This is a genomic window from Streptomyces sp. NPDC003027, assembly GCF_053591435.1.
In genome coordinates, this window is the sequence record NZ_JBSFTU010000045.1 from 1 (window position 1) to 49,701 (window position 49,701).

Here is a 49,701-nt window from a genome sequence, read left to right on the forward strand (position 1 = left end):
TTGCGATCCGTCCCCTCGGCCCTGGCGGGCCTGGGGAGACCCCATGCACCAGACCCCGCTCCCTGATCCGGCCTGATCCAAACGAAAGGCCCTAGCCTTTCGCGAGCCACTCCAGCGCCGCCCTGCCTCTCGATCGCCATGGGGGAGGATCCTGAGGCAGGGGCGGCCGTGACCCGGAGATGTCACAACCATTGACAGGCTCACAACATTCTCACCATTCTGAGAGCGCTCTCAGAACGTGCTCGCAGCTCTCCTCACCACCCCCACGCCCCCCACCCCCGAGGAGCTCCCCATGCCCTTGCGCCATCGACGCGGGCTCCGCCTGCTCTCCCCGCTCGCCGTCGCCGCGCTGATCGGCACCGCCCTCAGCGTGGCCGGCCCCTCGCCCACCGTCCGGGCCGCCGCCGTCCCCACCACCATTCCGCTCACCTTCACCAACAACTCGGGCCGCGGCGAGCAGGTGTACGTCTACAACCTCGGCACCGAGCTCTCCACCGGCCGCCAGGGCTGGGCCGACGCGAACGGCACCTTCCACCCGTGGCCGGCCGGCGGCTCGACCCCCGTCCCCGCCCCCGACGCCTCGATCACGGGACCGGCCGCCGGCGGGTCCATGACGATCCGGCTGCCGAAGTTCTCGGGCCGGATCTACTTCAGTTACGGACAGAAGCTCGTCTTCAAGCTCGCGACGGGCGGTCTCGTCCAGCCCGCGGTCCAGAACCCGAGCGACCCCAACCGGAACATCCTGTTCAACTGGTCCGAGTACACGCTCAACGACTCGGGCCTGTGGATCAACAGCACCCAGGTCGACATGGTCTCCGCACCGTACGCCGTCGGCGTCAAGCGCCCGGACGGAACCGTCGCGAGCACGGGCCGGCTCAAGCCGGGCGGCTACCGGGGCTTCTTCGACGCGCTGCGGGGCCAGCCCGGTGGCTGGGCGAACCTCGTCCAGACCCGCGCCGACGGCACCGTGCTGCGCGCGCTGTCACCGGGACACGGCATCGGGGCGGGGGCGCTTCCCGCGAACGCCATGAACGACTACATCGACCGCGTGTGGACGAAGTACGCCACCTCCACCCTGACGGTGGCCCCCTTCGCGAACCAGCCGTCGGTGAAGTACTACGGCCGGGTCTCCGGCAACGTCATGAACTTCACCAACGGCTCCGGGGCGCTCGTCACGTCGTTCCAGAAGCCCGACTCCGACAGCGTCTTCGGCTGCCACAAGCTGCTCGACGCCCCGAACGACCAGGTCCGCGGCCCGATCTCCCGTACGCTGTGCGCCGGTTACAACCGCTCCACCCTCCTGACCAACCCGAACCAGCCGGACACCTCGTCGGCCGGGTTCTACAAGGACGTGGTGACCAACCACTACTCCCGCAAGATCCACGCCCAGATGGTGGACGGCAAGGCGTACGGTTTCGCCTTCGACGACGTGGGCGCGCACGAGTCACTGGTGCACGACGGGAACCCCCGGCAGGCGTACGTCACGCTCGACCCGTTCGACTAGGAACGGTCCGGCCCGGCCGTACCCCGGCTCCTGTGTCCATGTGAGGGATCATGGACACAGGAGCGGAGAAAGGGACGGGACCGACCATGAGGCACCGCAGTGTGGCCGACCTGATGACGCCGACCGCGGTGGCGGTGCAGCCGGGGACCCCGTTCAAGGAGATCGCGCGCCTCCTCGACGAGTACGGGATCACCGCCGTCCCGGTCGTCGACGAGGCGCACCGTCCGATCGGCGTCGTGTCCGAGGCGGACCTGCTGCGGCGGCACACCGCGAAGGACGGGCCGAGCACCGCCGAGGCCATGATGTCCAGCCCGGTCGTGGTGGCGCGGCCCTCGTGGACGGCGGTCGAGGCGGCCCGGGTCATGGAACGGCACCGGGTCAAGCGGCTGCCGGTGGTGGACTCGGACGGGCAGCTCATCGGGGTCCTCAGCCGCAGCGATCTGCTGCAGCTGTTCCTCCGGCGTGACCGGGCAATCCAGGAGGAGATCGTCGAGGACGTGGTCACTCGCATCCTCCGGCTCTCCCCCGCCGCGCTCCACATCGACGTCGAAGAGGGCCGGGTGACCCTCAGCGGCACCCTGCCGAGCAAGAACCTCGCGCCGGTCTTCGTACGGCTCTGCGAGGACGTGGACGGGGTCGTGGAGGTCGCCGACCGCCTCACGTACGACGACGAAGAGGCCGATCGGGAGGCCGGAGGCGAGGCCGGGGCCACGGTGGAGGGTTACGGTCAACGGCCCGCCGAGGACGCGGCGGCGACGCCGGAGGCCTGACCGCCGGGGCCTCCGGTCACGGCGACCGGATCATGGCAGCGGGCGCACGGCCACGCGCCGACGGCCGGGCCCGCCGGCGCGTGGCCGACGGGCCCGGTCGCTCGGGCGTTCGCCTTCCGGTCCGCGAGGATCGTCCCGGGCACCTTCCGGTCCGCGAGGATCGTCCCGGGCACACGTCCGCGCCCGTCGCCGGGCCGGCCCTGGATGGACAGGGCGTCTCGGCGCGGGCCCGGGCGATCCCGTCAGGTCAGGAGACCGCCTCCGGCCAGCCGTATCCGGGGCCGGTGTGCTGGGGGACCGTCCCCGCGCCCGCCGCCTCCATCTCGCGGTTGGCCTCCCGCATCAGCTGTCCGGCCAGATCCTTCATGGCCCGGCTCGCGGCCAGCTCGTCACCGATCGCCGGTACATCCACGTCGGCCGGGTTGCACCGTGCGCTGCCGCGGCCGGTGAGGTGCGACGTGCCGGTGTCCAGATGCGCCTCGGCCCTGGTCCTGCCGTCCTCCTCGACCAGTTCCAGGCCGACCGTCCACTCAAGGGTCCGTGTCATGGTCTGCCTCCTCGCGACGCCGGGCCGCGCAGGACGGCCCGCGCCTCTCTTCCTACCCCCAGGATCCATCCACGCGCGCGTGAGTGCGCGGTGACATGGAGGAGGCTCCGGCGGAGGGTTCTCGCGGGCGGGCCACAGGAGGGCCGGGGCGACCGGGACCAGAACCGGGGCTCGGACCAGGGCTCGGTCCGCGACGGCGAGACAACCGGCCGCCGTGATCCGTGGCGCTCCGGCACAGGACACGGCGCTCCTGACCAGAGGACGGCGCCCCGGCACCTGGCCGGCGGCCTCCGGCGTGACCCGGGGCGGGCCCGTTCCGCGGTGACCGTCATCACATATCCCGCGATGATCCCTCGTCAGATTGTTAGCGTGAGTGGCCTGCGTGACTGATGAGCAGTCAGTTACCCCTTGAACAGCTCGTTCTCCAACGAAAGGCCCCTCACCATGAGACTACGGTCGCGCCCCGCGCGCCTGGCCGTCGGAGCGGTACTGGCCGGCGCGATGCTCTCCGGGATCGTCCCCTCCGGGGCGGTCGCCTCCCCGCGCGCGGCGACGTCGGCGGTCACGGCCGACGAGCCCGTGGAGAGCATGCCGGACGACGGCTTCGCCGACGAACCGGCTGCCGAGCAGGACGACCTGGCCGGTACGCAGGCTCCGGCGGAGACCCAGGCACTCGGGGCGGTGCTCCCCGGCCGCGCCGGAGACTTCCGGCTGGAGGCGGGGCCCTCCCTGACCGGTCTGGTGAACCAGCTGGACGCGGCGCTGCCCGAGCAGGGCCTGACCAAGCTGATGGAGCAGGCGAACCGGACGGCGGACTGGGACGACGCCTGCGGCACCGCCGGCATCTACGGCCCCGACCTCACCCCCCACCACCGGGTCTGCTGGGAGACCGACGACGCGACCTCCTCCGAGTGGATCCCCCAGGCCATCACCGGCGTCTCCGACGCCGTGGAGGACGAGGACTGGGGCGCCTCCCCCGCCGACCCCATCGCGGTGGGCTCCTACGACGCGGAGAACCCGGGCCGCAGCGACTACGCCTCGCAGGCCGGCAACTGTCTCAAGGACACCGCGTCCGACGCCTGCAACGAGAAGGGCGTCCGGGTCAGCTTCTTCAACCAGGCCACCAAGAAGTACCGCCACGTCCTGCTGGTCTGGCCGTACCTGAACTCGAAGAACAACATCTCCTTCGACGCCCTCCACGCGCGCGAGGGGACGTGCACCACCACCGTGACGGAGAGCTGCGCGGCGCAGAACGGCATCCACGCCGGCGGGATGGTCTGGTACGGCAACTACCTCTACGTCGCCGACACCTTCAACGGTATGCGGGTCTTCGACCTCCGCAGGATCATGGACCTCAACCCCGACGGCAACGCCGCCGTCAACGACCCGACGCCGGACGGTCTGGTCAGCAACGTCGTGGACAAGAAGCGGATCGGCCGGCAGAACAACGTCTGGTACGGCTACGGCTACCGGTACGTCATGCCGCAGGTGGCCACGCTGCGGTTCACCGCGCCGAAGCCCACCGGGGACACGTCCATGAACCAGTGCTATGCCACCGGCCGTCCGAAGGCGTCGTACGTCTCCCTCGACCGGACCGACGCGCATCATCTGATCCTCGGCGAGTACTGCAACACCAACAAGGGCGGCGACAGCCGAGGTCGCGTGGGAACGTACCCGATGGCGGCGCTGACCACCGCGGTCGAGGGCGCGCCCGGTACGGTCGCGAACGCGGATCTCGCCTACGGACTGCCGGCGGGCCCGACGTTCGACGGCGAGGCGTTGTGGCACAAGATCCAGGGCGTCACGCGGTACCAGGGCAAGTGGTACTTCCACCGCAGCAACGGCGTCGACAACGGCCGTCTGCTCCAGGCGACCCCGGGCACGGTCGACGGTACGACTCAGCTCGTCGCCAACCCGAAGGTGCTGCGGTCCTCCATCGGGCCGGAAGACCTGTACCTGGCGCACGGGCGCGGGGACGACCTCCCGCCGCGGCTGTGGTCCCTGGGCGAGCACGCTCCCAGCGTGTGCGGTGCGTGCGAGCGTGAGCTGTACGGCTACGACATGGGCGCGGTCATCGGAGGCTTCGCCTCCTAGGAGGTGTCCGACCCAGGCGCGCGGTCCCGGTGATTCTCGGCCACGCTCTTGTGTTCGCGCCATGTTTCCCCGGACAGTACGGGGATGGCGGTCGTTGTGCTGGTGGGGACCCTGGACACCAAAGGGCTGGAGTACGGCTGGCTGCGGGAGCGGCTGCTGGAGCAGGGCGTCGAGGTCGTGGTGGTGGACGCCGGAGTGATCGGCGCGCCGCGGATCCACGCGGACGTCCCGCGCGCCGAGGTGGCCCGGGCGGCGGGGGCGGATCTGGAGCGGTTGCGCGCCGAGGGCGACCGTGGCGCGGCCGTGACGACGATGGCCCGGGGCGCCGCCGAGATCGTGCTGCGGCTGTACGCCGAGGGCCGGCTGCACGGAGTGCTGGCCGTCGGCGGCAGCGGTGGTACGTCTCTCGCGACGCGGGCGATGCGGATGCTGCCGCTCGGGGTGCCGAAGGTGATGGTCTCCTCGATGGCCTCGGGCGACGTCTCGCCGTACATCGGCTCCGCGGACATCACGATGATGTACAGCGTGGTCGACATCGCCGGGGTGAACCGCCTGTCGGCTCCGATCCTGGCGAACGCCGTCGACGCGGTCGCCGCCATGGCGCGTGGTTTCGCCGCCGCCTCCGGCTCCCGGGCCGTGCGGCCGGCGGACCTCGGCCGACGCGGTGCGAAACGCGGGGCTGCCGGGGAGGACGACGGCGCCCGGCCGCTGATAGCCGCGAGCATGGCCGGGGTGACGACGCCCGGCGTCGACGCGGCCCGCGGGTGGCTCACCGAGCGCGGCTATGAGGTGCTGGTCTTCCACGCCAGCGGCACGGGCGGGCGCACCCTCGAATCGCTCGCCGACCAGCGGCTGTTCGCGGGTGTGCTGGATCTGACGCTCTGCGAGCTGGCCGACGACCTCTGCGGGGGCATCCTGACGGCGGGCCCGGACCGGCTTCTCGCCGCCGGGCGCCGCGGTGTCCCCCAGGTGGTGAGCCCCGGCGCGCTGGACATGGTGAAGTTCGGCCCGCTCGACACCGTCCCCGCGCGCGTGCGGGACCGCGACGTACGGGTGCACAACCCCTCCATCAGCGTGGTCCGTACGACGCCGTCGGAGTGCGCCGAACTCGGCAGGCGTGTCGCGGCGAAGCTGCGGGAGGCCACGGGGCCGACCGCGGTGTGCCTGCCGCTGCGCGGGCTGTCGACACTGGGGGCGCCGGGCCGGCCGTACCACGATCCGGTCACGGACGAAGTCCTCTTCGACGCGCTGAGGGACGGGCTGCGCGGCAGCCCGGTCGAGGTGGTCGAGATCGACGCCCACATCAACGAGCCGTCCTTCGCCCACGCGGCCGCGGAGCTGCTGCACCGGATGGTCACCACCCTCTAGGAGGCGGCCCGCTCACCCCCGCAGGTCGGCCAGGCGCCGGCGGTCCAGCGGGGAGGACCGGCGGTCGAGGCGTTCTTCGAGGAGATGGCGGGCGGCGTCGCTGTGGCCCGCCTCCATCAGGGCGTAGAGCAGGGTCTCCTCGACGACCTCGCGCTGGGCGGCGCTGCCGCCGACGCGGCGCAGGGAGGGCAGCAGCGCGCGAAGGCCCCGCACGGCGGTCGTCCACCGCTCCTCCAGTACGGCCTCCAGCGCCCGGCACAGCGGCTCGACGACCTCGCGCTGCACAGGGTCGGCCTGGCCCGCGTGGGTGCGCAGGCGCCGGAGCGCGGGCAGGTCTCCGGCCGCGGTGAGGGCGACGGCGCTGTGCAGCGCCGTGAACGCCGTCGACGGACGTTCGACCAGGTCGACGGCGACCGCGTCGAGTACGCCGTCGACGGGCATGCGGCCCGTCCAGTTCCGGGTCATCCTGGCCCGCCACAGGAGCGATCCGGAGTCGACGAGGGCGCGTACGCCGTTCACCCGGCACGGGGCGAGCTGCGCGTACCAGCGGCGGCGCACCGCGGCCGAGTCGTCGAGGGCGAGTTCGTGCAGCGCGACGTGCCAGGAGAAGTGCGCCCGGTGGACGGCGCCGCGCCCCTGGCCGCCGATCCAGTCGTCGAGCCAGTCACGGCCGGTCCGGTGGTCGCCGGACTCGTAGTGGACGTGGGCGAGGGCGTGGACCGCGTGGCCGGAGGCGGGTTCGGCGGCGAGCGCCACGCGGGCGAGGGCGCCCGCCTCGTCGACGTGCCCTTCCTCCTGGCGGAGGAAGGCGAGGAGCGAGGTGTGGAACCAGTGGCCGCCGTAGGCCGGTGCGGTGTGCGCCACCAGCCGCTGCGCCAGTGTGCCGTCGAGGTCGCCGACGCCGGAGAAGGCGATGGTGGGGACGGCGGCACTGAGCGCGAGGGCGTCGCCGGGGTGGCGGTCGAGGTGGCCGACGAGCGCCGTGTCGCCGTCGGACGCTCCCCCGCCCCGGTGCGCCGCGCTCCCACCGCCCTCGTGCGACCGGATGCGGCGGGTGACGACGTCGACGAAGGAGCGTTCCCGCTCGTCGCCGCGTTCCCGTACGGCGCGCTGGGCGTCGGCCAGTCGCCGGGCCACGTCGACCTCCGCGCCGCACTCGTGCCCGAGCAGGGCGAGCGCGGCGTGGCCGAGGGCGAAGCCGGGGTCGAGTTCGGTGGCGCGTACGAACGCGTCGGCGGCCTTGGCCCGTACGGTGATCACCCGGGTCAGTCCGGTACGGAAGGACGCGGCCGCGGCGGCATGGGTGGAGAGCGGCAGACCGAACTGGTCGGTGGGGCGGCGCCGGGCCGGCCGTGGGGCGGGGGCGAGCGGGGCGAGGAGGGCCTCGGCGAGGTCCCGGGCCTGCGTCCGGATCTCCGGGATCGCGGTGGTCTCCCACAGCTCGCCGCGGCGGGGCGCGCCCAGGGTGAACAGGGCCCGCCGGGTGTGCCCCTGGGCGTCGAGGAGGCGGCCCCCGTCGGTGGCGACGCCGATGCCCAGCGGTCCGGGCACCGCGAGCCCGGCGGCGAGCAGCCCGCCCCACAGCGGGTCGCCGGCCGTGTCGAGCCGCAGACCGGGCCCGGTGCAGTCCACCACCCACCCCACGGTCAGGACGCGGCCGTCGGCCAGGGACACGGCGAGCCGGCCGTCGTCGCACGGCTCGGCGGACGCGATACGGCCGGTGTGGACGCGGAGCCGGCGGGCGGCGCGGGCTCGGTCGACGGTCTCGGCGGTGGTGGGCGCCATCCGGTGCCGGTGGACGTTCCACCGGGTGGCGTCGCGGCCGAGGAACTCGGCCCGGTCGTCGTCGCCGAGGGCCTGCCAGAGCTCGGCGATGTGGGGGCGCAGCCCGTCGAGGGCGGGCCGCCAGTCGCCGTGGTCGCGCAGCGTCGTGGCCAGATGACGGCGTAGGACCGACCGGATTCGGTGGAGCGGGAGGTCTTTCAGCCCGGGGGGCGGCGGTACGGGCGGCAACGGGGAGACAGCGTGCGGCCGGGGCAGGAGTCCGCCGCGCGACACGGCGTGCACGGTGCGGCCGGGGCGGTCGAGGACGAGTGCGAGGTCGACGGCGGTGAGGCCGGTGCCGACCAGGAGGACGTCGTCGGTCTCCGCCACCTTGTCGAGCGCGCCCGGCGCCCAGGGGCGGGCGATGAACCGGTCGGATCCGCGCAGCTCCGCCGGCGCCCAGCCTGCCGTGCCCGCTGCCGGGCCGGTGGCGAGGACCACGCTGTCGGCCGTCATCGTGCCGCCGTCGGAGAGGCGGAGTTCGAGGCGCCCGTCGGCCGTGTCCGCGCAGTGTGTCGCCCTCGTCCGCAGCCGGCGCACGGCGACCGTGCCGTGCGCGGTGATGACGGCGCGTCCGAGGGTGTCGGCGAGGTAGGAGCCGTAGCGGTAGCGCGAGGCGAAGTCCCCGGCCGTGACGGTCGGTTCGCCGTGCCGGCAGAGCCAGCGCTGGAAGTGGCCGGGGTCGTCGGGGTAGCAACTCATCCCGCCGACGGGGACGTTGAGCCGGTGTTCGGGGACCTCGGTGGCGTAGGCGGTGCCGCGGCCCGCCTCCGGCGCGGGATCGATCAGGACCAGGTCGAGCGGGGTGCGCCGTCGTGCCGCCGTCTCGCACAGCTGGACGGCGACGAGCGCCCCGGCCGCACCTGCTCCGACGACTGCCACGGTCGATCGCGGTTCAGCGGACACCACGGATACCTCCGGCTCCAAGGCGGGCCTTGCACGGGGTGGTTCACGGTAGGCGGGCGTCCACCGTGAAGTTCACTATGTCGATGAACAATGTGAAGTGACAAGCCCGCCCAGCCCTCGGCCTCCGGTCGGCGGTTGTGCCGGATCGATTTCCCGCCAGTCGTGAGACATTGAGTCGGTGAGGATCTCAGCAAGAACGGACTACGCGGTCCGCGCCATGGCGGAGCTGGCCTGCTCGACGGAGCACCCGCTCAAGGCGGAGGACATCGCCGGCCGCCAGGACATCCCCGTCCGCTTCCTCTTCGTCGTCCTCAGCGAGTTGCGTCAGGCCCGGCTGGTACGGAGTGTGCGCGGGCCCGAGGGCGGTTACACGCTGGCCAGGCCGCCGGCGGAGATCACCCTCGCGGACGTGATCCGCGCGATGGACGGCCCGCTGGTCAGCGTGCGCGACCTGAAGCTGACGGGTCTCGAGTACCAGGGCGCGGCGGCGCCCATGCCGGATGTGTGGCGCGCGGTGCGCGCCAGTCTGCGTCATGTCCTGGAGGGGACGACACTGGCGGACCTCGCCGCGGGGACCCTGCCGGAGCTGGTGCGGGAACGGGCCCGTGAGTACAACGATGACGTACGGACATATCCGTAGCACCCGCATCCTCTGTAAGACATCGCAGCGTTTCACCCGGGCCGCACAACTCCGTTGTGCGGCCCTTTCCGTCTGTGCGGACAGAGAGTTCCTTCCGCCGATTCCCGGGAACTCAGGAACTTCGGAACTCCGGGGAGAAAAGCGACGTCCTGCGGCGGTCGCCTGATCTGCACACCGAATACGCAGGGAACACACGCTCTCCCGATCACCCACCCGAGGGACGGGGTGGCACGGGACGGCCCTCGACCCGTCTGATGCGGAATGTCTTGTTCCGGCTCAAGGGAGCGGCGGCGGAAGGCGAGCCGAGTCGGGTGATCCTGTGAAGAAGGTGGCACCAACTCATGGACGGATATGCACGTCACGGCAATTCCGGGCCGGTACATGCACGTTGAAGCCGTTGTTCGATTGGCTGGCCGTCAGGTCGACGTGCTTTGATCCAGCACACCGCGGAAGTTCCCCCTCCGGATCGGCGCCACCGGTCCGGCCCGTGCGTTCGCGGTTGTTTCGATACGTCCCCATGTGAAGGGAAACTCACATCATGAACTTCGTCCCCACCCAGGAGATCTCCGACGCCGACCTGGACAACGTGTCCGGTGGCCTCGGTGGCGGCGTGGTCGCCCACTCCACCGTCGCTGTCAACGGCATCTTCCCGGAGGTCGCTCCCCTGGCCGCCACCGCCGTCGGCACCCTGGAGGGCGTCACCGGCCTGAACACCGCGCCGCTCGCGGGCATCGCCTCCGCGACGATCGCCGGCGTCTGATCTCTCGGACGTCCGAACCCGCCGTATGCCCCGGATCCGCTCGGATCCGGGGCATACGCCGCGTCGCTCCCCCGGAGCGAACAGAACCGTGCAGCAACGCAGTCGAGGAAGAGTGTCGTGCAGTTCCGCCAACAGGCCCTTTCCAAACTGCGGTCCTCCGAGGACATCGACCTGCCGGTGCGCTTCGCCCGCCCCCAGGGTTGGCTCGTTCTGTCCGTGACGGTCGTCGTGATGATCGCCGCGACCTTCTGGGCCATGACCGGAACGGTCTCGACCACCCTCGAAGCCCCCGGGATCCTCACCCACGCGCAGGGCAGCTACGTCCTGCAGAGCCCCGTCGCCGGACAGGTCACCGACGTACTCGCCGAGGAGGGCGCGCGACTTCCCGCCGACGCCCCTCTTCTGAAGCTCCGTACCGCGCGGGGAACCGACGTCGTCGTCCGCACCCTCGCCGCGGGCCGGTTGACGGCCCTGGTCACCGGGATCGGCTCCGTGGTCACCGTCGGCGCCGACGTGGCGGCGGTCGAACGCGTCACCCGCCCCGACGACCCGCTGATGGCCGTCATCTACGTCCCGGCCGACGGCGCGTCGACCGTTCCCGTCGGCGCGGCGGTGGACCTGAGCGTCCAGTCGGTCGCGGCCCGCCAGTACGGCGTGCTGCGCGGCCGGGTGAAGTCCGTCGGCCGCACCGCCCAGACCGCCCAGCAGATCGCGGCCTTCCTCGGCAGTGGCCAGCTCGGCGAACAACTCGCCCGGCAGGGGCGTCCCGTCCCCGTCCTCGTACGGCTCGAACGCGCCGAGAACACCGCGTCCGGCTACGCCTGGTCCTCCGCCGGAGGCCCGCCGTTCCGGCTGGAGTCGATGACGCCGGCCGGCGCCACCGTCCGGCTGGCCGCACAGCACCCGATCGATTGGCTGCTCCCATGACGACTCAGCAGCTGCCCCCGGCCGGCCGCCGCCGGCACCGCCCGGAGGCCGCGCCCGGCGGCCGGCGGGCCCAGCGCGGAAGGCCCACGCCGAGGGCGAAGAGGCAGAAGGCGACGAGGCACAAGGCCGTGCGCACGCCCACGGTCCTCCAGATGGAGGCCGTCGAGTGCGGCGCCGCCGCCCTGGCCATGGTCCTCGCCCACTACGGCCGGCACGTGCCGCTGGAGGAACTGCGCATCGCGTGCGGGGTGTCCCGTGACGGCTCGCGGGCCAGCAACGTCCTCAAGGCGGCGCGCTCGTACGGCCTGCAGGCCAAGGGCATGCAGATGGAACCGGCCGCGCTCGCCGCGGTGCGACCGCCGGCCATCCTGTTCTGGGAGTTCAACCACTACGTCGTCTACGACGGCATGGGCCGGGGCCTCCGGCGCGGCGGCGTGCACATCAACGACCCCGACAAGGGCCGCCGCTTCGTGCCGACGGAGGACTTCGACACCAGCTTCACGGGTGTCGCCCTGATCTTCGAACCCACCGCCTCCTTCCGGCCGGGCGGCCGCAAGCCCGGCATCCTGCGCGCCCTGCCCGCCAGGCTGCGCGGTACCACCGGCACCCTGCTCGCCACCCTGCTCGCGAGCCTCCTGCTGGTCGCCGTCGGCGCCGCGGCGCCCGCGCTGAGCCGTACGTACATCGACCGCTTCCTGATCGGCGAGCAGACGTCCCTCCTCGGCCCGCTCTTCGCGTCGATGGCCGCGCTGGTGGCGCTCACCGCCGTGCTGACCGGCGTACAGCAGGCGAACCTGCTGCGCGGACGGATCATCTCGTCCACCCTGAGCAGCGCCCGGTTCCTGCGGCACCTGATGCGGCTGCCCGTCACCTTCTTCGCCCAGCGCAGTCCGGCCGATCTCGTGCAGCGCCTGCAGTCCAACGACGCCGTCGCCGAGACACTGGCCAGGGACCTCGCCGCAGCCGGGGTGGACGGCATCGTGGTGATCCTCTACGCCGTCCTGCTCTGGTCGTACGACCCCCAACTCACCGTCGTCGGGGTGCTGATCGCGCTGCTCAACGTGGTCGCGATGCGGATCGTGATCCGGCTGCGCGCCAACGACACGCAGAAGCTGCGCGCGGACAGCGCCCGGCTCACCACGACGTCGTACACGGGTCTTCAGCTCATCGAGACGATGAAGGCCACCGGCGGTGAGAACGGCTTCTTCCGCCGGTGGGCGGGACAGCACGCCACCACCCTGGAGGTGCAGCAGCGCCTCGGCGTGCCGAGCGCCGTCCTCGGCGTTGTGGCGCCGACCCTCGCGACGCTCAACAGCGCGCTGATCCTCTGGATCGGCGGACTGCGGGCGGTGGAGGGCCACATCTCGATCGGCCTGCTCGTCGCGTTCCAGGCGCTGGTGACGCGCTTCACCGCGCCGATCACCCGGCTCAACGGGGTGGCGGGAAGGATCCAGGACTTCGCCGCCGACGTGGCCCGGCTGAAGGACGTCGAGAACTTCCCGGTCGACTCGGTGTACTGGGGCCGCGACACCGAGGAGAGCACGCGCCGGCTCAGGGGTCATGTGGCGCTGGAGAACATCACGTTCGGATACAGCCCGCTCGACAAGCCGCTGCTCAGCGACTTCTCCCTGACGGTGGGCCCGGGGCGGCAGATCGCGCTCGTCGGCGGCTCCGGCAGCGGCAAGTCCACCGTCTCCCGGCTGATCTCCGGCCTGTACAGCCCGTGGGAGGGGACGATCCGCATCGACGGCCGGCGCCTTGAGGACATTCCGCGTGGCGCGCTCGCGGCGTCCGTCTCCTTCGTCGACCAGGACGTCTTCCTCTTCGAAGGCACGGTCCGGGACAACGTGGCGCTGTGGGACCCGTCGATACCGGACGAGGCGGTCGTCACCGCCCTCAAGGACGCCGCGCTGTACGACGTGATCGCACGGCGGCCGGAGGGCATCCACGGCCGGGTCGAGCAGGACGGCCGGAACTTCTCCGGCGGCCAGCGGCAGCGCCTGGAGATCGCCAGGGCGCTGGTGCGGCAGCCGAGCATCCTGGTCCTCGACGAGGTCACCAGCGCGCTGGACGCGGAGACGGAACGCGTGATCATCGACAATCTGCGACGGCGCGGCTGCGCGTGCGTCGTCATCGCCCACCGGCTGAGCACGGTCCGGGACAGCGACGAGATCCTGGTCCTCGACCACGGCTCGGTCGTCGAACGCGGCCGCCACGACGAGTTGGTCGCCGCCGGGGGGCCGTACGCCGCGCTGGTCAAGGAGCACTGACGTGTCATCCGTTCACCACCAGCCCGCGGATCCGTCCGGGTACGCCGCCGCCGGACAGGGCGGTACGGACATGGTGATCCACGCCTTGGGCGGCCTCGGTACGCCCGTCGACTGCGCGGGCCTGCGCACCCTTCCGCTGGAGGGGCCGCAGGTGCTATGGCTCGTCGTGGCCGGAGCCCTGGACCTGTTCGCGTACGACCCCGTCCAGCAGGGCCAGTGGCATTTCCTCGGCCGTCTGGAGGCGGGGAGCCTGCTGCTCGGGCCGGTCGAGGGGCCGCAGCACACACTGCTGGGCAGGCCGTCGCAGGACTGCCTGATGCGCCGGATCGCGCTGCGGGAGCTGTACCGGCCGGAGCACGACGGGGTGTACGGGGCGCACGGTGGATACGGAGCGGAGTACGGCTCGTACGGCTCGTACGGGCCGTACGGCTCAACCGGTCCGCACGGCGTGTACGGCCAGGACGAGGCGTACGCCTACGGAGGGTACGGTGTCCCGCCGACACCGCCGACGCCGTTGGAGCACGCCTTCGCCCTCGGCACGGGCCGCGCCCTGAGCGTGCTGTTCGAAGCTCCGCTGAACGGCCGCCCCGCCGGTGACGAGACCATGGCCGACGACGACATCCTGTGGATGTCGGTCGAACCGGGCAGTGTCCGCTACGGCGCGTCCCTCAGCGCGGAGGCGGCAGCCGATCTGCTGATCGACGGCGCGATGTGGCAGCGCATGGTGAACCAGCAGCAGCGGTTGCTGTTCGCCGTGGACCGGTGGATCGAGGGTCTCGAACGCGCCCACGAGGACCGGACCGCGCAGGGCATCAAGGCGGGCGCGGCCGTCCGCGCCCGCGCGGACGAGGCACTGCTGGCCTCCATCGGCGGACCGGACCGGGGCCGGCGCGGTGGCGTGCGGGTGGACGGCTCGACCGCGGGCGCGGCCGCAGGCGACGACGAAGCGGAGTACGCCGTCTGCCGTCTCGTCGCCGCCGCGGCCGGAATCGACCTCGCCGATCCCCCGCGAGGCGGCGCCGCGAACGAGCGCGTCACGCCGGTCGAACGCCTCGCGTCGAGCTCGCGTGTCCGTACCCGCGCCGTCCGGCTCGCCGGGGACTGGTGGCGGACGGACAGCGGACCCTTGGTGGGGCATCGCGCCAAGTCGGGAGCGCCGGTCGCGCTGCTGTGGCGGCGCGGGCGGTACGAGGCGGTCAACGCGTCCACCGGGCGGCGGCAGCGCATCGGCCGGGAGAACGCCGACGAGTTCGAGCCGCGGGCCGTCATGTTCTACCGACCGCTCCCGGACCGGCCGATGACGCCGTGGCGGTTGCTCCGCTTCAGCATGCGCGGGACACGGACGGACCTGCGGAACCTGCTCCTCGCCGGTCTGGTGACGGTGGGCCTGGGCGCTCTGGTGCCGATCGCCACCGGCCGGGTGCTCGGCGTGTACGTACCGAAGGGCGAGAGCGGTCTCATCGTCCAGGTCTCGCTCGCCGTCATGGTCACGAGTGTGGTCACCGCGGCGTTCACGCTGTTGCAGAACCTGACCGTCCTCAGGCTGGAGGGCCGTGTCGAGGCGACCCTGCAACCCGCTGTGTGGGACAGGCTGCTGCGGCTGCCGACGGCGTTCTTCGCCGAGCGCTCCACCGGGGAGCTGGCGAGCGCGGCGATGGGCATCAGCGCCATCCGCAGGGTGCTGTCCGGAGTCGGTCCCGTGGTCGTGCAGGCCTGCACGGTCGGTGCGATGAACGTCGTCCTGCTGTTCTGCTACAGCGTGTCGCTCGCCCTGGTGGCCCTCGCGATGCTGGCCGTCGCCGCGGCGGTGTTCCTCGGCATGGGCTTGTGGCAGCTGCGGTGGCAGCGGCAACTGGTCGAGCTCGGCAACAAGCTCAACAACCAGGCGTACCAGACCCTGCGCGGGCTGCCGAAGCTGCGGGTCGCCGCGGCGGAGAGCTTCGCCTACGCGGCCTGGGCGCGGGAGTTCGCCCGCTCCAGGGAGCTGCAGCAGCGGGCGGGCCGGATCAGGAACCTGACCACGGTCCTCGACGCGGTCTGTCTGCCGCTCTGCTCGCTCACGATGTTCATGCTGCTGGCGGGGCCGGCCCGCGGCAGCATGTCGGCCGGAGCGTTCCTGACCTTCAGCACCGCCCTGACCATGCTGCTGACCTCCGTCACCCAGGTGACCGGAGCGCTGGTCTCGGCCGCCGCCGTGATGCCGATGTTCGAGCAGGTCAAGCCGCTCCTGGACGAGGCGCCGGAGGTCCGCGGAGCGGGCGCGCAGCCCGGTGCGCTGTCCGGCGGGATCGAGGCCCGTGGACTGTCCTTCCGCTACTCGGACGACGGCCCGCTGGTGCTCGACGACGTGTCCCTGGAGGTACGTCCGGGCGAGTTCGTGGCGATCGTCGGCCCGAGCGGCTGCGGGAAGTCGACGCTCCTGCGGCTGCTCATCGGCTTCGACCGGCCGACGTCCGGCAGCGTGCTGTACGACGGTCAGGACCTGGCCGCTCTCGACCAGGCGGCCGTCCGCCGGCAGTGCGGGGTGGTGCTGCAGAACGCGCAGCCGCTGACGGGATCGATCCTGGAGTGCATCTGCGGCGCCGAGAGCTTCACCGAGGAGGAGGTGTGGGAGGCGGCCACGATGGCGGGTCTCGCGGAGGACATCAAGCGGATGCCGATGGGTCTGCACACCCTGATCTCCGGCGGCGGGGCCATCTCGGGCGGGCAGCGCCAGCGGTTGATGATCGCGCAGGCCCTGGTCCGGCGCCCGCGCATCCTGTTCTTCGACGAGGCGACCAGCGCGCTGGACAACGAGACCCAGCGCATCGTGATCGAGAGCACGCGGAGCCTCGAATCCAGCCGCCTGGTGATCGCCCACCGGCTGTCCACGGTCATGGACGCCGACCGCGTGATCGTCATGTCGGACGGCCGGATCGTCGAGCAGGGCGCACCGGCGGCGCTGCTCGCCGACCCGGCGGGCTTCCTGCACGACCTGGTGCGGCGCCAGCTCACGTGACAGGAACCGCCTGGTGGCGGGGCGTGGCGCGGTGCGGGTTCACCGGGTCGTGAGGCGCAGCTCGACCGATTCGCCCGGCTCCACCGACACGGCGCGGTCGCGCAGGCGGACGTCGATCGGTGACATGTCCGAGGGCGGCACGCTGACCCGCATCCAGCCCGGCCGGACCCGCAGCCCCACCCCCCAGTGCCCCCGGTAGCGGATGGAGAATCCGTACTCGGTGAAGCTCGGCGAGGGCACCGGGTCCAGCCACAGGGCGTCGGCCCGGGTCTCCAGGCCGGTCAGGCCACGCTGGACCAGGTCGATCGTGCCGGCCATCGCACCCAGGTGGATGCCCTCTTCCGTGGTGCCGCCCTGGAGGTCGGCGACATCTCCCTCGATCGCCTCCTGGACGTACGTCCACGCCTCCCCCCGGCGCACACGGGCCAGGACCCAGCCGTGCACGAGGCCGCTGAGGGTCGACCCGTGGCTGGTGCGGCGGAGGTAGTAGTCGACGGTGCGGCTCCACGTCGCGTCGTCCAGCTCGTAGCCGAGCCGGCGGAAGATGCCTGCCAGTTCCGTGGGTGAGAAGAGGTAGCCGAGCATCAGCACATCGGCCTGCTTCGACGCCTGGTAGCGGTTGACGGTGTCTCCCTCCGCCTCCAGGATCCGGTCGAGCCGCCTGATGTTGCCGTACCGGGCCCGGTAGGCGTCCCAGTCGAGCTCCGCCAGCCGGCCGAAGCCGTCGAACTGGCTGATCACCCCGTCGTGGAACGGCACGCGCAGTTTGCGCGACACGTCCTCCCACAAGGCGGTCTCCCGGTCGTCGAGACCGATCCGCTCGCACAGCTCCACCCGCCGTGGTGCGGGCAGTTCCTCCAGCAGATGCAGGGCACGGCCGAGCACCCAGGCCGCGCTGACGTTGGTGTAGGCGTTGTCGTCGAGACCCGGCGTGAGACGGTCGGGGTAGGAGTCGTGGTACTCGTCCGGCCCCATGACGCCGAGGATGCGATAGCGGTCGGTGTCGGCGTCGTAGGTGGCCGAGTCGGCCCAGAAGCGGGCGATCTGCGTCAGCATCTCGGCGCCCTTGGTGTGCAGGAACTCGTCGTCGCCGGTGGCTTCGTAGTACCGCCAGATGTTGTACGCGATCGCCGATCCGACGTGGTGCTGGAGATGCGAGTAGTCGGGAAGCCACCGGCCCGAGTGGGGGTTGAGGTGCAGCTGCTGTGTCTCCTCGCGGCCGTCGCTGCCGCTCTGCCACGGGTAGAGGGCGCCCGCTCTGCCCAGGTCGCGAGCGGCGTTGCGGGCTCGTCCCAGTCGCCGGTGGCGGTAGAGCAGCAGCGCACGGGACACTTCCGGCAGGTGCAGGTTCAGATACGGAAGGACGAACAGTTCGTCCCAGAAGACGTGCCCCCGGTAGGCCTCACCGTGCAGCCCTCTGGCCGGGACTCCGACGTCCAGCTCGGCCGTGTGGGGCGACAGGGTCTGCAGGACGTGGAAGAGATGCAGCCGCAGGACGCGGCCGACGTCCCCCGGCACGTCCAGGTCCGCCCGGCGCCAGAGCTGACGCCAGGCCGCTCGGTGCGAGTCGAGCAGGTCGGTGAAGGCGGGAGCGCGCTCGACCGTGTCGATCGCCGCGTGGAGCGGGTCGCTGATGGCGGGATCGCGAGAGGTGTACAGGGCGACGACCTTGTCGACCGCGCGGGGGCCGCCCGACGGGGTCAGACTCAGCCGGAGCGTCTGCACGGCCCGAAGCGGCTCGTGGGCGGTCCGGGCCTCGGCCATGGGCTGGTCGGACGTGGTACGGGCGGCGAGACCGATCCGGATGTCGGACGTACTGGTCCGGCAGCGCAGCCAGACGGTGTCGGCTCCCCCGTCACCGGCGTTGACGTGGACCAGGTGGTTGCCGTTGAGCTGCTGGTAGCGGGCCACTCCGCTGTTGGTCACCGAACCGTCGAGGGCGGCTTCCACCTCGATGTCGCCGGACCAGCCTCCCTCCGCGGTGAACTCGGTCCGCAGGGCGGCCAGGTGCGGGTCCCCCATGTGGACGAGGCGCAGCTGATGGACGGCGAGCACGCCGCCGTCGACCTCGTACTTCACCGTGCGCTCCAGGACGCCGGTGCGCAGATCGAGACGCTGGTGGTGCTCCCGCAGCGCGTCGGAGTCGGGTGTGAACCACGACGTGTCCCCCTGCGGGCTGTGGATGCGGAAGCGCAGGGGGAGCCAGTTGGGCAGGTTGACCATGTCCTCGTTCTCGACCTGGCGGCCGGCGATGTCCGAGGTGAGCCGGTTGTAGCAGCCCGCGGCGTACGTGCCGGGGTAGTGCACGGCGTCGGCCACGCACTCGGGTGCGGCGCCCCGGGTGGCCATGTAGCCGTTGCCGAGGGTGCACAGGGCCTCTCGCAGCCGCTCCCGGCCCGGATCGTAGCCCTCGTACTCCCAGCTGTGGTTGGTCTCCGGGATGTGCTCGGCCATCGTCAGCCCTCGGTGGAGTCGGTGAGCAGTTCGGACAGGTCGGTGACGGCGAGGTCGGCGCCGCGTTCGAGGAGAGCGTCCCGGTAGGTGGTGCCGGCCGTACGATCGACGCCGACCACGAGGCCGAAGCCGCCGCGCCTGCCGGCCTCCACCCCCGCCAGGGAGTCCTCGATCACCGCCGTACGTCCGGGAGGGGCGTGGAGCCGGCGGGCGGCCTCGAGGAACAGGTCGGGGGCGGGCTTGCCCGGCAGGCCGAGCCGGGTCGCCTCGGTTCCGTCGACCACCGCGGTGAAGTACGGCAGGGTTCCGGACCGCTCGAGCAGTTCTCCGGCGTGCCGGGACGCCGACGCGGCCGCCATGGCGACATCTCGCTCGCGCAGCCGTCGCAGCAGACGCAGGGTCCCCGGATAGGCGTCGACGCCCCGGGTTCTCAGGCGTTCCGTGAAGAGCCGTTCCTTGCGGGCGGCCACGGCGCCCACGGTGTCGGTGCCCGGGGGGTCGTCCAGGGTGCCGAGGGGCAGGGCGACCTTCCGTGCGGCGAGGAAGGATGCGGCCCCGTCCATGCGGGTTCTGCCGTCGACGTACCGCAGATAGTCGTCCTGGTCGAACGGCCGGCGCGCCTGGGGATCGGTCGGCGGGTGGGCTCGCAGACAGGCGTCGAACGCCTCTTTCCACGCGGCCGCGTGGAGGCGTGCCGAGTCGGTGATCACCCCGTCGGTGTCGAAGACGACGGCCGCCGCCTGTGCCAGACGATCGGCGGGGGTGCGGGCCGGCCCCGTCGAGGCTCCGGCGCTCATGGGCGGCCGCCCTGCGGCCAGGGCCCTGCCGTACAGGAGTCCGTGCTCATCTCGCGCCTCCCCGTCACCGCCGCCGCGCCTCCTCGACGGACGCCGTCCCATAGTGGCAAGTCCTCAGGGGCTTCGGCGGAAGACACCACGTGGGAAGGGGGCGAGCCCTCGGTGTCGAGGTCGTCCCACGGCGGGCTCGGCCTTCCGCCGAGCCCGTTCGTCCGGCTCCGCCCGGGAGCCGGACCCGTGGCACGCCCGGGAAGTTCCCGATCGGCATGCCGGCCCGGTAGGTCTTGCCGTTGTCGCCGGCGAAGAACAGGTACATGTTCCTCGGAGTCGTCACCGCCGCAGGCCGCCAGCGGGACGGACGGTGCGGTCAGGCCCGAGAGCGCCAGACAGCTTCGTCGGCTCGGGGCGGTGCTGGCCAGGGGACCTCCGGGGTGGGGATGCCGATGCACACTCGAAAACCTTTCGTAAAACTCTCGAATTCCGTGCTGGCACAAATGAGAAACGCAGGGCTTCCCGATCACGACCTGACGCTGATTCATATGCGAAAACGGCAGCGCTTTTTGGTTGACAAGCAGGTCACGCCGACCGGAAACTCTTCGAAAGTTTGCGATATGTGTCGCCAGCGCAGGTCCGCGCGGAGGAGAGAAGTTGAGCGAGCAGCGTCCGACCCTGGCGGTCATCGCCGCGGAGGCGGGGGTCTCCCAGGCCACCGTGTCCAAGGTGATCAACGGCCGTTCCGATGTCGCACCCTCGACACGGGAACGGATCGAGAGCCTGCTGCGATCCCACCACTACCTGCCCCCGGGCCGGCATGGCAGGGCCCGCAGGTCAGGCCTGGTCGACTTGATCATCGGCGGACTGGACAGCGCATGGGCGGTGGAGATACTGCGCGGCGTCGAGGCCGAGTGCGCCCTGCGGAGCGTCGGCACCGTCGTGTCGCTCGTCCCGCCGGGCGAGGCCACGCCGTCGAGCTGGGCCGCGCTGCCGGTCCTGCACCACAGCGACGGCGTCATCCTCGTCACCGCCTCGGTCACCCAGGCCCAGCGCGCCCAGGTCGAACGGGCCGGGGTGGCGCTGGTCGTCATCGACCCGATCGACCTGCCGGGCAACGGTGTGCCGAGCATCGGCGCGACCAACTGGGCGGGCGGCCTCGCCGCCACCGAGCACCTGCTGGAGCTGGGACACCACCGGATCGCCGCGATCGGCGGGCGCAAGGAGATGCTCTGCAGCCAGGCCCGCATCGACGGATACCGGGCCGCGCTGGAGCGGGCCGGGATCGAGGTCGACCGCGACCTGATCCGGTTCGGCGACTTCCAGCACGAGGGCGGGTTCCGGTGCGCCCAGGAACTGCTCGCCCTCCCCGAGCCGCCGACCGCCGTCTTCGCCGGCAGCGACCAGCAGGCGATGGGCGTCTATGAAGCCGCCCGGCAGCTCGGGCTGAGCATCCCGGAGGACCTCAGCGTGGTCGGCTTCGACGACCTGCCGATGTGTGCATGGCTGTCACCGCCGCTGACGACGGTGCGCCAGCCGCTGGAGGAGATGGGCCGGCTCGCCGCCCGCACCCTGTTCCAACTCCTGGAGAACCAGCCGCTGGTCAGCCCCCGGATGGAGCTCTCGACCGAGCTCAAGGTCCGTCTCTCCACCGCCCCGCCCCGTGTTCCTTAGGAGAACCCCTTGACCGAGCCCTGGCGTGACGCTCTCCTGCCCGCGTCCGTGCGAGTCGCCGATCTGCTGAGACGGATGACGCTGGAGGAGAAGGCGGGTCAGCTCGCCGGCTTCTGGGCGTTGCCGTCGGATCCGGGAACACCCGTCGCGCCGATGGAGGACGATTCCGGCGAGTCCGCGCCCGGCCTCGACGACATCGCCGCCCACGGGCTCGGCCAGCTCACCCGGGTGTACGGCACCGCGCCGATCACCGCGGAAGCCGGGATGGAGCGGCTCGCCTCGCTCCAGCGGCAGGTGACCGGATGCGGCCGGTTCGGGATCCCGGCGGTCGCTCACGAGGAGTGCCTGACCGGGTTCATGACCTTCGGGGCGACAGTCTTCCCCGGGCCGCTGGCCTGGGGCGCGTCCTTCGATCCCGGGCTCGTGCGCCGGATGGCCGCCGCCATCGGCGCGGGGATGCGGCGCGTCGGCGTCCACCAAGGGCTGGCTCCGGTGCTCGACGTGGTCCGCGACTACCGGTGGGGCAGGACAGAGGAGTGCATCGGCGAGGATCCCTATCTCGTCGGAGCGATCGGCACCGCCTATGTGCAGGGCTTGGAAGGCGCGGGGATCGTGGCGACGCTCAAGCACTTCGCCGGGTACTCGGCCTCGCGCGGCGGCCGGAACATGGCCCCCGTCGCCTCGGGGCCGCGCGAGTTCGCCGACGTGCTGGTCGAGCCTTTCGTACGGGCACTGCGCGAGGGAGGCGCCCGGTCGGTGATGAACAGCTACACCGACGTGGACGGCGTCCCGGTGGCCGCCGACGAACGGCTGCTGACCGAACTGCTCAGGGATGAGCTCGGCTTCGGCGGTGTGGTCGTCGCCGACTACTACGCCGTCTCCTTCCTGGAGACCCGGCACGGCGTCACCGGATCGCGCGGCGCGGCCGGCGCGCTGGCGCTGACGGCCGGAATCGACGTCGAGCTGCCCACGGCCCGCTGCTACGGCGAGCCGCTGACCGAACTCGTGCGGTCGGGAAGCGTATCCGAGGAGCTCATCGACCGGGCCGCGGAACGGGTCCTGCTGCAGAAGGCCGGGCTCGGCCTGCTCGACCCCGGCTGGGAACCCGTCGAGCCCGAACCGGTCGACCTCGACCCGCCGGAGAACCGGGCGCTGGCCAGGCTCCTGGCCGAACGGTCCACCGTGCTGCTCGCCAACGACGGCACCCTGCCGCTGCGGCCGTGCCGGGTCGCGATCAGCGGGCCGTACGCCGACGACCCCCGGTCCTTCCTCGGCTGCTACTCCTTCCCCAACCACGTCGCGCTGCCCGGCGACCTCGGGCTGGAGATCCCGACGCTCGGCGAGGCGCTCACCGCCGCCGGGTTCACGGTCACCGCGGACGATCCGGACGTGAACGTGCTGGTGCTCGGGGACCGGGCCGGCATGTTCGGCCGGGGCACCTCCGGAGAGGGCTGCGACGCGGAGACCCTCGACCTGCCCGGCGACCAGGCCGCACTCGCCTCCGCCGTTCTGGACTCCGGGGTGCCGACCGTCCTGGTCCTCGTCTCCGGACGGCCCTACGCGCTCGGCACGCCGGCCGAGCGCGCATCGGCCGTGGTGCAGGCCTTCTTCCCCGGAGAGGAGGGGGGGACGGCGCTGGCCCGGATCATCAGCGGGGCGGCGGAGCCGACCGGGCGGCTGCCCGTCTCCATCCCCCGCCAGGCCGGCGGCCAGCCCGGCACCTACCTGCGTGCCAGGCTCGGCGGGCGCACCGACTGGAGCTCGGTGGACCCGACTCCGCTGTTCCCCTTCGGACATGGGCTGAGCTGGACGAGCTTCACCTGCTCGGACCTCTCGGTGGATCCCGTCGCGGCGACGGACGGGACCGTCGCCGTTTCGGTCACCGTACGCAACGTCGGCGAGGTGCCCGGGACCGAGGTGGTGCAGCTGTACCTCTCGGACCCCGTGGCGTCCGTCGTCCGGCCGCAGCGGTGGCTCGCCGGATTCTGCAGGGTCGAGCTCCGGCCGGGCGCGGCCGCCCGGATCACCTTCTCCGTCCACGCCGACCGGACCTCTTTCACCGGGCTCGACCTGCGAAGAAGAGTGGAGCCGGGGGAGATCGGCGTGGCGGTCGGCCGGTCCAGCGGCGATCTTCCGCTCCAGGGTTCCTTCACTCTGGAGGGCCCGGTACGTCACCCGGCGGCCGACCGGGTGCTGTCCGTGCCGGTCGAGATCGTCCGTCCGGGTGTCTGATGCCAGTGCCGATCGCCCCGCCCTGATGGTGAGCGTCCGTCGCCAGTGAACGCGGGCGCCGCTCACGCGGATTCACTCCGCCGCGCTCTCATCCTTCCGTGATCTCTCTCCTGGAGGCTCAGTCATGGGCTCACATGCCATTCGCCCGCCCACCGTCCGCCAAAAGACAGGCGGTCTGTTACTCGCCCTGGTCGTCGGCGTCCTCGGTCAGGTCGCCGCGCTGGTGGCGCCGCCGACCGCACACGCCGCCGAGAGCACGCTCGGCGCCGCGGCGGCGCAGAGCGGTCGTTACTTCGGCACCGCCGTCGCCTCGGGCAGGCTGGGCGACTCGGCGTACACGGCGATCGCGGCCCGCGAGTTCACCTCGGTGACGGCCGAGAACGAGATGAAGATCGACGCCACCGAACCCCAGCGGGGCCAGTTCGACTTCGCCGCCGGTGACCGCGTCCACAACTGGGCGGTGCGGAACGGCAAACAGGTGCGCGGCCATACCCTGGCCTGGCACTCCCAGCAGCCCGGCTGGATGCGGAGCCTCAGCGGCAGCACGCTGCGCCAGGCGATGATCAACCACATCAACGGCGTGATGGCCCACTACAAGGGCAAGATCGCTCAGTGGGACGTCGTGAACGAGGCCTTCGCCGACGGCACCTCGGGAGCCCGGCGCGACTCCAACCTGCAGCGCACCGGCAACGACTGGATCGAGGTCGCCTTCCGCACCGCGCGCGCCGCCGACCCGGCCGCCAAGCTCTGCTACAACGACTACAACGTCGAGAACTGGACCTGGGCCAAGACCCAGGCCATGTACGCCATGGTCCGGGACTTCAAGCAGCGCGGCGTGCCGATCGACTGCGTCGGCTTCCAGTCCCACTTCAACAGCGACAGCCCCTACAACAGCAACTTCCGCACCACGCTGCGGAGTTTCGCCGCCCTCGGCGTCGATGTGGCCATCACCGAACTCGACATCCAGGGCGCCTCGGCCACGACCTACGCCCACGTGACCAACGACTGCCTGGCCGTCCCGCGCTGCCTCGGCATCACCGTCTGGGGTGTGCGCGACACCGACTCCTGGCGACCGGAGCACTCACCGCTGCTGTTCAACGGCGACGGCAGCGAGAAGCCGGCCTACACCGCCGTCCTCCACGCACTCAACGCCGCCTTCCCCGCTCCGTCGCCCGGTTCGGGACAGATCAAGGGCGTCGGTTCAGGCCGCTGCCTGGACGTGCCCGGTGCCACCACCACCGACGGCACCCAGGTGAACCTGTGGGACTGCGACAACCGCACGAACCAGCAGTGGGCCTACACCGCCGGAGGCGAGCTCAGGGTCTACGGCGACACGTGCCTGGACGCCGCCGGGACCGGCAACGGCGCCAAGGTCCAGATCTACAGCTGCTGGGGTGGCGACAACCAGAAGTGGCGCCTCAACTCGGACGGATCCATCGTCGGAGTCCAGTCCGGCCTCTGCCTCGACGCCGCCGCCAACGGCACCGCCAACGGCACCCTGATCCAGCTCTACTCCTGCTCGAACGGCGGCAACCAGCGCTGGACCCGCACCTGACCGGCAGGGCGCCCGACCGTGGGACACGGTCGGGCGCCCTGCCCTTCAAGGCCCTCGATTACGGGGCGTCCACGAGGATTCGGCCGTCGGCGGGGATGCTCGCGGCGGCGCCGTTGGCGTAGGCGGACTCCACCCTGGCTTGCTCGGTCGCGTTGGGGACCGCGTTCGTACAAGCCGTACCGGCGCTCGAACCGGACATCAGCTGCGAGCACGGGCCGGGCTTGGTGTCGGGCAGGCCCAGGCTGTGGCCGAGTTCGTGGGCGGTGATGCGGGTCTTGTCGTAGCCCTGGGCCACCGCCTGGCTGCCGAGCTCGACGCGGACCTGCCTGCCCGGACGGACGGGGCCGAGGGTGGCCTGGGGCCAGCCGGTGGTGGCCACGATCACGATTTCGGCGCGGGTGCCCGGGGCGGCCTCGACCAGCCTGACGTTGTCGACGTTCGCGTTCCATGAGGCGACGCCGGCGGCGATGGCGGACTCCCAACCGGCGGCCCGGCTGTCGTCGTAACGAAGTGTCACCACCGCCGACGCGCCCGCCGCCGACGGCTCCGGCGCGGGCGCGGCGTTCGCGCCCGTCGCCGTGGACAGGACGACTGCCGCGGCTAACGTGCCCGCTTTCAGCCATGTACAGAGCGGCATTGCTGCTCCTTCACTCGTGGGGGGCTCGGCCCCTGCGGGACCGAGAGTGCGGGAAGAGCGGCGCTGGTGTCCGGTCGACCGAGGTGGTCGGACGGCCGGTCCTCCGGCGCCTTCCGACGTTATGCCCCCACACCCCCATATGCCATGCACCTGTCATTCCTTTCCTTCGTCGACCCCCGCACGGGTCAAGGTGAGGGCTTCACCGGGTGAGTTCGTCCAGGCTGTTCAGTGCCGTGTCGATCTCGGCCGGCGTGTTGATGACGGCGGTACCGATCCGGGTGTAGGTCGAGGTGGACAGCCGTACCCGGCGGGTGGCCGCGTGGTCGACGACCTGCTGATGGGTGTGTCCGGCCACGCTGAAACAGGTGATGCCCGCCGAGAGCTCCGAGTCGGCAGGGGTGTGCACCGTGACGCCGGGGATGCGGCTCAGTCCTTGTTTCACCCGCGTCGACAGCTGGGTGATGCGGGCGGCAACGCGTGCTCGGCCCAGCCGCTCATGCAGAGCCACCGCCACCGGCAGGGCGAAGGCATGCTCGAACGCCAGAAACCCGCCGGGCGACAAGGGCGCCGCTCCGCCGCCGCCGATGAAGCTGACGAACGTGGGCCGCAGCTGGCCGAGAACGTCCGGCGCCACCCAGACCAGCCCCGTTCCCCTGGGGCCGAACAGCCATTTGTGCGTTCCGGCGATCACCACGTCCGCGCCCAGGCCGGCGGCGTCCTCGTCCACTGCCGCCAGCCCGTGCACGCCGTCGACGACCAGCAGGCACCGGTCGGCAGGACGACGCCCTTCATTGGCCCGGCGCACCACCTCGGCCACCGCACGCACCGGCATACGGACCCCCGTGCTCGACTGCACCCAGGTGATCCCGACGACTCTGGTGTTCGGACGGATCGCCTCGCCGACCGCCGCTGCGATGCCCTCCGCCGTCGCGGTGGCCGGATCGGCGAACCACGAGCCCAGCCGTACCGTGCAGCCATGCTTGTCGGCGGCCAGTCGGGCGGCGGTGCGATGAGAGATGTGGTCGTGCTCGGTCAGCAGGAACTCCTGCCCCGGCCGGGTCACGACGCCGTTGTAGACGACACCCAGCCCGATGCTCGTGCTCGCCGTCATCGCGACATCCTCGGCCCGGCCTCCCAGATAGGCCGCGAGCGCCTGGCGCACCCGGGGCCATCCGGTGGGACCGTCGGGCAGCGCCAGCCCCGCGGGCACCGAGAGGGGATCGGCGTCGACCTGCGCTGCCAAATGCTCCACCGCATCCCGTACCGCCTTGGGATGCGAGGTGAGATAGAACAACGCGAGATTCGCCCATCCCGGCTCCAGGCGGAACTGCGCCCGCAGGGCGTCCCAGTCCACGCGCCCGTCGATCGTGGTGACCGGCCGCTCCCGCGGTGTGTGCACGCCTGCCGCGCCGGAGCTCGGCACGAGGGTGACCGCGACCGCTCCCGCGGACCGCGCCAGCAGATCGCGCCGACTGGTCATCGACATCCAGCACCCCTTTGCACGCGACCGGCGGAGCGACGGCGGAACGCCTGTCCGGTGCCCTTCTCGTGACGAGGTTACGCAAACTGGCCACGGGCGCCGACATCGCCATGACCCGAACGGCCCCGGCGGAGGTGTCGTACAGCCGTAGGTCCCCGAGGTGCGTGGGGCGCGAAGGGGTCCGTCCCGGGGACGGGCGGGGCGGACCCGGCGGCAGCGAGGCCGATCGGGATCTCAAGCACTGACGGCCCGGATGTGCCGACCGACGCGACCTTCGGCGCCGCAAGGTCGATACTGCCCACACACGGATCGCCCAGACCGACGAGCGCACACCCCATCCGACCTGGTGACGCAGGTCGGACACCTGCCTGCCGGCCTACCAGGAGGTACCGATGAGAATGCTGATCAACGTCCCGGAGACCGTGGTCGCCGACGCGCTGCGCGGCATGGCCGCCGCTCATCCCGAGCTCACCGTGGATGTCGAGAACCGTGTCGTGCTGCGGCGGGACGCGCCCGTCGCCGGGAAGGTGGCGCTGGTGTCCGGGGGCGGGTCCGGGCACGAGCCGTTGCACGCAGGGTTCGTGGGGCGGGGCATGCTCGCCGCGGCGTGCCCCGGCGAGGTGTTCACCTCGCCCGTGCCGGATCAGATGGTGCGGGCGGCCGCCGCGGTGGACAGCGGGGCCGGTGTGCTGTTCGTCGTCAAGAACTACACCGGGGACGTGCTCAACTTCGAGATGGCGGCCGAGCTCGCCGAGGACGAGGGCGTCCAGGTCGCCAAGGTCCTGGTCGACGACGACGTGGCCGTGACGGACAGCCTCCACACCGCCGGGCGGCGAGGGACGGGGGCCACGCTCTTCGTGGAGAAGATCGCGGGGGCCGCCGCCGAGGAGGGCGCCCCGCTGGAGCGAGTGGAGGCGATCGCCCGGCGGGTGAACGAGCGGTCGCGGTCCTTCGGCGTCGCGCTGAGCGCCTGCAGCACGCCCGCCAAGGGCAGTCCCACCTTCGACCTGCCCGAGGGCGAGCTGGAGTTGGGGATCGGGATCCACGGCGAGCCGGGGCGCGAGCGGCGCGCGATGATGACCTCGCGGGAGATCGCGGACTTCGCCGTCGATGCCGTACTGGACGACCTGCGGCCGTCCGGCCCGGTCCTGGCGCTGGTCAACGGCATGGGCGCCACCCCGCTGCTCGAACTGTACGGGTTCAACGCCGAGGTGCAGCGCGTGCTGAAGGAGCGCGGGATCCCGGTCGCCCGCACCCTGGTCGGGAACTATGTGACCTCCCTCGACATGGCCGGCTGTTCGGTCACGCTCTGTGAGGCCGATGAGGAACTGCTACGCCTGTGGGACGCGCCCGTGCAGACGCCCGCCCTCCGCTGGGGCCGGTGAGAAGGAGAGTGACCGAAGTGACCGAGACGAACGAGCCGGGCCAGTTCGACGCCGCGTTCTTCCAGCGCTGGCTGAGCGTCGCCGCTTCCGCCGTCGACCGTGAGGCCGACCGTCTCACCGAGCTCGACTCGGCGATCGGCGACGCCGACCACGGCTCCAATCTGAAGCGGGGGTTCGCCGCCGTGACGGACGTCCTGGCGAAGGAGCCGCCCCCCACCCCGGGGGCCGTACTCACCACCGCAGGACGGCAGTTGATCTCCACCGTCGGGGGTGCCTCCGGTCCGCTGTACGGGACGCTCCTGCGCCGCACCGGCAAGGCGCTCGGCGACGCCGGGACCGTGACCCGCGAGGCGTTCGCCGACGCGCTGGCCACCGGGGTCGCCGCCGTCGCCCAGCTCGGCGGGGCCCAGGTCGGCGACAAGACGATGCTGGACGCGCTCGTCCCGGCGGCCGAGGCGCTGCGCGAGTCCTTCGCGGCGGCCCGGACGGCGGCCGAGGAGGGCGCGCTGGCGACCGTACCGCTCCAGGCCCGCAAGGGCAGGGCCAGCTATCTGGGCGAACGGTCGATCGGGCACCAGGACCCCGGGGCCACCTCGTCCGCGCTGCTGATCGCCGCCCTCGCGGAGGTGGCCGGATGAGCGGGCGGGTCGGCATCGTTCTCGTCTCGCACAGCGCCGCCGTCGCCGCGGCCGTGGCCGAACTCGCCCAGGGCCTCTCGGGCGGCGGCCCCACCGCACCGATCCGGCCCGCCGGCGGCACCCCGGACGGCGGACTCGGCACCAGCTCCGACCTGATCGCCGAGGCGGCGAGGGCGGTCGACCGGGGCGCCGGTGTGGCCCTCCTCGTCGATCTGGGCAGCGCCGTGCTGACCGTCAAGGCGCTCCTCGCCGAGGGCGACGAGCTGCCCGAGGGGGCGCGGCTCGTGGACGCGCCCTTCGTCGAGGGCGCGATCGCCGCCCTCGTCACGGCGACGGCGGGCGGGGACCTGGACGCCGTGGAGGCCGCGGCCGCGGAGGCGTACACGTACCGGAAGGGGTGAGCGGGCGGGAGGCGGGCACCCGTCACGGGCCGTACCGGGAGCCGACCGTGTTGTGATGTACCTGGTCAACGCACTAGTGTCGCAGGGCCTTGGTGTACGGGAAACCGGTGCAGTACCGGTGCGGCCCTCGCCACTGTGATCGGGAGGTCCGGCTCCACCCCCTTGGGGACAACCCCCAGGGGAGCCACTGCACCGCCGCGGGAGACCGTCGTGGTGTGGGAAGGCGGAGTCCGGGCGGCATGACCGTCAGCCAGGAGACCGGCCAAGGTGCGTTGTCCATCCACGAGGTGCTGGAGAGGGTCTCCCAACCATGCATATCGCCGAGGGCTATCTGCCCCCTGTGCACGCGGCCGCCTGGGCCGTCGCGTCCGCCCCGTTCGTCGTCCACGGTGTCCGTGCCCTGACCCGTGAGGTCAAGGCCCATCCCGAATCCACTCTGCTGCTGGGCGCCTCGGGCGCCTTCACCTTCGTCCTGTCCGCGCTCAAGATTCCGTCGGTGACGGGCAGTTGCTCCCACCCCACCGGAACGGGCCTCGGGGCGATCCTGTTCCGGCCGCCCGTGATGGCGGTCCTCGGCACGATCACGCTGCTCTTCCAGGCGCTGCTCCTGGCGCACGGCGGGCTCACCACCCTCGGCGCCAACGTCTTCTCGATGGCCGTCGTCGGCCCGTGGGCGGGGTACGGGGCGTACCGGCTGCTGCGCCGCTTCGACGTGCCGCTGATGGTGAGCGTGTTCTTCGGCGCGTTCGTCGCCGACCTGTCCACCTACTGCGTCACCAGCGTGCAGCTGGCGGTCGCGTTCCCCGACCCCGGCAGCGGTGTGCTCGGCGCGCTGGCGAAGTTCGGCGGGATCTTCGCCGTCACGCAGCTGCCGCTCGCGGTGAGCGAGGGTCTGCTGACGGTGCTCGTGATGCGTCTGCTGACGCAGTCGAGCAAGGGGGATCTGACCCGGCTCGGGGTGCTGCTTCCCGGTGCCCGGAAGAGCGAGACCACGGAGGCGGTGGCCCGATGAGCCGGATGAGCAGGAACACGAAGATCAACGCCCTGCTGCTGCTCGCCGTCGCCGCGCTGGCGGTGCTGCCGCTGGTCCTGGGGCTCGGCGACCACAAGGAGGAGCCGTTCGCGGGGGCCGACGCCGAGGCGGAGGCCGCGATCACGGAGATCCGGCCCGACTACGAGCCGTGGTTCAGCCCGCTGTACGAGCCTCCGTCCGGCGAGGTCGAGTCGGCACTGTTCGCGCTCCAGGCGGCCATCGGCGCCGGTGTCCTCGCGTACTACTTCGGTCTGCGGCGCGGACGTCGCCAGGGCGAGGAGCGCGCACTGGCCGCGGCGGCCGCACCGGTCGCCACGGACGCCCCGAAGGTGACGCGCGCCGCCACGGGCGACGAGTAACCGCCGATGCTGCCGATCGACGCGGCGGCGCACAGCAGTCGCTGGCGCCGCCGTCACCCGTGCGAGAAGGCCGCGCTGGGCTTCGGCCTGACGCTGTGCGCGGTCTGTCTGCCGCCCTGGCCGGGCGCCGTTCTGGTCGCGGCGGCCACCCTCGCGGTGCTGCTCGGTCCCGCCGGAGTGCCCGGACGTCAGCTGTGGCGGGCGTTCCGGATCCCGCTGGGCTTCTGTGTGACGGGGGCGGTGCCGCTGCTGTTCGAGGTGGGAGGGGCGCGCGGCTTCGTCGCCCTGGCGCCGGACGGTCCGTCGCACGCGGGTGAACTGCTGCTGCGCACATCGGCCGCGTCGCTGGGGGTGCTGCTGTTCGCGTTCACCACACCCGTCTCGGACGTGCTGCCCCGGCTCGTACGGGCGGGGGTGCCGGGTCCGGTCGTGGACGTCGCGCTCGTGATGTACCGGATCAGTTTTCTCCTGCTCGACTCCATGGCCAGGATCCGGCAGGCCCAGGCGGCCCGGTTGGGGCTGACGACGCGGGCGGCCACCTGGCGCTCGCTCGCCGGGCTCGGCGCGACGGCGTTCGTGCGCGCCTTCGACCGGGCGCAGCGGTTGCAGACGGGGCTGGCGGGGCGGGGGTACGACGGGACCCTCCGGGTCCTGGTGCCCGGTGCGGCCGTCTCGCGGCGGTTCCTGGCGGCGACGGCCGGGCTGCTGGCCGGCCTCGTCGCTCTCACTCTCGTACTGGAAAGGTCCCTGCCGTGAGTCTTCGTTCCCCTGTCGTGGAACTGGTGAGGGCGGGCTTCGCCTATGAGGACGGGCCCCCCGTCCTCGACGGGATCGACTTCGCCGTGCCGGAGGGGCGGGCGCTTGCGGTGCTCGGGAGGAACGGCAGCGGCAAGACGACACTGCTGCGGCTGCTGAGCGGGGGCCTGCGCTGCGGCAGCGGGGCTCTCCGGCTGGACGGCGAGGAGGTGTCGTACGACCGGAAGGGTCTGACCCGGTTGCGGACGACCGTGCAGCTGGTCGTGCAGGACCCGGACGACCAGCTGTTCGCGGCGTCGGTCGGCCAGGACGTGTCGTTCGGGCCGATGAACCTCGGGCTGCCGCTGGAGGAGGTACGGCTCCGGGTGCGCGAGGCGCTGGAGGCGCTGGACATCGTGGCGCTGGAGGACCGGCCGACGCATCTGCTGTCGTACGGCCAGCGCAAGCGGGCGGCGATCGCGGGCGCGGTGGCGATGCGGCCGCGGGTCCTCATCATGGACGAGCCGACGGCCGGGCTCGATCCCCACGGGCAGGAGCGCCTCCTCGAGGTGCTCGGGCGGCTGCGGGGGTCGGGCACGACGGTGGTGATGGCGACGCACGACGTCGATCTGGCCCTGCGCTGGGCGGACGAGGCGGCGGTGCTGTCACCGGAGGGTCTGCGGACGGGCCCGATCACCGACCTCCTCGCGGACGACGCGCTGCTCGCGGCGGCGCGGCTCCGGCAGCCCTGGGGCATGGCGGTGACCCGCCTGCTGCGCGCCCAGGGCCTCCTCCCGGAGGGCGAGGAGGGCCCCCGCACGGCGGAGGAGCTGGCCGCGTGGGCGGGAGTGCCGGGCGCGCCGTAGACGATCACTGTCTTCCGCTCCTGGGGCCCCGGCGGCCCCAGGGGCGCGTGCCCGGCCAGGGAGGTGCTGCTTTCCGGGGTCGCGGATTCAGGCCGGCGCGGTTGGTGCACGGTTCGCGGCGGTGGACGTAGCGCAGATCACTCCTCCACCCTTATGCAACTTGTTGCACAACGCGGCTCCGGTCGTCTACAACAGAGCGTGACGACCCTGCGCGAGGAGACGCCCCCATGGCCCCGATCACCCCGTACCCGCACCTGCTGAGCCCGCTCGACCTCGGGTTCACCACCCTGCCCAACCGGGTGCTCATGGGCTCCATGCACGTCGGTCTCGAGGAGGCCGAGAACGGCTTCGCGCGGATGGCCGCCTTCTACGCCGAACGCGCCCGAGGCGGCGTCGGCCTCATCGTGACCGGCGGCATCGCGCCGAACGAGGTCGGGCGCCCCTGGGACGGCGGGGCCAAGCTCAGCACGGACGAGGAGGTCGCCGAGCACCGGCTCATCACCGACGCCGTGCACGAGGCGGGTGGCCGGATCGCGATGCAGATCCTGCACTTCGGCCGGTACGCCTACCATCCCGCCCTCGTCGCGCCCAGCCCCATCCAGGCGCCGATCAGCCCCTTCGTACCGAACGAGCTGACCGACGCCGAGGTCGAGCAGACCATCGAGGACTACGCGCGCTGCGCCGAACTCGCCAAGGCCGCCGGGTACGACGGCGTCGAGGTGATGGGCTCCGAGGGCTATCTGATCAACGAGTTCATCGCCGCCGCCACCAACCGGCGCACCGACCGCTGGGGCGGCAGCTACGAGAACCGGGTCCGCTTCCCGCTGGAGATCGTGCGCCGCATCCGCGAGCGCGTCGGCGAGGAGTTCATCCTCATCTACCGGCTCTCGATGCTCGACCTGGTCCCCGGCGGCTCGACGCTCGACGAGGTCGTCGCGCTCGCCAAGGAGATCGAGGCGGCCGGCGCCACCATCATCAACACGGGCATCGGCTGGCACGAGGCCCGTATCCCGACCATCGCCACCTCCGTGCCGCGCGGCGCCTACACCTGGGTCACCCAGAAGCTGATGGGCGCGGTCTCGGTGCCGCTGGTCACCAGCAACCGCATCAACACCCCCGAGGTCGCCGAGCGGATCCTCGCCGAGGGCCGCGCGGACATCGTCTCCATGGCCCGGCCGTTCCTGGCCGACCCCGACTTCGTCGCCAAGGCCGCCGCGGACCGCGCCGACACGATCAACACCTGCATCGGCTGCAACCAGGCCTGCCTGGACCACACCTTCAGCCTGAAGATCACCTCCTGCCTGGTGAACCCGCGCGCCTGCCACGAGACCGAACTGGTCCTCTCCCCCACCCGCCGGGCCAAGCGGATCGCCGTCGTCGGCGCCGGCCCCGCCGGGCTCGCCTGCGCGGTCTCGGCCGCCGAACGCGGCCACACGGTCACCCTCTTCGACTCCTCGGACCGGATCGGCGGCCAGCTGAACATCGCCAAGCGGGTCCCCGGCAAGGAGGAGTTCGACGAGACCCTGCGCTACTTCCGGGTCCAGCTCGACGCCCGGGGCGTCGAGGTCAGGCTGAACACCACGGCCACCCCGGAGCTCCTCGCCGGGTACGACGAGGTGGTCGTCGCCACCGGAGTCACCCCGCGCACCCCCGAGATCGAGGGCATCGACCACCCGAGCGTGGTCAGTTACCTCGACGTCCTGCGCGACGGCGCGCCCGTGGGCGAACGGGTCGCGATCATCGGAGCGGGCGGCATCGGCTTCGACGTCGCCGAGTTCCTCACCGACGGCGGCGAGGGCGCGAGCCAGGACGCGGAGACGTACTTCCGCCAGTGGGGCGTCGACACGAGCTACGAGACGCGCGGCGGGCTGCGCACGCCCGAGCGGTCCCGGCCGCCGCGCCAGGTCCATCTGCTCCAGCGCAAGTCCTCCAAGGTCGGCGCCGGCCTGGGCAAGACGACCGGCTGGATCCACCGCGCCGAGATGAAGCACCGCGGCGTCACCATGGTCGCGGGTGCCTCGTACCAGCGGATCGACGACGAGGGTCTGCACCTCACCGTCGACGGTGTTCCGCGGACGCTGCCCGTCGACACGATCGTGCTGTGCACCGGCCAGGAACCGCGTCGCGGCCTGTACGAGGAGCTGGTCGCCGCGGGCCGTGGCGCGCACCTGATCGGCGGCGCCGACGTGGCCGCCGAGCTGGACGCCAAGCGCGCCATCGACCAGGGCACCCGCCTCGCGGCCGCTCTGTGACGGGCGCGGGCACGAACCTAGGATTGCGCGCATGTCCCTGCCGCACGCGATCCTGACCGCGCTGCTCGAGAAGCCGTCCTCCGGTCTCGAACTGACGCGCCGCTTCGACAGGTCGATCGGCTACTTCTGGTCGGCCACGCATCAGCAGATCTATCGGGAGCTGGGCAAGCTGGAGCGGGCGGGGTACATCCGCGCCCTGCCCGTCCAGGCCCCGGCCCGTGGGCAGAAGAAGGAGTACGAGGTCCTGCCCGCGGGCCGTGCCGAACTGGCCGGCTGGGTGGCCCGGACGGAGGACCCGAAGCCGATGCGCTCCGCGCTGCTGCTGCGGATGCGCGCCGCGGCGGTCGTGGGCGCCTCCGGGACGGTCGACGAGTTGCGGCGCCATCTCGCGCTGCACCAGCGGCAGTTGGAGGAATACCTGGCGATCGAGGTACGGGACTTCCCACCCGCACGCCGGGAGAGCGAACCCGACCGGCTGCGGCATCTCGTCCTGCGCGGGGGGATCGATCTGGAGCGCTTCTGGGTGGAGTGGCTGACGCACGCCCTGACCGAGCTGGAGCGCTAGAGGCGGGGCGGCCAGGACCTCCTTTGTTGTCGGGTGCCGCAGCGCCTGGCCGAGGCATACGAGCGCGGCCTGCTGCGCCCGGAGGGCTGAGCGCGATGACGGACACGGCGACCGGCTGCGCGCCGCGGAGGCGTGCAGCATCGAGGTGGCCACCCGGGTCCTCCGGCGCGGGCCGTGAACGCCTCCGACTCACCCCTGCCGCGCAGCCTTCCGCCAGGCGGCGTCGCGCAGCAGCCGCAGCCCGTTGAGGCCCACCAGGACGGTGGAGCCCTCGTGACCCGCCACGCCCAGCGGCAGCGGGAGGTGGCCGACCAGGTCCCACACCACCAGGGCCCCGATGCAGGTGCCGGCGATCACCAGGTTCTGGACGACCAGCCGGCGCGCCCGGCGAGAGAGGGCCACGACGGCGGGAACGGTGGCCAGTTCGTCCCGTACGACGACGGCGTCGGCGGTCTCCAGCGCCAGGTCGGAGCCGGCCCGGCCCATGGCGATGCCGGTGTGTGCGGCGGCCAGGGCGGGGGCGTCGTTGACGCCGTCGCCGACCACCAGGACCCGCGAGCCGGCGCGCTCCCACTCCCGTACCGCCGCCACCTTGTCCTGCGGCAGCAGCCCGGAGCGTACGTCCGTGATGCCGGCCCGCCCGGCGACCCGGGCCGCGGCGCCCGCGTTGTCCCCGGTGAGGAGGGTGGGCGCGGTGCCGGTGAGCCGGGTCAGTGCGGCGACCGCCTCGGCCGCGCCGTCGCGCAGCCGGTCGGCGAGGACGAGGACCGCGACGGGCGTACCGTCGACGACGACCTCGACGGCCGTGTCGTCGTGTTCTCCCTCGGCCCGGCGCACCCGCACCTCGTGGCCCTCCACCCGCGCCCGTACGCCCTCCCCCGGCACGGAGGCGAAGTCGTGGGCGTCGGGGACGCGCAGTCCGCGTTCGCGTGCCGCGGCCACCACGGCGCGCGCGAGCGGGTGTTCGCTCGGCAGCTCGGCCGCCGCGGCGAGCGCGAGCGCGTCCTCGTCGCCCCGGACCTCGATCACCCGCGGCATCCCCTCGGTCAGGGTGCCGGTCTTGTCGAGCGCGACCCGGTCCACGGCCCCGAGCCGCTCCATCACCACGGCGGACTTGACGAGCACGCCGTGCCGTCCGGCGGTGGCGATGGCGGAGAGCAGCGGCGGCATGGTGGCGAGGACGACCGCGCACGGCGAGGCCACGATCATGAAGGTCATGGCCCGCAGGAGGGTGGTGGTGAAGTCGGCGCCCAGGGCGAGCGGGACGGCGAAGAGCGCGAGGGTGGCGACGACGACGCCGACGGAGTAGCGCTGTTCGATCTTCTCGATGAAGAGCTGGGTGGGCGCCTTGGTGGCGCTGGCCTCCTCGACGAGGGCGACGATGCGGGCGATGACGGAGTCCCCGGCGTCCTTGTCGACGCGGACGCGCAGGGCGCCGGTGCCGTTGAGGGTGCCGGCGAAGACCTCGTCGCCGGGGGCCTTGGGCGCGGGCAGCGACTCGCCCGTGATGGTGGCCTGGTCGACGTCGCTCGCGCCGTGGAGCACGGTTCCGTCGGCGGGCAGCCGCTCCCCCGGCCGTACGAGCACGATGTCGCCGATCCTCAGCTCGGCGACGTCCACCGGTTCCTCGGTCTCGCCGCCGCCGGCACCGGTGAGACGTACCGCTTTCTCGGGGGCGAGGTCCAGCAGCCCCCGCACGGAGTCGGCGGTGCGGCGGGTCGCGAGCGCCTCCAGGGCGCCGGAGCAGGCGAAGATGACGATGAGCAACCCGCCGTCGAGGTACTGGCCGATCGCCGCGGCGCCGATGGCCGCGACCACCATGAGCAGGTCGACGTCGAGGGACTTCTCGCGCAGCGCCTGGAGTCCGGCCCAGCCCGGCTCCCAGCCTCCGGCGACGTAGCAGACGGCGTAGAGCGGTCCCCAGGCCCAGGCGGGGGCGCCGGCCAGGTCGAGCGGCAGCGCGCAGAGGAAGGCGAGGGCGGACAGCGCCGCCCAGCGGACCTCGGGCAGGTCTGACAGACGGGTTCCGCGGGTCGGCGGCGGGGCTGTCGCGGCGGGGGTGGCCGGGCTGTCGAGCACCGGGGATGCCATGGGAGTACACCTCTTCGCACACGGGGACGGGGAAGACGAACGGCACCACCATACCGGAATACATGAAGAGGTCTTCATCTATCTGCATATGAGCGCCGCTACGATGAGCCCATGGGACACGGAGCGAACGGCGAGACGACCCCGGCCACCCACCTGGACGCGGAGTCCGCGGCCACCATCGCCGCCACCCTCCAGGCGCTCGCCACGCCCTCGCGTCTCATGATCCTCACCAAGCTCCGCCAGGGCCCCTGCGGCGTGACCGAACTCGCCGACTCCGTCGACATGGAGCAGTCCGCCGTCTCGCACCAGCTGCGGTTGCTGCGCGCACTCGGTCTGGTCACCGGCGTCCGGCAGGGCCGCCGGATCGAGTACAGCCTCTACGACAACCACGTGGCCCAACTCCTCGACGAGGCCGTGTACCACATCGAGCACCTTCGTCTCGGCACCCGCGACGTCCCCCAGGAGACCGTGGATACTGGTCGGTCGTAGATCCACGAACCGGAAAGGGCGGGGATGGACGACGACTTGGAGCACCGCGGCACACGTCACGCGGTGGTCATCGGGGGAAGCCTCGCGGGCCTGCTGGCCGCGCGGGTGCTGAGCGAGTACGCGGAGAAGGTGACGGTCGTCGAGCGCGACCGCCTTCCGGAAGGGCCGGACGCGAGGCCGGGGACCCCGCAGAGCAGACACACCCATGTGCTCCTCGACAGCGGACAGCAGGCGCTCGAGGAGCTGCTGCCGGGGTTCCTCGCGGAGCTCGACGAGCTCGGCGCGCCCACGGTGGGCATGCCGGCGGACATGGTGCACCTGCAGAACGGCCAGTGGTTCCGCAGGACGACGGCGACGACCTCCCTCTACACCGGACCGCGCGAGCAGCTCGAATGGCTGGTGCGCCGGCGGGTGCTCGCCGATCCGCGGATCGAGACCGTGGGCGGCACCGAGGCCGTCGGTCTGACGGGTGACTCGTCCCGGGTGCGCGGAGTGCTGCTGCGCGAGCGCGGCAAGGACGCCGGGACGCAGACCCGTTCCCTGGCGGCCGATCTCGTGGTCGACGCCTCCGGCCGAGGGACGCGCGCGCCCGACTGGCTGGCCGCGATCGGCGCGGAGGCGCCGCACGAGGAGACCATCGACACCGGCCTGGCCTACGCCACCCGGGTGTACCGAGCACCGGCGGACGACACGTCGGACGCGCTGGGTATCAACATCGTGCCCAACCCCCACCAGGTCTACGGCGCGGTCGTCCTGCCCCTGGGCGGCGGACGTCACGTGGTGACGCTGTCCGGTCTGCGCGGTGACGAACCACCCACGGACGAGGCCGGGTTCGAGGAGTACGCCAAGCGGCTGCCGCACCCCGTGGTCAGCGAGTGGCTGGCCAGGGCCGAGCCGGATTCCTCGGTGTTCGGCTTCCGCAGGACCGCCAACGTCCGCCGCCGCTACGACCGTCCGGGCCGCCGTCCGGCCGGCTTCCTCGCCACCGGCGACGCGCTGTGCACCTTCAACCCGATCTACGGCCAGGGCATGGCGGTCGCCGCGCTGAGCGCGGTCGCCCTGCGCCGGGCCCTGGCCGATCCCAAGCGCACGGCGACCACGCGGGTGGTGCAGAAGGCGCTGTTCGGCGCCTCACAGCAGGCCTGGGACATCTCCGCCGGAGCGGACAAGAAGATGCCGGGCGCGACGGGCAACGCCATGGGTTCCCGCGCGGTGGACAAGCCCGTGGGCTGGTACCTGGGCCGCCTGCAGCAGCGGTACGGCGGGGATCCGGTCGTCGGCGCGGCGTTCCGCTCCGTCCTCACGCTGACGGCGCCGATGACGGCGCTGTTCGCTCCCGCGGTGGCCCGCGCCGTCCTGTTCGGCCCGATCCCGTGGACGCCGCCCGAGCCGCCGATGCGGCGCGAGGTGTAGCACCCGTCGGCGCGTGCCGCCCGGCCCTCCGGCGCCGGGCGGTACGCGCCGGCCCCCGCCCGGCGTATCTGAACCGGGCGCAGGGCTCATGTCGTGCGGGTCCAGGGGACCTTGGGGGCCGCCCCGCCCTTTTTCGGCCCGGTCGGGCGGCGTCGGCGCCGCCGCCTCACCCGCCTCTTCGCCCCGGATTCCGGTGAAAAGCACCTACGGGCGCGGTTCTCCTTTCGGCCACTCTCGCCACACACCCCTTCCCAATGGTTTAGACCAATGATAGGAATGATCACTCACACGACCCACGTGATCACCCTGAGCAAAGAAGGGTCTGCACATGGCTGAGCCCGATCCCGAGCAGGTGGCCGCGGTACCGCTCTACCTCCGGGTCGCCGCCGCCCTGCGGGACGACCTCACCGACCGGCGCATCGCACCCGGCAGCCGACTGCCGTCCGAGCGCTCACTCGCCCATCGCTACCACGTCAACCGCCAGACCGTCCGCAGCGCGCTCCACCTGCTGCGTGAGGAGCGGCTCGTGGTGACCGACCGGCGTGGCACGTTCGCCGTCGGAGCCGAACCGCAGGCACACGTCCCGCTTCTGACGGCCCGCCGCCAGTCCTTTCCCGGAGGTGCGCAGGCGGCCGACGCGCTGGTCCGGGCGGCCCTCGCCTGGGAGGCGCCCCCGGCGGCCCTGGCGGGCCGGCTCGGGCTCGCCCCGGGCGAACCCACACTTGTCCACCGCCATGTGGTGCTGAGTCCCCGCGGGGTGCCGCTCCAGCGGTCGGTGTCCTGGTTCTCCCGGCCCGCGATGGCCGAGATTCCCCAGCTCGCACGCTACCGGCGCGGCAAGGACACCGCCCAGCAGCCGGATCTGCGGCTGCTCTACCACTGGATGCACCAGGCCGGGCTGCGGCTGACCCGCCGCGAGTCGATCGCCGTGCCCGGGGGTGCGGGTACGGGAGTGGGAGCGACCGGCGCGGCCCGGCTGGTCGTCCACCGGGTGGTGAGCGACCAGCACGGGCACACGCTGGAGATCACGGACATCGACTTCGCCGCCCAGACGTCCGCCTGGACCTACGAGTTCAGCGCCTGAGCCAGGGGGCACGGGCCTGCCGAGGGACGGTCCGTCCCGCGTCCCCGCCAGGCCCGGTCTCCGGGCCCCGGACCCACCGGTTCGCCTCTTACACGATCCCCTCGGCGAGCTCGGCCTCCTCGCGGGCGCTGCCGTACGTCGCGGGGGTGCCGTACGAGCGGCGGGCGACGTACCACCAGACACTGGCGAGGATGAGGACGACGGCGAGCGCGATGACCGCGTAGTTCATGGAGTCGACGGTCACGGGTGACTTCTGCGGCAGGCAGAACAGCACCGTGACCACGGCCACCCAGATCACGGCCGTCCAGCCGATCGGCCGGCTCCAGCGGCCGAGGTTCCAGGGACCGGGGGTGAAGCGGTTGCCCGCCCGGAGTCGCAGGTAGATCGGGATGGCGTAGGCCGGGGTGATGCCGATGACGTTGATGGCCGTCACCGCTCCGTAGGCGGTGGCCGAGTACAGCGAGGGCACCGCGAGGAGGGCGGCGACCGCGACCGAGAGCCAGACCGCCGGGACCGGGGTCTGTGTGCGGCTGCTGACCTTGCGCCAGAGCGCCGAGCCGGGCAGCGCGTTGTCGCGGCTGAAGGCGAACACCATCCGGCTCGCGGCGGCCACCTCCGCGTTGCCGCAGAACAGCTGGGCGACGATCACCACGAGCAGCAGGGCGGTGGCGCCGCCGGAGCCGAGCGCGTCGAGGAGGATCTGGGCGGGCGGGACTCCGGTGGCGCTGTTCTGCGTGCCCGCGTAGTCCTGGATGGCGAAGGTGAGTCCGGCGAGCAGCGCGAAGCCGGCGATCCAGGAGACCCAGATGGCGCGCACGATGCCCTTGGCCGCGCTGACCGAGGCGTTGGAGGTCTCCTCGGAGAGATGGGCGGAGGCGTCGTAGCCGGAGAAGGTGTACTGGGCGAGGAGCAGGCCGACGGCCGCGACGTAGAACGGGTTGGCCCAGCCGGTGTCGTTCACGAACTCGGTGAAGACGAACTCGGCGGACTGGTGGCGGTCGGGGATGAAGGCGAGCGCGCCCACGATCACGGCGACGCCGGCCAGGTGCCACCAGACGCTGACCGAGTTGAGCACGCTGACCAGGCGGACACCGAACAGGTTGAGCACGGCGTGCAGGAGCAGGATCGCGAGGAAGATCAGGAAGGTGGACCCGGCCGTGGGCACGATGCCCCACTGGAGGTTGAGGAAGGCCCCGGTGAAGAGGGCGGCGCCGTAGTCGATGCCGGCGATGGCGCCGAGCAGACCGAGCAGATTCAGCCAGCCGGTGTACCAGCCCCAGCGGCGGCCGCCGAGCCGGTCCGCCATGTAGTAGAGCGCGCCGGACGTCGGGTAGGCGCTGGTGACCTCGGCGAGCGCCATGCCCACGCAGAGCACGAACAGCCCGACGCCCACCCAGCCCCACATCATCACGGCGGGGCCTCCGGTGCCCAGGCCGAAGCCGTAGAGGGTCATGCAGCCGGAGAGGATGGAGATGACGGAGAAGCTGATGGCGAAGTTGCCGAAACCGCCCATGCGGCGGGCGAGGACGGGCTGGTAGCCGAGCTCTCTCAGCCGGGCCTCGTCGTCCTGGCCCTGTGCGGACCTGCGTATGTCGTCGTCGACGGGGACGGTGCGGGACATGCCGGAACCTCCGGGGGAAGGGGTGAGCGGGGAGTGAGCGGGGTGAACGACGCGGAGCGAGGGCGAGCGGGAGCGGGTCAGTGGTCGAGACAGCGGGCGCGGGCGCGCAGGAAGACCTCCTCGGCGAGGGCCCGGTCGTCCGGGCGCGCCGTGCGGTACGCCCAGGGCGGCGCCGTGTAGTACGGCCCCATGGCCTCGAAGACCCGGGCGGCGTCGGCGAAGTGCTGAGCGCCGAAGAGGGCGTGGGCGAGATGATTCAGATCGAGGGGGGACGCCTCGGTCGTGGCGCAGAAGAGGAACCAGCTGTCCAGGGCGCCCCGGGCCTCACGGACGGCGTCCTCGGCGACCCAGTGCAGGTCGAGCGCGCGCTCGTGGCCGCTCTCGCGCCGGTAGCGCTCGACCCGGACGTAGAGCGGAAGGGCGTGGAGGGCGGAGCCGACGGGAGCCGTCGAAGCCGCCCACCGCGCGTAGTTCAGGGCTTCGGAGAGCGGCCCGCGCCCTCGCGCGTAGAAGAACTGGAGCATGCGGTGGTGCGCCTCCCGGTTGTACGGGTCGCGCTTCTCGGTCTCGGCGAGGAGCCCCCACGGTCCGGGCGGGAGTACGGCGGCCGGCGGCTCCGCCCTGTGCTCCTCCCCGTCCTGCTGCCCGTCGAGCGTGGCGAGGGCGAGCAGGCAGATCCACGGCACGGGGTCGGCGGGCGACCGTTCGGCGGCGGACCGGCAGGCCTCCCATGCCGCCTGCCACAGTTCGCCGGTACGGGGATGGGCGGCGCGATGGGCCCGTACCGCGCGTTCCACGGCGACCCGGGTGTGCATCACGACGGCGGCCGCGCTGTCCGGCTGCTCGGCGCGCCAGGCGTGGACCACGTCGGTGCCGGCGGCGACGGCGGCGAGGACCTGGGTGCGCCGGGTCCAGGCGGACCAGTCGGACGTCTCGTCGAGCAGCCGGGCCATGGACAGCCAGCGGCCCGTCCGCAGGTCCTGGACGGCGTTGCGCAGGGCGTGGTCATGGCCCGCCGGGTGGTAGACGGGCCGGAAACCCTGTCCGCCCCTCACGGAGCGGGAGGTGCTGTGGGCGACATGGTTCCTCGGTGGGGGTGGAGGGGTGGTCAGTCCCCGGCGGGCATCCCGGCCGTTGATCGGCGATCACTATAGAGCCCGTTGGACGATCGCGATCCACTTTCGCGCCTGATCGTAACTATTCCGCCACTGAACGAATTTGACATCGAGTCAGTGGCGGGGGAGGAGGGGCGCGGTTCCGTGCCGTGACGGCTTGACGGGTCGCAGTGGGGTGCACCAGGCTTTCCGCTTCGTCGATCACTGTTCGTTCGGTGATCGGGGGTGACGTTCCAGGCTGACGTCGCAGGTACGCGGTTCGCGGGTACGCGGTTCGCGGGTTCGAGGACGGGAGTACGACGATGACGGGGCCGGTGCTCGCCGTCGACCAGGGCACCTCGGGGACCAAGGCGCTCGTCGTCTGCCCCGAGCGTGGGGTCATCGGCACGGGTTCGGCGCCCGTACGGCCCCGATATCTGCCGGGCGGCCTGGTCGAGGCCGATCCACGGGAGCTGTACGACTCCGTCGTCGCCGCCGGGCGCGCGGCGCTGGCCCGGGCCGGCACCCCGGTCGTGGCGGTGGGCCTGGCCAACCAGGGGGAGACCGTCCTCGCCTGGGACCCGGCCGACGGCGAGCCGCTGACCGACGCACTGGTCTGGCAGGACCGCAGGGCCGCCACGCTCTGCGAGGAACTCTCCGCACGGGCGGAGGAGTTGAAGGAGTGGACCGGGCTGCCGCTCGACCCCTATTTCGCCGCGCCCAAGATGGCCTGGATCCGCCGCCACCTCACCGGCGCGGGTGTCGTCACCACCAGCGACGCCTGGCTCGTGCACCGTCTCACGGGTGAGTTCGTCACCGACACCGCGACCGCCGGCCGCACCGGACTCCTCGATCTGGACACGGCGGCCTGGTCCGGCGCCGCCCTCGACGTCTACCGTCTGGGCGGCGAACGGCTGCCCCGGGTGGTGGACTCGGACACCCCGGTCGGCACGACCACCGCGTTCGGCCCGGCGCTGCCGCTCACCGGCCTGCTCGTGGACCAGCAGGCGGCCCTCCTCGCGCAGCGGGTGACCGAACCGGGCGCCGCCAAGTGCACCTACGGCACCGGGGCGTTCCTGCTCGCCCAGACCGGCCCGGTCCCCCGCCGGGGTGATGCGGGGCTGGTGAGCTGTGTGGCGTGGCGGCTGGCGGGCCGGACGAGCTACTGCCTGGACGGGCAGGTGTACACGGCGGCGTCGGCCGTGCGCTGGCTGACCGACCTGGGAGTCCTGTCCGGCGCGGAGGAGCTCGACGGCGTGGGCGGGACGGTGCCGGACTCCGGTGGCGTCACCTTCGTACCGGCCCTGGCCGGGCTCGCCGCGCCGTGGTGGCGGGGTGATGTGCGCGGCTCACTGCACGGGCTGGGCCTGGACACGACCGCCGGTCACCTGGTCCGTGCCCTGTGCGAGGGGATCGCCGCACAGGTGGTGGAGCTCGCCGGAGCGGCGGCGGCCGGGCTCGGCACGCCCCTGACCACGCTGCGGGTGGACGGCGGGCTCACCCGGTCCGCGCTGCTCATGCAGACCCAGGCGGATCTCCTCCAACTACCGGTCGAGGTCTCGGCCTTGCCGGACGCGACCGCGCTCGGCGTGGCGGCGGTCGCGCGGCTCGGCCACGATCCCGCCCTCGCCGTCCACGAGGCCGTACCGGAGTGGAAGCCGTCCGCCGTGTACGAGCCCCGGATCACCGGCACGGAGGCGGGCGAGCGCCTGGGCCGGTTCCGTACCGCCGTGACCGCGCTCCTCGACAGCTCCCCGGGAGCGTCGCGCGCATGAAGCGGGAAGCCGGGACGCGGGGAGTGGTGACGCGCGCGGGTGTACTGCCGGACACGTCGGCGCCCGGGGCCGCGTACGACGTCGCCGTCGTCGGCGCCGGAGTGGTCGGCTGCGCGCTGGCGCGTGAACTCGCCCGCCACTCGCTGCGCGTCGCGCTCGTCGAGGCGTCCGGTGATGTAGGCGACGGCACGTCGAAGGCCAACACCGCGATCCTGCACACCGGTTTCGACGCCGTGCCCGGCTCGCTGGAGGCGCGTCTGGTACGGGACGGATGGCACAGGCTCGGCGCGTACGCCGAGGAGACCGGCATCCCCGTCGAGCCCCTGGGGGCGCTGCTCGTCGCCTGGGACGAGGAACAGCGGGCGGCGCTCCCCCGCCTCGCCGAGAAGGCGGTGCGCAACGGCCACCGCACCACCCGGCTGATCGGACCGGACGAACTCCGGTCGCGGGAGCCCTACTTGGGGGCGGGAGCGCTGGGCGCGCTGGAGGTGCCCGGTGAGTCGGTCATCTGCCCCTGGACGACCACGCTTGCGTACGCCACGCAGGCGGTCCGCTCCGGGGTGGACCTGCATCTCGACTGCCCTGTCGAGAAGGCCCGTCCCGGAGCGCCGCACCGGCTGATCACCCGGCGCGGGGTGCTGCGCGCCCGGTACGTCGTCAACGCCTGCGGGCTCCGCGCGGACGAGTTCGACGCGCACTTCGGCCGACGCGACTTCACCGTGACGCCCCGGCGCGGACAGCTGATCGTCTTCGACAAGTTCGCGCGCGGCCTGGTCCGGCACATCCTGCTGCCCGTGCCGGGCCGGCTCGGCAAGGGTGTCCTGGTGGCGCCCACGGTCTACGGGAACGTGCTGCTCGGGCCCACGGCCGAGGACCTGGAGGACAAGACGGCCACCGGCTCCACGGCCGAGGGCCTGAGGTCGCTGCGCGACCAGGGCCGCCGGATCCTGCCCGCCCTCCTGGACGAGGAGGTCACCGCCGTCTACGCCGGTCTTCGGGCCGCGACCGAGCACGACGACTTCCAGGTGAGGGCGCACCCCGGGCTCCGGTACGTCACGGTCGGGGGCATCCGCTCCACCGGCCTCACGGCCTCCCTCGCCCTCGCCGCACACGTCGTGGAGCTGCTCGCGGAGGACGGGCTGGAGCTCGGCGCGGCGCGCCCGCTCGCCCCGGTCCGGATGCCCAACCTCGGCGAGGCGTTCCCCCGCCCGTACCGGGACGCGGAACGGATCGCTCGGGACCCGGAGTTCGGGTCGATCGTGTGCCCCTGCGAACGGGTGACCCGGGGGGAGATCCGGGACGCGCTCGCGTCGACGATCCCGCCGTCCTCGCTCGACGGGCTGCGCCGGCGGACCCGGGCGCGGGGCGGGCGCTGCCAGGGCTTCTCCTGCGGGGCGACGGTACGGGCGATGTTCGAGGAGGCAAGGCCGTGACCCCCTCCGCGAACCGCCCGGTGGACTCCTGCGTGAACCGCCCGGTGAACCTCTCCGTGGCCCGCTCGGTCGATGTGCTCGTGGTCGGCGCGGGGCCCGCCGGGCTCGCCGCGGCCGCCCGGCTCGCGGCGGCGGGCGCGGGGCGGATCGAGGTCCTGGAACGGGACGAGGAGGCCGGCGGGGTACCACGCCACTGCGCCCATGACGGCTTCGGCGCGGCCGCCCGGCACCGCCCGGTGGACGGACCGGCATACGCGCGCCGCGCGGTCGCGGCGGCGGTACGGGCCGGCGCCGTCGTGCGTACCGGTGTGATGGCCACCGGCTGGGCCGGGCCGCTCGCCCTGGACGTCACCGCCCCCAGCGGCCTGGAGACGATCACGGCGCGCGCGGTCGTGCTGGCGACCGGCGCGCGCGAACGTCCGAGGAGCGCGCGTCTGGTGCCGGGGTCGCGGCCTGCGGGGGTCCTCACCACCGGGGAGCTTCAGCGGTCGGTGGTGCTGTACGGGGTGCGCGGGGAGCGGCTCGGGCGGCGGGCGGTGGTCCTCGGCGCCGAGCCGGTCGCCCACCACGCGGTCCGGGCGCTGCGCCGGGCCGGTCTGCAGGTGGCGGCGATGGTGACGGAGGGGGAACGCGGGCCCCACCGTTTCGCCGCCGCGCCCCCTCCCCTGCTGACCGGGGCGACGGTGACGGAGCTGCTCGGCCGCGGCCGTCTGGCGGGCGTCGGGGTGCTGCGCCGCGACGGGCGCGCGGGGACGATCCGCTGCGACACGGCGGTGTTCACCGGGGACTGGGTCCCCGATCACGAACTGGCGCGGTCCGGTGGAGTGTCGCTGGACGCGGGCACCCGGGGTCCCGCCGTCGACGGTTCCTTCCGCACCACGGTGGCGGGGGTCTTCGCCGCGGGCAACGCCCTGCGGGGCGTCGAGTCGGCGGGGACGGCCGCCGCCGAGGGACTCGCCGCGGCGGAGGCGGTGCTGCGCCTGCTGGCCGGTGATCCGTGGCCCGGGGAAGGCGTGCGGATGGTGGTCGAGCGGCCGCTGCGGTGGGTGGCCCCGAACCGGATCACCGGCGGGTCTCCCGGACGGCCCTTCCTGCTGCGGACGGACACGCCGCTGAACCGGCCCGTGGTGAGTGTCTCCCAGGACGGTCGGCCGCTGCACCGCGTGACCCTGGAGGGCCGGATCTGGCCGTCGCGCTCGGTGCGCCTGTCCTCGGCGTGGGCGCGCGAGGTGGATCCGGCCGGCGGACCGGTGGTGGTGAGCTCCGGCTCCTGGCGTCAGAGGCCTGGTCCTGTGGCATAGGGGCCGCGCCGTTGACCACCTCCCCCGGTCACTTCATGCTCATGACAGGAATCCCGTCTTCCGACACGGAGGTGTCATGGTCCGGCGCACGCTCAGATCGCTGCTCTCCATGGTCCTGCTGGTGGTCGCCGCCCTCGCGGGCACGGTCGCCGCATCCGGTACGGCGCATGCCGACGAGTGCTACACCTGGGGTCGCACCCTCTCCTCCGGCATGTCCGGGGCGGATGTGACCCAGCTTCAGATCCGGGTGGCCGGCTACCCCGGGTACGGTGGCGTGCTCGCCGTCGACGGCGACTACGGCCCGGCCACCAAAGCGGCCGTGACCCGCTTCCAGCAGGCGTACGGACTCACCGCGGACGGCGTGGCCGGCCCCTCGACCTTCTCCAAGCTGTACGCGCTCCAGGACGCCGACTGCACGCCCGTCCACTTCACGTACGCCGAGCTCAACAAGTGCAACAGCGACTTCTCCGGCGGCGCCGTCAGCGCGGCCACCGCCAAGTCGAACGCCCTGCGCGCGATGTGGAAACTGGAGGCGATGCGCCACGCGCTCGGCGACGTACCGATCTCCGTGAGCAGCGGTTTCCGCTCGTACGCCTGCAACTCGGCGGTCGGCGGCTCGTCCGACAGCCGGCATCTGTACGGCGACGGCATCGACCTGACCGGCTCGCCCTCCCTGTGCACCCTGGCCAGGCAGGCCCGCAACCACGGCTTCAACGGGATCCTCGGACCCGGCTACCCGGGCCACGGTGACCACGCGCACGTCGACACCAGGGCCTCGCGCTACTGGTCGGCGAGCAGCTGCGGGATCTGACCCGTTCGGCCACACTGGACGGCATGCCGGACAAGCGCAGCGCTGGGCTCCTTCTTTTCCGCAGAACCGCGGACGGCGGGATCGAGGTCCTCATCGGCCATATGGGCGGACCCTTCTGGTCGTCGAAGGAAGTGTCCGCCTGGTCGATCCCGAAGGGCGAGTACGGCCCCGGAGAGACGCCCGAGGCCGCCGCCCGGCGCGAGTTCGAGGAGGAGCTCGGGCTGCCGGCGCCCGACGGCGAGCCGATCGCGCTCGGAGAGGCGCGCCAGTCGAACGGAAAGACCGTCACGGTCTGGGCGGTCGAGGCGGATCTCGACCCGACCCGGATCGTGCCGGGCACCTTCACCATGGAGTGGCCGCGCGGCTCGGGCGTCCGGCGGGAGTTCCCGGAGATCGACCGGGCCGGCTGGTTCACGCCCGTGGCGGCCGCTCCGCTTCTCGTCCCGGGCCAGCGGGTGTTCCTCGACCGCCTCGCCTCGCACCTGGACGGGCGGGAGGAAGGCCGGAGCCGATTGTCAGACCCCTAGGAGAGGGTGGAGGCGCCAACCTGTCGAGAGGGAGCCCGACATGACCACGATCACCGCCCGTGAACGCGCCGCCGCCCAGGCGTACCTCCGTCTGCTGGAGTCCACCCAGGCGGTCCTGACCGATCCTCGCCTCGCTCCGTACGCCGGGGCGATGCTCACGCACCCCATGGCGGAGGCGGACGAGGCGCTGCGGGCCGCCGGCCTCTCCGGCAACGAGGCGCACCTCCTCCACCTCGTGTCGTCCCTGCGCGCCTCCCCCACGGCCGACCGGGGCAGGCGCCCTTAGGGTCTTTCGTTTGGATCAGGCCGGGCTCGCCGGCTCTGGCACCGCGCCTCGCCGCGTTGTCGTCGGTCGCCAACGCTCCGCGTTGACTCCCTCCTCCGCCTTGCGATCCGTCCC

Annotated in this window: 39 protein-coding genes, 1 pseudogene and 1 riboswitch; of the genes and pseudogenes, 30 read left to right on the forward strand and 10 right to left on the reverse strand. The window is 72.4% G+C overall.

Annotated features, from left to right (window positions below; all coding sequences use genetic code 11):
- Positions 1–292 precede the first annotated feature (292 nt).
- Positions 293–1,504 carry a glycoside hydrolase family 64 protein gene (locus ACWDX6_RS25745; protein ID WP_451487253.1) on the forward strand — a complete coding sequence of 404 codons (1,212 nt, stop codon included), beginning with the start codon at positions 293–295 and terminating at the stop codon, positions 1,502–1,504.
- 86 nt (positions 1,505–1,590) lie between these two features.
- Complete coding sequence (locus ACWDX6_RS25750; protein WP_451487254.1) at positions 1,591–2,274, forward strand: CBS domain-containing protein; 684 nt, start codon at positions 1,591–1,593, stop codon at positions 2,272–2,274.
- A gap of 247 nt (positions 2,275–2,521) precedes the next feature.
- Here the strand turns inward: ACWDX6_RS25750 and ACWDX6_RS25755 are convergent, their stop codons facing one another.
- Entirely contained in the window at positions 2,522–2,821 is a 300-nt protein-coding gene (locus ACWDX6_RS25755; protein WP_403292376.1) for a DUF1876 domain-containing protein, read from the reverse strand.
- A 444-nt stretch (positions 2,822–3,265) separates the two neighbouring features.
- Between ACWDX6_RS25755 and ACWDX6_RS25760 the strand changes: the two genes are divergently transcribed.
- Both ACWDX6_RS25760 and ACWDX6_RS25765 read left to right on the forward strand, forming a co-directional pair.
- Positions 3,266–4,915 (forward strand): hypothetical protein, encoded by a 1,650-nt coding sequence (locus tag ACWDX6_RS25760; RefSeq protein WP_451487255.1) that lies wholly within the window; start codon positions 3,266–3,268, stop codon positions 4,913–4,915.
- A gap of 84 nt (positions 4,916–4,999) precedes the next feature.
- Positions 5,000–6,283 (forward strand): Tm-1-like ATP-binding domain-containing protein, encoded by a 1,284-nt coding sequence (locus tag ACWDX6_RS25765; RefSeq protein ID WP_451487256.1) that lies wholly within the window; start codon positions 5,000–5,002, stop codon positions 6,281–6,283.
- A gap of 12 nt (positions 6,284–6,295) precedes the next feature.
- Here the strand turns inward: ACWDX6_RS25765 and ACWDX6_RS25770 are convergent, their stop codons facing one another.
- On the reverse strand, positions 6,296–9,016 hold the full coding sequence (locus ACWDX6_RS25770) for an FAD/NAD(P)-binding protein (RefSeq protein WP_451487257.1): 2,721 nt from the start codon (positions 9,014–9,016) through the stop codon (positions 6,296–6,298).
- A 175-nt stretch (positions 9,017–9,191) separates the two neighbouring features.
- On the opposite strand from ACWDX6_RS25770, the gene ACWDX6_RS25775 reads away from it, so the two are divergent.
- The 5 genes from ACWDX6_RS25775 (at position 9,192) to ACWDX6_RS25795 (ending at position 16,608) form a co-directional block, all read left to right on the forward strand.
- Entirely contained in the window at positions 9,192–9,653 is a 462-nt protein-coding gene (locus ACWDX6_RS25775) for an RrF2 family transcriptional regulator (RefSeq protein WP_451487258.1), read from the forward strand.
- A gap of 538 nt (positions 9,654–10,191) precedes the next feature.
- A complete protein-coding gene (locus ACWDX6_RS25780) occupies positions 10,192–10,413 on the forward strand; it encodes a type A2 lantipeptide (protein ID WP_451487259.1) in 222 nt (73 codons plus the stop codon).
- Positions 10,414–10,530: 117 nt separating this feature from the next.
- A complete protein-coding gene (locus ACWDX6_RS25785; RefSeq protein ID WP_451487260.1) occupies positions 10,531–11,340 on the forward strand; it encodes an HlyD family efflux transporter periplasmic adaptor subunit in 810 nt (269 codons plus the stop codon).
- Complete coding sequence (locus ACWDX6_RS25790; RefSeq protein WP_451487261.1) at positions 11,337–13,610, forward strand: NHLP family bacteriocin export ABC transporter peptidase/permease/ATPase subunit; 2,274 nt, start codon at positions 11,337–11,339, stop codon at positions 13,608–13,610. Before ACWDX6_RS25785 ends, ACWDX6_RS25790 begins: the two co-directional genes overlap by 4 nt.
- 70 nt (positions 13,611–13,680) lie before the next feature.
- Complete coding sequence (locus ACWDX6_RS25795) at positions 13,681–16,608, forward strand: NHLP bacteriocin export ABC transporter permease/ATPase subunit (RefSeq protein WP_451487289.1); 2,928 nt, start codon at positions 13,681–13,683, stop codon at positions 16,606–16,608.
- A 39-nt stretch (positions 16,609–16,647) separates the two neighbouring features.
- Here the strand turns inward: ACWDX6_RS25795 and ACWDX6_RS25800 are convergent, their stop codons facing one another.
- The 3 genes and pseudogenes from ACWDX6_RS25800 to ACWDX6_RS25810 all read right to left on the reverse strand — a co-directional run.
- Positions 16,648–19,062: a glycoside hydrolase family 65 protein gene (locus tag ACWDX6_RS25800; RefSeq protein ID WP_451487262.1), complete on the reverse strand. Its 2,415-nt coding sequence runs from the start codon at positions 19,060–19,062 to the stop codon at positions 16,648–16,650.
- 2 nt (positions 19,063–19,064) lie between these two features.
- Positions 19,065–19,859: an HAD family hydrolase gene (locus ACWDX6_RS25805; RefSeq protein WP_451487263.1), complete on the reverse strand. Its 795-nt coding sequence runs from the start codon at positions 19,857–19,859 to the stop codon at positions 19,065–19,067.
- Between the two features lie 244 nt (positions 19,860–20,103).
- Positions 20,104–20,181 (reverse strand): annotated as a pseudogene (locus tag ACWDX6_RS25810) (non-reducing end alpha-L-arabinofuranosidase family hydrolase); the annotation flags it as partial.
- Positions 20,182–20,507: 326 nt separating this feature from the next.
- Between ACWDX6_RS25810 and ACWDX6_RS25815 the strand changes: the two are divergent.
- The 3 genes from ACWDX6_RS25815 to ACWDX6_RS25825 all read left to right on the forward strand — a co-directional run bounded on the left by ACWDX6_RS25815 (position 20,508) and on the right by ACWDX6_RS25825 (position 25,311).
- Entirely contained in the window at positions 20,508–21,524 is a 1,017-nt protein-coding gene (locus ACWDX6_RS25815) for a LacI family DNA-binding transcriptional regulator (protein ID WP_451487264.1), read from the forward strand.
- Between the two features lie 9 nt (positions 21,525–21,533).
- The gene (locus tag ACWDX6_RS25820; protein WP_451487265.1) at positions 21,534–23,756 is read left to right on the forward strand and encodes a glycoside hydrolase family 3 N-terminal domain-containing protein; all 2,223 of its coding nucleotides are present in this window, start codon (positions 21,534–21,536) and stop codon (positions 23,754–23,756) included.
- 124 nt (positions 23,757–23,880) lie between these two features.
- Positions 23,881–25,311 carry an endo-1,4-beta-xylanase gene (locus ACWDX6_RS25825; RefSeq protein ID WP_451487266.1) on the forward strand — a complete coding sequence of 477 codons (1,431 nt, stop codon included), beginning with the start codon at positions 23,881–23,883 and terminating at the stop codon, positions 25,309–25,311.
- 58 nt (positions 25,312–25,369) lie between these two features.
- On the opposite strand, the gene ACWDX6_RS25830 is transcribed toward ACWDX6_RS25825, so the two are convergent.
- The gene (locus ACWDX6_RS25830) at positions 25,370–25,948 is read right to left on the reverse strand and encodes a snapalysin family zinc-dependent metalloprotease (protein WP_451487267.1); all 579 of its coding nucleotides are present in this window, start codon (positions 25,946–25,948) and stop codon (positions 25,370–25,372) included.
- Positions 25,949–26,147: 199 nt separating this feature from the next.
- Positions 26,148–27,434, reverse strand: a complete 1,287-nt coding sequence (locus tag ACWDX6_RS25835; protein WP_451487268.1) for an aminotransferase class V-fold PLP-dependent enzyme — start codon at positions 27,432–27,434, stop codon at positions 26,148–26,150.
- A 386-nt stretch (positions 27,435–27,820) separates the two neighbouring features.
- Between ACWDX6_RS25835 and dhaK the strand changes: the two genes are divergently transcribed.
- From dhaK to ACWDX6_RS25880, 9 genes are all read left to right on the forward strand, one after another.
- On the forward strand, positions 27,821–28,813 hold the full coding sequence (dhaK, locus tag ACWDX6_RS25840) for a dihydroxyacetone kinase subunit DhaK (protein ID WP_451487269.1): 993 nt from the start codon (positions 27,821–27,823) through the stop codon (positions 28,811–28,813).
- Between the two features lie 8 nt (positions 28,814–28,821).
- Positions 28,822–29,451 carry a dihydroxyacetone kinase subunit DhaL gene (gene dhaL, locus ACWDX6_RS25845; RefSeq protein ID WP_451487270.1) on the forward strand — a complete coding sequence of 210 codons (630 nt, stop codon included), beginning with the start codon at positions 28,822–28,824 and terminating at the stop codon, positions 29,449–29,451.
- Positions 29,448–29,852: a PTS-dependent dihydroxyacetone kinase phosphotransferase subunit DhaM gene (locus tag ACWDX6_RS25850; RefSeq protein WP_451487271.1), complete on the forward strand. Its 405-nt coding sequence runs from the start codon at positions 29,448–29,450 to the stop codon at positions 29,850–29,852. The genes dhaL and ACWDX6_RS25850 overlap by 4 nt, the downstream gene beginning before the upstream one ends.
- Positions 29,853–29,925: 73 nt before the next feature.
- A riboswitch (cobalamin riboswitch) is annotated at positions 29,926–30,133 on the forward strand.
- Between the two features lie 29 nt (positions 30,134–30,162).
- Complete coding sequence (locus ACWDX6_RS25855; protein ID WP_451487272.1) at positions 30,163–30,864, forward strand: energy-coupling factor ABC transporter permease; 702 nt, start codon at positions 30,163–30,165, stop codon at positions 30,862–30,864.
- 5 nt (positions 30,865–30,869) lie between these two features.
- Positions 30,870–31,244, forward strand: coding sequence for an energy-coupling factor ABC transporter substrate-binding protein (locus ACWDX6_RS25860; protein ID WP_451487273.1), 375 nt, complete (start codon positions 30,870–30,872; stop codon positions 31,242–31,244).
- Positions 31,245–31,250: 6 nt separating this feature from the next.
- The gene (gene cbiQ, locus ACWDX6_RS25865; RefSeq protein ID WP_451487274.1) at positions 31,251–32,000 is read left to right on the forward strand and encodes a cobalt ECF transporter T component CbiQ; all 750 of its coding nucleotides are present in this window, start codon (positions 31,251–31,253) and stop codon (positions 31,998–32,000) included.
- Entirely contained in the window at positions 31,997–32,845 is an 849-nt protein-coding gene (locus ACWDX6_RS25870; protein ID WP_451487275.1) for an ATP-binding cassette domain-containing protein, read from the forward strand. The genes cbiQ and ACWDX6_RS25870 overlap by 4 nt, the downstream gene beginning before the upstream one ends.
- A 227-nt stretch (positions 32,846–33,072) precedes the next feature.
- Positions 33,073–35,097 (forward strand): FAD-dependent oxidoreductase, encoded by a 2,025-nt coding sequence (locus ACWDX6_RS25875; RefSeq protein WP_451487276.1) that lies wholly within the window; start codon positions 33,073–33,075, stop codon positions 35,095–35,097.
- Positions 35,098–35,128: 31 nt separating this feature from the next.
- Positions 35,129–35,662, forward strand: a complete 534-nt coding sequence (locus ACWDX6_RS25880; protein WP_451487277.1) for a PadR family transcriptional regulator — start codon at positions 35,129–35,131, stop codon at positions 35,660–35,662.
- A 189-nt stretch (positions 35,663–35,851) separates the two neighbouring features.
- Here the strand turns inward: ACWDX6_RS25880 and ACWDX6_RS25885 are convergent, their stop codons facing one another.
- Positions 35,852–37,753, reverse strand: a complete 1,902-nt coding sequence (locus ACWDX6_RS25885) for a heavy metal translocating P-type ATPase (RefSeq protein ID WP_451487278.1) — start codon at positions 37,751–37,753, stop codon at positions 35,852–35,854.
- A 111-nt stretch (positions 37,754–37,864) separates the two neighbouring features.
- Between ACWDX6_RS25885 and ACWDX6_RS25890 the strand changes: the two genes are divergently transcribed.
- The 3 genes from ACWDX6_RS25890 to ACWDX6_RS25900 all read left to right on the forward strand — a co-directional run bounded on the left by ACWDX6_RS25890 (position 37,865) and on the right by ACWDX6_RS25900 (position 40,739).
- Positions 37,865–38,242 carry an ArsR/SmtB family transcription factor gene (locus ACWDX6_RS25890; protein ID WP_451487279.1) on the forward strand — a complete coding sequence of 126 codons (378 nt, stop codon included), beginning with the start codon at positions 37,865–37,867 and terminating at the stop codon, positions 38,240–38,242.
- A 24-nt stretch (positions 38,243–38,266) separates the two neighbouring features.
- The gene (locus ACWDX6_RS25895; RefSeq protein WP_451487280.1) at positions 38,267–39,655 is read left to right on the forward strand and encodes an FAD-dependent oxidoreductase; all 1,389 of its coding nucleotides are present in this window, start codon (positions 38,267–38,269) and stop codon (positions 39,653–39,655) included.
- A gap of 328 nt (positions 39,656–39,983) precedes the next feature.
- Positions 39,984–40,739, forward strand: coding sequence for a GntR family transcriptional regulator (locus ACWDX6_RS25900; protein ID WP_451487281.1), 756 nt, complete (start codon positions 39,984–39,986; stop codon positions 40,737–40,739).
- A gap of 88 nt (positions 40,740–40,827) precedes the next feature.
- Here ACWDX6_RS25900 and ACWDX6_RS25905 read toward each other — a convergent pair whose 3' ends face one another.
- Both ACWDX6_RS25905 and ACWDX6_RS25910 read right to left on the reverse strand, forming a co-directional pair.
- Positions 40,828–42,360, reverse strand: a complete 1,533-nt coding sequence (locus ACWDX6_RS25905; RefSeq protein ID WP_451487282.1) for an amino acid permease — start codon at positions 42,358–42,360, stop codon at positions 40,828–40,830.
- Between the two features lie 77 nt (positions 42,361–42,437).
- The gene (locus tag ACWDX6_RS25910; protein ID WP_451487283.1) at positions 42,438–43,415 is read right to left on the reverse strand and encodes a hypothetical protein; all 978 of its coding nucleotides are present in this window, start codon (positions 43,413–43,415) and stop codon (positions 42,438–42,440) included.
- A 362-nt stretch (positions 43,416–43,777) separates the two neighbouring features.
- Between ACWDX6_RS25910 and ACWDX6_RS25915 the strand changes: the two genes are divergently transcribed.
- The 6 genes from ACWDX6_RS25915 (at position 43,778) to ACWDX6_RS25940 (ending at position 49,587) form a co-directional block, all read left to right on the forward strand.
- Positions 43,778–45,229, forward strand: coding sequence for an FGGY family carbohydrate kinase (locus tag ACWDX6_RS25915; RefSeq protein ID WP_451487284.1), 1,452 nt, complete (start codon positions 43,778–43,780; stop codon positions 45,227–45,229).
- Complete coding sequence (locus ACWDX6_RS25920) at positions 45,226–46,662, forward strand: FAD-dependent oxidoreductase (protein ID WP_451487285.1); 1,437 nt, start codon at positions 45,226–45,228, stop codon at positions 46,660–46,662. Before ACWDX6_RS25915 ends, ACWDX6_RS25920 begins: the two co-directional genes overlap by 4 nt.
- Positions 46,663–46,718: 56 nt before the next feature.
- Entirely contained in the window at positions 46,719–47,963 is a 1,245-nt protein-coding gene (locus tag ACWDX6_RS25925; RefSeq protein ID WP_451487290.1) for an FAD-dependent oxidoreductase, read from the forward strand.
- A 76-nt stretch (positions 47,964–48,039) separates the two neighbouring features.
- On the forward strand, positions 48,040–48,774 hold the full coding sequence (locus ACWDX6_RS25930) for a D-Ala-D-Ala carboxypeptidase family metallohydrolase (protein WP_451487286.1): 735 nt from the start codon (positions 48,040–48,042) through the stop codon (positions 48,772–48,774).
- Between the two features lie 23 nt (positions 48,775–48,797).
- The gene (locus tag ACWDX6_RS25935; protein ID WP_451487287.1) at positions 48,798–49,301 is read left to right on the forward strand and encodes an NUDIX domain-containing protein; all 504 of its coding nucleotides are present in this window, start codon (positions 48,798–48,800) and stop codon (positions 49,299–49,301) included.
- A gap of 40 nt (positions 49,302–49,341) precedes the next feature.
- A complete protein-coding gene (locus tag ACWDX6_RS25940) occupies positions 49,342–49,587 on the forward strand; it encodes a hypothetical protein (protein WP_451487288.1) in 246 nt (81 codons plus the stop codon).
- The last annotated feature ends 114 nt before the right edge of the window (positions 49,588–49,701 follow it).

Bases quoted from the DNA above. Each gene is read 5' to 3' on its own strand.
- ACWDX6_RS25745 (WP_451487253.1), top strand. From the start codon at position 293: ATGCCCTTGCGCCATCGACGCGGGCTCCGCCTGCTCTCCCCGCTCGCC.
- ACWDX6_RS25750 (WP_451487254.1), top strand. From the start codon at position 1,591: ATGAGGCACCGCAGTGTGGCCGACCTGATGACGCCGACCGCGGTGGCG.
- ACWDX6_RS25755 (WP_403292376.1), bottom strand. From the start codon at position 2,821: ATGACACGGACCCTTGAGTGGACGGTCGGCCTGGAACTGGTCGAGGAG.
- ACWDX6_RS25760 (WP_451487255.1), top strand. From the start codon at position 3,266: ATGAGACTACGGTCGCGCCCCGCGCGCCTGGCCGTCGGAGCGGTACTG.
- ACWDX6_RS25765 (WP_451487256.1), top strand. From the start codon at position 5,000: ATGGCGGTCGTTGTGCTGGTGGGGACCCTGGACACCAAAGGGCTGGAG.
- ACWDX6_RS25780 (WP_451487259.1), top strand. From the start codon at position 10,192: ATGAACTTCGTCCCCACCCAGGAGATCTCCGACGCCGACCTGGACAAC.
- ACWDX6_RS25790 (WP_451487261.1), top strand. From the start codon at position 11,337: ATGACGACTCAGCAGCTGCCCCCGGCCGGCCGCCGCCGGCACCGCCCG.
- ACWDX6_RS25795 (WP_451487289.1), top strand. From the start codon at position 13,681: ATGGTGATCCACGCCTTGGGCGGCCTCGGTACGCCCGTCGACTGCGCG.
- ACWDX6_RS25800 (WP_451487262.1), bottom strand. From the start codon at position 19,062: ATGGCCGAGCACATCCCGGAGACCAACCACAGCTGGGAGTACGAGGGC.
- ACWDX6_RS25805 (WP_451487263.1), bottom strand. From the start codon at position 19,859: ATGAGCGCCGGAGCCTCGACGGGGCCGGCCCGCACCCCCGCCGATCGT.
- ACWDX6_RS25825 (WP_451487266.1), top strand. From the start codon at position 23,881: ATGGGCTCACATGCCATTCGCCCGCCCACCGTCCGCCAAAAGACAGGC.
- ACWDX6_RS25830 (WP_451487267.1), bottom strand. From the start codon at position 25,948: ATGCCGCTCTGTACATGGCTGAAAGCGGGCACGTTAGCCGCGGCAGTC.
- ACWDX6_RS25835 (WP_451487268.1), bottom strand. From the start codon at position 27,434: ATGTCGATGACCAGTCGGCGCGATCTGCTGGCGCGGTCCGCGGGAGCG.
- dhaK (WP_451487269.1), top strand. From the start codon at position 27,821: ATGAGAATGCTGATCAACGTCCCGGAGACCGTGGTCGCCGACGCGCTG.
- ACWDX6_RS25850 (WP_451487271.1), top strand. From the start codon at position 29,448: ATGAGCGGGCGGGTCGGCATCGTTCTCGTCTCGCACAGCGCCGCCGTC.
- ACWDX6_RS25855 (WP_451487272.1), top strand. From the start codon at position 30,163: ATGCATATCGCCGAGGGCTATCTGCCCCCTGTGCACGCGGCCGCCTGG.
- ACWDX6_RS25860 (WP_451487273.1), top strand. From the start codon at position 30,870: ATGAGCAGGAACACGAAGATCAACGCCCTGCTGCTGCTCGCCGTCGCC.
- cbiQ (WP_451487274.1), top strand. From the start codon at position 31,251: ATGCTGCCGATCGACGCGGCGGCGCACAGCAGTCGCTGGCGCCGCCGT.
- ACWDX6_RS25875 (WP_451487276.1), top strand. From the start codon at position 33,073: ATGGCCCCGATCACCCCGTACCCGCACCTGCTGAGCCCGCTCGACCTC.
- ACWDX6_RS25880 (WP_451487277.1), top strand. From the start codon at position 35,129: ATGTCCCTGCCGCACGCGATCCTGACCGCGCTGCTCGAGAAGCCGTCC.
- ACWDX6_RS25885 (WP_451487278.1), bottom strand. From the start codon at position 37,753: ATGGCATCCCCGGTGCTCGACAGCCCGGCCACCCCCGCCGCGACAGCC.
- ACWDX6_RS25890 (WP_451487279.1), top strand. From the start codon at position 37,865: ATGGGACACGGAGCGAACGGCGAGACGACCCCGGCCACCCACCTGGAC.
- ACWDX6_RS25895 (WP_451487280.1), top strand. From the start codon at position 38,267: ATGGACGACGACTTGGAGCACCGCGGCACACGTCACGCGGTGGTCATC.
- ACWDX6_RS25900 (WP_451487281.1), top strand. From the start codon at position 39,984: ATGGCTGAGCCCGATCCCGAGCAGGTGGCCGCGGTACCGCTCTACCTC.
- ACWDX6_RS25905 (WP_451487282.1), bottom strand. From the start codon at position 42,360: ATGTCCCGCACCGTCCCCGTCGACGACGACATACGCAGGTCCGCACAG.
- ACWDX6_RS25915 (WP_451487284.1), top strand. From the start codon at position 43,778: ATGACGGGGCCGGTGCTCGCCGTCGACCAGGGCACCTCGGGGACCAAG.
- ACWDX6_RS25920 (WP_451487285.1), top strand. From the start codon at position 45,226: ATGAAGCGGGAAGCCGGGACGCGGGGAGTGGTGACGCGCGCGGGTGTA.
- ACWDX6_RS25930 (WP_451487286.1), top strand. From the start codon at position 48,040: ATGGTCCGGCGCACGCTCAGATCGCTGCTCTCCATGGTCCTGCTGGTG.
- ACWDX6_RS25935 (WP_451487287.1), top strand. From the start codon at position 48,798: ATGCCGGACAAGCGCAGCGCTGGGCTCCTTCTTTTCCGCAGAACCGCG.
- ACWDX6_RS25940 (WP_451487288.1), top strand. From the start codon at position 49,342: ATGACCACGATCACCGCCCGTGAACGCGCCGCCGCCCAGGCGTACCTC.